Annotated in this window: 52 protein-coding genes and 1 tRNA gene (1 of these 53 running past the window's edge); 31 read left to right on the top strand and 22 right to left on the bottom strand. The window is 52.8% G+C overall.

The window, feature by feature from the left end; translation table 11 throughout:
• On the top strand, positions 1-334 hold a 334-nt coding region (locus CSR02_RS16730; RefSeq protein WP_208616785.1), incomplete at its 5' end, for a hypothetical protein.
• A gap of 184 nt (positions 335-518) precedes the next feature.
• On the opposite strand, the gene CSR02_RS01445 is transcribed toward CSR02_RS16730, so the two are convergent.
• A complete protein-coding gene (locus CSR02_RS01445; protein ID WP_052013551.1) occupies positions 519-1,334 on the bottom strand; it encodes an NAD kinase in 816 nt (271 codons plus the stop codon).
• 50 nt (positions 1,335-1,384) lie between these two features.
• The gene (locus CSR02_RS01450; RefSeq protein WP_099540324.1) at positions 1,385-2,614 is read right to left on the bottom strand and encodes a glycosyltransferase family 4 protein; all 1,230 of its coding nucleotides are present in this window, start codon (positions 2,612-2,614) and stop codon (positions 1,385-1,387) included.
• 87 nt (positions 2,615-2,701) lie between these two features.
• Here CSR02_RS01450 and CSR02_RS01455 point away from each other — a divergent pair, with 87 nt between their 5' ends.
• The 4 genes from CSR02_RS01455 (at position 2,702) to infC (ending at position 7,189) form a co-directional block, all read left to right on the top strand.
• Positions 2,702-3,565: a tetratricopeptide repeat protein gene (locus tag CSR02_RS01455; RefSeq protein WP_099540325.1), complete on the top strand. Its 864-nt coding sequence runs from the start codon at positions 2,702-2,704 to the stop codon at positions 3,563-3,565.
• The gene (locus tag CSR02_RS01460) at positions 3,562-4,518 is read left to right on the top strand and encodes a glycosyltransferase family 9 protein (RefSeq protein ID WP_099540326.1); all 957 of its coding nucleotides are present in this window, start codon (positions 3,562-3,564) and stop codon (positions 4,516-4,518) included. The genes CSR02_RS01455 and CSR02_RS01460 overlap by 4 nt, the downstream gene beginning before the upstream one ends.
• Before the next feature lie 46 nt (positions 4,519-4,564).
• Entirely contained in the window at positions 4,565-6,496 is a 1,932-nt protein-coding gene (gene thrS, locus CSR02_RS01465) for a threonine--tRNA ligase (RefSeq protein WP_042787797.1), read from the top strand.
• A 156-nt stretch (positions 6,497-6,652) separates the two neighbouring features.
• Complete coding sequence (infC, locus tag CSR02_RS01470) at positions 6,653-7,189, top strand: translation initiation factor IF-3 (RefSeq protein WP_042787796.1); 537 nt, start codon at positions 6,653-6,655, stop codon at positions 7,187-7,189.
• Between the two features lie 66 nt (positions 7,190-7,255).
• Here the strand turns inward: infC and CSR02_RS01475 are convergent, their stop codons facing one another.
• The 5 genes from CSR02_RS01475 to CSR02_RS01495 all read right to left on the bottom strand — a co-directional run bounded on the left by CSR02_RS01475 (position 7,256) and on the right by CSR02_RS01495 (position 13,032).
• Positions 7,256-7,963, bottom strand: coding sequence for an SIMPL domain-containing protein (locus CSR02_RS01475; RefSeq protein ID WP_099540327.1), 708 nt, complete (start codon positions 7,961-7,963; stop codon positions 7,256-7,258).
• A gap of 190 nt (positions 7,964-8,153) precedes the next feature.
• Positions 8,154-9,023, bottom strand: coding sequence for a HAMP domain-containing sensor histidine kinase (locus CSR02_RS01480; protein ID WP_099540328.1), 870 nt, complete (start codon positions 9,021-9,023; stop codon positions 8,154-8,156).
• 52 nt (positions 9,024-9,075) lie between these two features.
• Entirely contained in the window at positions 9,076-9,753 is a 678-nt protein-coding gene (locus CSR02_RS01485) for a response regulator transcription factor (protein ID WP_042787794.1), read from the bottom strand.
• Positions 9,754-9,832: 79 nt separating this feature from the next.
• The gene (locus tag CSR02_RS01490; RefSeq protein ID WP_099540329.1) at positions 9,833-10,957 is read right to left on the bottom strand and encodes an AI-2E family transporter; all 1,125 of its coding nucleotides are present in this window, start codon (positions 10,955-10,957) and stop codon (positions 9,833-9,835) included.
• A 185-nt stretch (positions 10,958-11,142) separates the two neighbouring features.
• Positions 11,143-13,032 (bottom strand): ABC-F family ATP-binding cassette domain-containing protein, encoded by a 1,890-nt coding sequence (locus CSR02_RS01495; protein WP_099540330.1) that lies wholly within the window; start codon positions 13,030-13,032, stop codon positions 11,143-11,145.
• Between the two features lie 135 nt (positions 13,033-13,167).
• Here CSR02_RS01495 and ndk point away from each other — a divergent pair, with 135 nt between their 5' ends.
• Positions 13,168-13,590 carry a nucleoside-diphosphate kinase gene (ndk, locus tag CSR02_RS01500; protein WP_042787791.1) on the top strand — a complete coding sequence of 141 codons (423 nt, stop codon included), beginning with the start codon at positions 13,168-13,170 and terminating at the stop codon, positions 13,588-13,590.
• A 264-nt stretch (positions 13,591-13,854) separates the two neighbouring features.
• Positions 13,855-15,414 carry a hopanoid C-3 methylase HpnR gene (gene hpnR, locus CSR02_RS01505; protein WP_042787790.1) on the top strand — a complete coding sequence of 520 codons (1,560 nt, stop codon included), beginning with the start codon at positions 13,855-13,857 and terminating at the stop codon, positions 15,412-15,414.
• A gap of 20 nt (positions 15,415-15,434) precedes the next feature.
• Here the strand turns inward: hpnR and CSR02_RS01510 are convergent, their stop codons facing one another.
• Positions 15,435-16,100, bottom strand: coding sequence for a hypothetical protein (locus CSR02_RS01510; RefSeq protein WP_099540331.1), 666 nt, complete (start codon positions 16,098-16,100; stop codon positions 15,435-15,437).
• A gap of 131 nt (positions 16,101-16,231) precedes the next feature.
• Here CSR02_RS01510 and CSR02_RS01515 point away from each other — a divergent pair, with 131 nt between their 5' ends.
• Positions 16,232-16,444 carry a heavy-metal-associated domain-containing protein gene (locus tag CSR02_RS01515; protein ID WP_042787788.1) on the top strand — a complete coding sequence of 71 codons (213 nt, stop codon included), beginning with the start codon at positions 16,232-16,234 and terminating at the stop codon, positions 16,442-16,444.
• Positions 16,445-16,616: 172 nt separating this feature from the next.
• Positions 16,617-16,916, top strand: coding sequence for a hypothetical protein (locus tag CSR02_RS01520; protein WP_099540380.1), 300 nt, complete (start codon positions 16,617-16,619; stop codon positions 16,914-16,916).
• 15 nt (positions 16,917-16,931) lie between these two features.
• On the opposite strand, the gene CSR02_RS01525 is transcribed toward CSR02_RS01520, so the two are convergent.
• Positions 16,932-17,495, bottom strand: coding sequence for an HNH endonuclease (locus tag CSR02_RS01525; protein WP_042787787.1), 564 nt, complete (start codon positions 17,493-17,495; stop codon positions 16,932-16,934).
• A 192-nt stretch (positions 17,496-17,687) separates the two neighbouring features.
• Here CSR02_RS01525 and gluQRS point away from each other — a divergent pair, with 192 nt between their 5' ends.
• The 3 genes from gluQRS to CSR02_RS01540 all read left to right on the top strand — a co-directional run bounded on the left by gluQRS (position 17,688) and on the right by CSR02_RS01540 (position 21,175).
• Positions 17,688-18,599 (top strand): tRNA glutamyl-Q(34) synthetase GluQRS, encoded by a 912-nt coding sequence (gene gluQRS / locus CSR02_RS01530; RefSeq protein ID WP_099540381.1) that lies wholly within the window; start codon positions 17,688-17,690, stop codon positions 18,597-18,599.
• Positions 18,600-18,763: 164 nt separating this feature from the next.
• On the top strand, positions 18,764-19,966 hold the full coding sequence (locus tag CSR02_RS01535; protein WP_042787786.1) for a pyridoxal phosphate-dependent aminotransferase: 1,203 nt from the start codon (positions 18,764-18,766) through the stop codon (positions 19,964-19,966).
• A gap of 3 nt (positions 19,967-19,969) precedes the next feature.
• Positions 19,970-21,175 carry a pyridoxal phosphate-dependent aminotransferase gene (locus CSR02_RS01540; RefSeq protein ID WP_099540332.1) on the top strand — a complete coding sequence of 402 codons (1,206 nt, stop codon included), beginning with the start codon at positions 19,970-19,972 and terminating at the stop codon, positions 21,173-21,175.
• A 45-nt stretch (positions 21,176-21,220) separates the two neighbouring features.
• Here the strand turns inward: CSR02_RS01540 and CSR02_RS01545 are convergent, their stop codons facing one another.
• Positions 21,221-22,255: an ABC transporter substrate-binding protein gene (locus tag CSR02_RS01545; RefSeq protein WP_099540333.1), complete on the bottom strand. Its 1,035-nt coding sequence runs from the start codon at positions 22,253-22,255 to the stop codon at positions 21,221-21,223.
• A gap of 121 nt (positions 22,256-22,376) precedes the next feature.
• Here CSR02_RS01545 and CSR02_RS01550 point away from each other — a divergent pair.
• Positions 22,377-22,452, top strand: a tRNA-Asn gene (locus CSR02_RS01550).
• 112 nt (positions 22,453-22,564) lie between these two features.
• Here the strand turns inward: CSR02_RS01550 and CSR02_RS01555 are convergent.
• Both CSR02_RS01555 and panC read right to left on the bottom strand, forming a co-directional pair.
• A complete protein-coding gene (locus CSR02_RS01555; protein WP_099540334.1) occupies positions 22,565-22,921 on the bottom strand; it encodes a RidA family protein in 357 nt (118 codons plus the stop codon).
• A gap of 49 nt (positions 22,922-22,970) precedes the next feature.
• The gene (gene panC, locus CSR02_RS01560; RefSeq protein WP_099540382.1) at positions 22,971-23,810 is read right to left on the bottom strand and encodes a pantoate--beta-alanine ligase; all 840 of its coding nucleotides are present in this window, start codon (positions 23,808-23,810) and stop codon (positions 22,971-22,973) included.
• A 159-nt stretch (positions 23,811-23,969) separates the two neighbouring features.
• On the opposite strand from panC, the gene dnaE reads away from it, so the two are divergent.
• The 9 genes from dnaE (at position 23,970) to parC (ending at position 36,599) form a co-directional block, all read left to right on the top strand.
• Positions 23,970-27,389 carry a DNA polymerase III subunit alpha gene (gene dnaE / locus CSR02_RS01565; protein WP_099540335.1) on the top strand — a complete coding sequence of 1,140 codons (3,420 nt, stop codon included), beginning with the start codon at positions 23,970-23,972 and terminating at the stop codon, positions 27,387-27,389.
• 2 nt (positions 27,390-27,391) lie between these two features.
• Entirely contained in the window at positions 27,392-28,777 is a 1,386-nt protein-coding gene (locus tag CSR02_RS01570) for an anthranilate synthase component I family protein (RefSeq protein WP_099540336.1), read from the top strand.
• Complete coding sequence (locus tag CSR02_RS01575; protein WP_099540337.1) at positions 28,774-29,574, top strand: aminotransferase class IV; 801 nt, start codon at positions 28,774-28,776, stop codon at positions 29,572-29,574. Before CSR02_RS01570 ends, CSR02_RS01575 begins: the two co-directional genes overlap by 4 nt.
• 74 nt (positions 29,575-29,648) lie before the next feature.
• Positions 29,649-30,056, top strand: coding sequence for a hypothetical protein (locus CSR02_RS01580; protein WP_042787878.1), 408 nt, complete (start codon positions 29,649-29,651; stop codon positions 30,054-30,056).
• Between the two features lie 300 nt (positions 30,057-30,356).
• Positions 30,357-31,484 (top strand): aromatic ring-hydroxylating oxygenase subunit alpha, encoded by a 1,128-nt coding sequence (locus CSR02_RS01590; protein ID WP_042787778.1) that lies wholly within the window; start codon positions 30,357-30,359, stop codon positions 31,482-31,484.
• 166 nt (positions 31,485-31,650) lie between these two features.
• Complete coding sequence (gene rpsB, locus CSR02_RS01595; RefSeq protein WP_099540339.1) at positions 31,651-32,463, top strand: 30S ribosomal protein S2; 813 nt, start codon at positions 31,651-31,653, stop codon at positions 32,461-32,463.
• A 134-nt stretch (positions 32,464-32,597) separates the two neighbouring features.
• Positions 32,598-33,503 (top strand): translation elongation factor Ts, encoded by a 906-nt coding sequence (gene tsf, locus CSR02_RS01600; RefSeq protein WP_042787776.1) that lies wholly within the window; start codon positions 32,598-32,600, stop codon positions 33,501-33,503.
• Between the two features lie 15 nt (positions 33,504-33,518).
• A complete protein-coding gene (gene recO, locus CSR02_RS01605) occupies positions 33,519-34,310 on the top strand; it encodes a DNA repair protein RecO (protein ID WP_099540340.1) in 792 nt (263 codons plus the stop codon).
• 78 nt (positions 34,311-34,388) lie between these two features.
• Complete coding sequence (parC, locus tag CSR02_RS01610; protein ID WP_099540341.1) at positions 34,389-36,599, top strand: DNA topoisomerase IV subunit A; 2,211 nt, start codon at positions 34,389-34,391, stop codon at positions 36,597-36,599.
• Positions 36,600-36,608: 9 nt separating this feature from the next.
• Here parC and CSR02_RS01615 read toward each other — a convergent pair whose 3' ends face one another.
• The 3 genes from CSR02_RS01615 to CSR02_RS01625 all read right to left on the bottom strand — a co-directional run bounded on the left by CSR02_RS01615 (position 36,609) and on the right by CSR02_RS01625 (position 40,058).
• Positions 36,609-37,382 carry an arginyltransferase gene (locus CSR02_RS01615; RefSeq protein WP_099540383.1) on the bottom strand — a complete coding sequence of 258 codons (774 nt, stop codon included), beginning with the start codon at positions 37,380-37,382 and terminating at the stop codon, positions 36,609-36,611.
• Positions 37,383-37,455: 73 nt separating this feature from the next.
• A complete protein-coding gene (hemB, locus tag CSR02_RS01620) occupies positions 37,456-38,460 on the bottom strand; it encodes a porphobilinogen synthase (protein ID WP_042787773.1) in 1,005 nt (334 codons plus the stop codon).
• A gap of 116 nt (positions 38,461-38,576) precedes the next feature.
• A complete protein-coding gene (locus CSR02_RS01625) occupies positions 38,577-40,058 on the bottom strand; it encodes an amino acid permease (protein WP_099540342.1) in 1,482 nt (493 codons plus the stop codon).
• Positions 40,059-40,239: 181 nt separating this feature from the next.
• Here CSR02_RS01625 and glyA point away from each other — a divergent pair, with 181 nt between their 5' ends.
• Positions 40,240-41,532, top strand: a complete 1,293-nt coding sequence (gene glyA / locus CSR02_RS01630) for a serine hydroxymethyltransferase (RefSeq protein ID WP_099540343.1) — start codon at positions 40,240-40,242, stop codon at positions 41,530-41,532.
• Positions 41,533-41,571: 39 nt separating this feature from the next.
• Here the strand turns inward: glyA and CSR02_RS01635 are convergent, their stop codons facing one another.
• On the bottom strand, positions 41,572-42,630 hold the full coding sequence (locus CSR02_RS01635) for a M14 family metallopeptidase (RefSeq protein ID WP_244176717.1): 1,059 nt from the start codon (positions 42,628-42,630) through the stop codon (positions 41,572-41,574).
• Positions 42,631-42,795: 165 nt separating this feature from the next.
• Here CSR02_RS01635 and CSR02_RS01640 point away from each other — a divergent pair, with 165 nt between their 5' ends.
• Positions 42,796-44,004 (top strand): glycosyltransferase family 4 protein, encoded by a 1,209-nt coding sequence (locus CSR02_RS01640; RefSeq protein ID WP_099540344.1) that lies wholly within the window; start codon positions 42,796-42,798, stop codon positions 44,002-44,004.
• A gap of 16 nt (positions 44,005-44,020) precedes the next feature.
• Positions 44,021-45,130: a glycosyltransferase family 4 protein gene (locus CSR02_RS01645; protein ID WP_099540345.1), complete on the top strand. Its 1,110-nt coding sequence runs from the start codon at positions 44,021-44,023 to the stop codon at positions 45,128-45,130.
• Here CSR02_RS01645 and CSR02_RS01650 read toward each other — a convergent pair.
• Complete coding sequence (locus CSR02_RS01650; RefSeq protein WP_099540385.1) at positions 45,081-46,283, bottom strand: DEAD/DEAH box helicase; 1,203 nt, start codon at positions 46,281-46,283, stop codon at positions 45,081-45,083. The two genes, CSR02_RS01645 and CSR02_RS01650, sit on opposite strands and share 50 nt — an antisense overlap.
• A 128-nt stretch (positions 46,284-46,411) precedes the next feature.
• Here CSR02_RS01650 and CSR02_RS01655 point away from each other — a divergent pair, with 128 nt between their 5' ends.
• Positions 46,412-47,443, top strand: a complete 1,032-nt coding sequence (locus CSR02_RS01655) for a mitochondrial fission ELM1 family protein (RefSeq protein ID WP_099540346.1) — start codon at positions 46,412-46,414, stop codon at positions 47,441-47,443.
• A 24-nt stretch (positions 47,444-47,467) separates the two neighbouring features.
• On the opposite strand, the gene CSR02_RS01660 is transcribed toward CSR02_RS01655, so the two are convergent.
• Together CSR02_RS01660 and serB are read right to left on the bottom strand one after the other, a co-directional pair.
• Positions 47,468-47,662, bottom strand: coding sequence for a hypothetical protein (locus CSR02_RS01660; protein ID WP_003623125.1), 195 nt, complete (start codon positions 47,660-47,662; stop codon positions 47,468-47,470).
• A 42-nt stretch (positions 47,663-47,704) separates the two neighbouring features.
• Positions 47,705-48,595, bottom strand: coding sequence for a phosphoserine phosphatase SerB (serB, locus tag CSR02_RS01665; protein WP_042787874.1), 891 nt, complete (start codon positions 48,593-48,595; stop codon positions 47,705-47,707).
• A 51-nt stretch (positions 48,596-48,646) separates the two neighbouring features.
• Here serB and miaA point away from each other — a divergent pair, with 51 nt between their 5' ends.
• The 4 genes from miaA (at position 48,647) to ilvC (ending at position 53,167) form a co-directional block, all read left to right on the top strand.
• Entirely contained in the window at positions 48,647-49,639 is a 993-nt protein-coding gene (gene miaA / locus CSR02_RS01670) for a tRNA (adenosine(37)-N6)-dimethylallyltransferase MiaA (RefSeq protein ID WP_183172612.1), read from the top strand.
• A 14-nt stretch (positions 49,640-49,653) separates the two neighbouring features.
• Positions 49,654-51,504, top strand: coding sequence for a biosynthetic-type acetolactate synthase large subunit (ilvB, locus tag CSR02_RS01675; protein WP_183172603.1), 1,851 nt, complete (start codon positions 49,654-49,656; stop codon positions 51,502-51,504).
• 64 nt (positions 51,505-51,568) lie between these two features.
• A complete protein-coding gene (gene ilvN / locus CSR02_RS01680) occupies positions 51,569-52,087 on the top strand; it encodes an acetolactate synthase small subunit (protein WP_042787766.1) in 519 nt (172 codons plus the stop codon).
• A 60-nt stretch (positions 52,088-52,147) separates the two neighbouring features.
• The gene (gene ilvC, locus CSR02_RS01685) at positions 52,148-53,167 is read left to right on the top strand and encodes a ketol-acid reductoisomerase (RefSeq protein WP_026019367.1); all 1,020 of its coding nucleotides are present in this window, start codon (positions 52,148-52,150) and stop codon (positions 53,165-53,167) included.
• A gap of 83 nt (positions 53,168-53,250) precedes the next feature.
• Here the strand turns inward: ilvC and CSR02_RS01690 are convergent, their stop codons facing one another.
• Genes CSR02_RS01690 through CSR02_RS16455 form a run of 3 tightly spaced genes read right to left on the bottom strand, consistent with a single transcriptional unit; the run spans position 53,251 to position 56,455 of the window.
• Positions 53,251-54,243: a copper resistance protein B gene (locus CSR02_RS01690; protein ID WP_099540349.1), complete on the bottom strand. Its 993-nt coding sequence runs from the start codon at positions 54,241-54,243 to the stop codon at positions 53,251-53,253.
• The gene (locus CSR02_RS01695) at positions 54,240-55,985 is read right to left on the bottom strand and encodes a copper resistance system multicopper oxidase (protein WP_099540350.1); all 1,746 of its coding nucleotides are present in this window, start codon (positions 55,983-55,985) and stop codon (positions 54,240-54,242) included. Before CSR02_RS01695 ends, CSR02_RS01690 begins: the two co-directional genes overlap by 4 nt.
• 44 nt (positions 55,986-56,029) lie before the next feature.
• On the bottom strand, positions 56,030-56,455 hold the full coding sequence (locus CSR02_RS16455) for a hypothetical protein (RefSeq protein WP_167384070.1): 426 nt from the start codon (positions 56,453-56,455) through the stop codon (positions 56,030-56,032).
• A 123-nt stretch (positions 56,456-56,578) separates the two neighbouring features.
• Between CSR02_RS16455 and CSR02_RS01705 the strand changes: the two genes are divergently transcribed.
• Positions 56,579-57,671, top strand: partial view of a heavy metal translocating P-type ATPase gene (locus tag CSR02_RS01705; RefSeq protein WP_099540351.1) — the 5' end (the start) only. It continues 1,280 nt past the right edge of the window; the window shows 1,093 of its 2,373 coding nt (coding positions 1-1,093); its start codon is at positions 56,579-56,581; its stop codon lies beyond the right edge, outside the window.

Below are 57,671 nucleotides of genomic sequence, written 5' to 3' on the forward strand. Positions count from 1 at the left end.
TGGTGCTGGTGCTGGTGCTGGTGCTGGTGCTGGTGCTGGTGCTGGTGCTGGTGCTGGTGCTGGTGCTGGTGGCGTTACAGGCGGGGCTTTAGGCGCCGGCTTGGCCACTGGTGTCGTTTTGGGCGTTACGGGGGCAGGTTGTGTATTTTTAGTGCTGGATGTTTCGTTCTTCTGCACTGTGGAGGTTGGGGGCTTTTCCACCACACGGCGGCGCGGTTCTGTACGCGCAGGTGCTGCTGTGCGGCGAGAGGCCGCTTCATGCGCCACAGGTGGCGCAGAAGGTGTTGGGGAAGCCACAGGTGCCGCACCACCGCCCAAGCTGTCCAACGCCTGACTGTTGGTGACAATCTGTGCGTGTGAAACCGCGCTGGTTGCAAGCAAGCTTGCAGCACACACAATGACGAGGCGGTGAGAGAAATGAAACATGTTCTGCATTAAATGGAAGACTAATCCAGAAAAAGGGGAAGAAGAACAGAGGCAACGTGCTTTTGGGGCCTGAAAGCGGCCACACTGGGGCATCATGCAGAAAACTGTTCTGCCGCAATGCGTTCGGAAAGGGTTTGCCCAGGGTCAAACAGCAACGTTACAGCTAATTCACGGTCTTCCCACGCTTGCACAGACACAACATCCCGAATTTCGATCGAATCGGCTACAGCCGCAACCGGGCGCTTGTCGTGCTCCAGCACACTGAAGCCGACATGAGCGGAGGAGGGTAAAAGCGCCCCCCGCCAGCGGCGTGGGCGAAAAGGACAGATGGGGGTAAGCGGCAGCAAATTGCCAGAAAGCGGTACAATCGGCCCGTGGGCAGAAAGATTATAGGCAGTGGAACCAGCGGGCGTTGCCAATAAAGCGCCATCGCAAATCAGTTCGGGAATACGTACAAGCCTATCCACATCAATGCGTAATTTGGCGGCCTGCCGTGTCTGGCGGAACAGATACACATCATTCAGGGCCAACGCTTCATGGGCTTCACCATGTGCGGTTACGGCTTTCATGCGTAAAGGGTGGATGATGGCAGCCTGAGCATGCGCCAGACGGTAGGGAAGGTCTTCCTCGTCTGTCGGGTTCATCAGAAACCCAACAGAACCACAGTTCATGCCATAAACAGGTGTTGTTAGTCCGGCTTCCAGAATAACACGCAAGGTTTCCAGCATAAAACCGTCACCACCAAGGCAGATAACAACATCTGCCTCACCAGGATGACAGTTGCCATAACGGGCAACCAGTCGGTCAAGCTCATCACGGGCCGTTTCGGTCGGGGCTGCCATAAAGGCCAGATGCTGAGGAGGACGCATAAAAATGGAGGGCGGGTTTGTAAGAGAAGTAGCAGTCATGCCTGTGTCCTGCTTCCTTCCAGGGTCAGGAGAATAAGAGTCCCCCTTCCTTATCCTGCAAGCATTGGTTCCTGAAAGAGGGCAGGATCATTTTTAATCTCGGCAAACCGTTCTGCCAGAGTAGATCCAAGCAGTTCATCATAAACAGCCAGCGTGGCATGCTGCATGGCAGCAGTGCTGAAATGGCTCAGCACCATCTGGCGTGCCGCGTACCCAATTGTCTCCAGAATATCTGGTGGCGCAACCAGTACATCATGAATGGCCTGTGCCAGTTCACTGGCATTTCCGGGTGAAAAACTAAAGCCTGTCTGGCCGCTGGTTACAGTTTCCACCGCGGCACCATGGTGCGCTACAATAACCGGGCAGCACATAGCCTGTGCCTCTACGACCACCCGCCCAAAAGGTTCCGGGCGGAGGGAGGGTACAACCACCATGTTGGCAAGCATCATGGCGGCAGGCATATCATCGCAATGGCCAGCAAAACGCACATGGTCGGTCAGCCCCAATTGTGCAGCTTTAGTGCTTAATTCCTGAGCATATTTATCATCCGGGGCACATGCCCCGGCAAATACGCAATGCCAGTTCATATCAGGCAGGTGTGCCAGCAGTTCTGCCAGCGCATCGAGCACAAGGCTTTGCCCTTTCCATGCGGTCAACCTGCCAGGCATGAGAATAACGGGCGCATCAGCGGGTAATGCCCAAGCTTCCACCAGACGATGCACGCGTTGGCCAGAAACAACCTGTGGGGAAAACTGATCCGTATCTGCGCCCCGCGGGATAATACGCAGCCGGTCTGGCCCGACATGATATTCTTCAGAAAGCCGTTGGGCGATATGGTTACTAATGGCAATAACCCGGTCGCCAGATGCCAGAACGGCATTATATTGCCGTTTGCCCGGAAAGCTGTTGGCATGCACGCCATGCCAGGTTGTTACAAACGGTGTTTGTGTGCGTTTGCATGCTGTTTTGGCCACCCACGCCGGAGCGCGGGAGCGGGCATGCACAAGCTGCACATTGTATTGGCGAATAATGTTGCTGAGGAAACGGCTGTTTTTAGCAATTTTCAGTGGGTTGCGGCTGCCGCAGTCAGGGAGGGTGATATGCTCTGCCCCACTATGCCGCAGCAGGGGTTCCATACGCCCACCAGCACTGATGACAAGTGCCTTGCCCCCTGCTTGTGTAATGGCTTGCGCCATTTCTATGGTGCCTCTTTCCACGCCGCCCTGCTCCAGAGCGGGCAGGATTTGCAGAATGGAGGCAGAGGCCAGAAAACTGCTCATGAACAGGGTGTTATCACAATTTGTACATTTTGTGCCATAAGACAGTAGAATAGAACTGTTCTTCCTTTTCAGGTTTCCGGCCTGTGCGTGAATGAGTCCGTTTGTTATGGAGGCAGGATGAAGTTTTCTTTTGTGCCTACCCGGCGGCATCTTCCCTGCGTGGTTGCAGGCACGGCGCTACTTGTTTCTGCCCCTGTTATGGCGGCCAGTGTGCGTGGTCATGCTTCGGCCTCATCCGGGCCGGCAGGAGGGCAGAAATGGTCGGTAGAAGCGTGCATGGCAATGGTGGGGGATGATCCATTTGGCGCAAGAGATTATGCGCTGGACTGGGAGCATCACGGCAACGGAGGGCAGGAAGCCCGGCACTGTCATGCCTTGGCCTTGCTGGAAGCCGGAGATGAAGAAAGTGCTGCAGAAGAACTGGATGATCTCGCCCACCAACCCATAGAGCATGCAGAACGTGCGCCTTCCAGTTTTCGTGCTGGATTGGAGGAAGATGCTGCAGATGCGTGGCTTTCTGCTGGTCAGCCCGAAAAAGCATTGCATAGCGTAGATTACGGGCTGACGTTTGAAGATGATGTGCGCCTGCATCTGTTACGTGCCCGTGCCTTGCTGGCGCAGGATCAGGCTGATGTTGTGGTGAAGGAACTTTCTGCACTGATAGCTAAAAAACCAGATATCGGGGCGGAGGCGTATGTTCTGCTGGCTTCGGCTGAACGGCGCACAGGCCAGCTTGATGCCGCAGCGGCACATGTGGCGCATGCGTTGGAAATAGATCCAGAAAATCCTGCTGCCTTGCTGGAGCGTGGCATTGTGCGTGAACGTAAGGGCGATGCTACTGGCGCACAGGCAGACTGGCAGCATGTGCTTGATCTGGCCCCAGATAGTCATGAAGCCGATCTGGCCCGGCAGGACTTGGCCGTTATGGCCGCAGACCCGGATGCGCCATGAGCGTCTTGCTCGGTTCACAAAAAGTGCAAAAAGCTGGAATACAGCGCGTTCTGGTTATTCGCTTGGGGGCGTTGGGGGATTTTGTGCAAAGTTTTGGCCCGTTTCAGGCCATCAGGCAGGCGTATCCTGCTGCACATATAACCTTGTTAACAACCACGCCATTTATTGAGCTGGCGCGGCTTTGCCCTTGGTTTGATGAGGTTCTTACGGATACACGCCCACGTTGGACGGATGTGCGGCAGATACGCGCATTGCGCCAGATGTTGCGCGGGTATGATCGGGTTTATGATTTACAGACATCGGCCCGGACGGCACGCTATTTTCTACTTGCCGGTCGGCCTGCCACATGGTGCGGACATGTGGGAAAAGGGAGCCTGACACATCTGAACCCGTGGCGGGATGAAATGCACACACGTGCGCGCCAGCGTGACCAATTGCGTATGGCAGGCATTGTGGATGTGCCACAGCCAGATATTTCCTGGTTACGTGATAAAGGGCCGGAGTTTGATTTCCCCTACATACTGATTGTTCCGGGTGCGGCGCAGCATCGTCCGGCCAAGCGTTGGCCCGCCAGACGGTATGGTGAACTGGCTGCAGAAATTTTCCGCCGGGGTGTGCGCCCTGTATTGGTAGGGCATGAAACAGAACAGCCCTTGGCGCAGGATATTTTGAAGTACTGCCCACAAGCCCTGAACTTGATGGGCAAGACCACTCTGCCAGAACTTGCCGGGGTGGCAGCACGAGCACAATGCGCCGTAGGGAATGATACAGGCCCTATGCATCTGGCTGCTGTTATGGGGTGCAAGTGCGTTGTGTTGTTTTCTGCCGATAGCAACCCTGGCCTTACAGCCCCTTTAGGGTGGCGGGCAGGGCAGGTGCGCGTGTTGCGTGTGCGTGATCTTGCATTGCTTTGTGTGCAAAGGGTTGCAGCCGCGCTCTGGTGGCGTCATTAAGCATCTTTCTATTATTGTCTGATTTTCTTTTCTGGAGCCTTTGACCATGCCCGCCATTACCTTGCCTGACGGTTCTGTTCGTAGTTTTGACGGGCCGGTAACAGGCACGACGGTGGCGGAAGCTATCGGCCCCGGTCTTGCCAAAGCTGCACTGGCCATGGAAGTGGATGGCAAGCTGTGCGATATTCGCCAAACCATCCATAAAGATGCAGCTCTTCGGTTTATCACGCGTAAAGACCCGGAATCTCTGGAACTTATCCGGCATGATGCCGCCCATGTGCTGGCTGAAGCCGTGCAAGCCCTGTACCCCGAAACACAGGTGACAATCGGCCCATCCATTGAAAACGGATTCTATTACGATTTTTATCGTTCTGAACCGTTCTCCCCAGAAGATTTCGCGGCGATCGAAGCCAAGATGCATGAAATTGTTGCCAAGGCTGAGCCTTTTGTGCGCGAGGTCTGGAAGCGGGATGATGCAATCCGCTTTTTTGAAGATCGTGGTGAAAAGTTCAAAGCCGAGCTGATTCGTGATCTGCCGGAAGATGAAGAAATTTCCATCTATCGGCAGGGTGAATGGCTGGATCTCTGCCGTGGTCCACATCTGCGCACAACCAAGGATGTGGGGAATGCCTTCAAGTTGATGAAAGTGGCAGGCGCATACTGGCGGGGGGATCATCGTAACCCCATGCTGACCCGTGTGTATGGCACCGCATGGCGTGATAAGAAGGAATTGGACGCTCATCTGCATCAACTGGAAGAGGCAGAAAAGCGGGACCATCGGCGCATTGGCAAGGAAATGGGCCTGTTCCATTTTCAGGAAGAGGCCGTGGGCCAGGTGTTCTGGCATGCCAAAGGCTGGCGGCTTTATACAGCCTTGCAGGACTATATGCGCCGTGCCCAGACACGTCATGGTTATCAGGAAGTGCGCACGCCGCAGCTTGTTGATCGTGCATTATGGGAAGCTTCTGGCCACTGGGACAAATACCGCCATCACATGTTTATCGCGACGGTGGAGGACGAGAACAAAACACTCGCACTCAAGCCCATGAACTGCCCGTGCCACGTGCAGATTTTCCGCCATGGCCTGCGTTCCTATCGTGAATTGCCGTTGCGGATGGCAGAATTTGGCGCATGCCATCGGTATGAACCCTCTGGTGCATTGCATGGTCTGATGCGTGTGCGCGGCTTTACGCAGGATGATGCGCATATTTTCTGCACGGAAGACCAGATTGCAGATGAAACTGTGCGTTTCGTGAAAATGCTGCATGCTGTGTATCAGGATCTGGGCTTTGAGCATGTGCGTGTAAAATTTGCTGACCGGCCAGAACAGCGTGCAGGCAGCGATGCAGTGTGGGACAAGGCTGAAAACGCCCTGAAAGAAGCCTGCGCTGTGGCAGGGGTGGAATACGAACATAACCCCGGTGAAGGTGCATTCTACGGCCCTAAACTGGAGTTTGTGCTGCGTGATGCCATTGGGCGTGATTGGCAGTGTGGCACCTTGCAGGTTGATCTGGTCCTGCCAGAACGACTCGATGCCAGCTATATTGGTGAAGATTCGGGCAAGCATCGTCCGGTAATGCTGCATCGCGCCATTCTGGGCTCTTTCGAGCGATTCCTTGGTATTTTGATCGAACAGCATGCAGGGCGCTTCCCGCTCTGGTTGGCACCTGTACAAGTGGTGGTGGCATCAATTGTAAGTGATGCTGCGCCCTATGCGGAAGAAGTGGCCGCAGCCCTGCGTGAAGCCGGGTTGGCGGTGGAAGCCGATGTGCGGAATGACAAAATCAACGCCAAAGTGCGCGAACACAGTGTTGCGCGTGTTCCCGTTATTCTGGTGGTTGGCCGGCGTGAGGCAGAAGAACGTACTGTTGCCATGCGCCGCCTTGGCACACAGGCGCAGGAGTCTCTGAGCTTGGAAGAGGCTGTTACACGCCTGAAAAACGAGGCAACACCGCCGGATTTGCGCAAAAAGGGCTAAAGCGTCGTTTTCTTTTTGCAGCAGGGCAGCAATGAGGATGTTTTTGTGCTTGCCCTGCTTGATAAAGCGCGGATAATTGCGCACATACTCATTACAGGTCAAAGCACCTGAGAAGGTGCCTTTGCAGATTTTTGAAATGTACTACAGGAGCCGACCATAGCCAGATCACCGTATCCCGCGCCGCCCAGCCGTGAAGGGCCGCGAGTGAATGAAGAAATCCGTGTGCCACAAGTTCGCCTGATTGATGAAAATGGCGAAATGGCTGGTATCATGACCGTGCGCGATGCCTTGGCAAAAGCGTATAGCGTCGGGTTGGATCTTCTTGAAATAAGCCCGAATGCCGAGCCGCCAGTTGCGAAGATTCTTGATTACGGCAAGTTCAAATACGAACAGCAGAAAAAGCGCAACGAAGCCAAGAAAAAGCAGAAAGTCATTGAGATCAAGGAAGTCAAGGTTCGTCCGAATATCGACGAAAATGACTACCAGGTTAAAATGCGCGCTGTAAAAACCTTTATTGGTGAAGGTGACAAGGTCAAGGTTACGTTGCGTTTCCGTGGCCGTGAAATGGCGCACCAAGAGCTGGGTATCAAGGTTCTGGAACGTATCCGTGCCGAAATGGATGAGGTTGCTAAGGTGGAGCAGATGCCTCGCCTTGAAAACCGCCAGATGATTATGGTGCTGGCGCCGCGCTAAACCGTGGTTTTAGTCTGGTAGATGAAAACCCCCTGCTTTCTGATGAGAAAGCAGGGGGTTTCTGTTTTATGGTGCCAGTAAAAGAGAGGCATGCGCGTTGGCACGTACATGCTGCGTTTGTGCCGTGCTGGAAGGCGCCACGGCATCTGCACTGCGTGCCATGGCCATCATAACCGGCATTGGGCGCAGAATTGGGTTTTCAGATATGGTGACATTGGCAAAGCGCACAACATGCAACCCTAGGGAAGCCGCTACGGTATCTGCCTGCTTTTTCAGGTCGGCAATGGCATCTTTTTCAGCATCCAGAAAAAGTGCCTGCCGTTTATCATCGGAAATAGACCAATCCAGTCTTTCCAGAATAAGGCCGTTGGCCTGAAATTGCCCGGCTAAGGGAAGAAGCGCATTGCCGTTTTGCGCTTTCAAAGTCAGTTGCTGTGTGGCTGTCCAGAACGCAGTTTCTTTGTCTGGGTGAGTTTCAGAAACATCATACCCTGTGACTGCTAACTGAATGGCATCATTTTTTCCGGTCAGTTCAGTCATTTTCTGTACCAAGGCATTGACGGCCTGCTGGGCCGTTGCTGCATTTTTGTTACGTGCTTCTGCCCGAAATGTGGCGATAAGCTGATCTGGCGCGGCCTCTGTTGTGCCAGAAGCTGAAAGTTCAAGCCTTGTAAAAGTGTTTGTTTCTTCGGCATGAGCGGTAGAAAGCGTGCCCATAAATGCGCAGGAACTTGCAGAAAGTAGCAACAAAAAAGCACGGGAATAAAAACGCATGGGAATGTATTTCCTTTAAAAACCAGAAGAGCCTGTGGAAGATGAACAACATAGGCGTGCATGCTTCAACAGATGAATATTTGCTGAGGCGATAAGAATCTATCAGTTGGGCAAGTTCAAGGCAGAGAGGCAATAATTGCTTGAGCCACAGAATTAAATGGCCTCTCATGAAAATGAGATGGATAAGATTTTACAGTGTTGCCGACTTGCCGGGGAAAGGAAGCGGGATATCAATACGCACGATCAACCCCGGAGTATTGTCGGCCAGATGAAGTTGGCCTCCGTGAAGTTGCACAATGGCTTGTACAATAGAAAGCCCAAGCCCAAAACCGGGAGCATGACGTGCTTGCTCTGCTCGAAAAAAACGTTCCGTAGCATGGGCCATCTCTTCAGGTGTCATGCCAATGCCCTGGTCAGTTATTTTTAGTTCTATTGAGCCATTATTTTCTGCAGTTGGCAGGGGCGGAAGGAAATGAGCTGTGCAGGTAATGATACCAGCACACGGAGAAAATTTAATGGCATTGTCCAGCACATTGGCAAGGGCTTGCTGGATCATGGTGCGGTCACCATAAAATGGAAGATGTTCAGGAAAAGTGGCTTTGATAATAAGTCCACGGTTTTCCGCAACAACGGTGTAAAGTTCCAAAACATCCTGTAGCGCAAGTGCCAGATCAAACCATGTAAAGGCCGCGCGGCACATTCCTGCTTCTATATCTGCAATGCGTAATAATGCCCCACAAATGCTGGTAATGTGGTCAAGATGTTTGATGGCCTGCGCAATAGCTGTGCGCAGGTCCTCCTCAGAATGGGCGTGTAAGGCAGCATCTTCTAACTGAAAGCGGGCATATGTAATGGGGCGGCGTAGATCGTGGGCAATAGTGTTGGAGGCCTGCCGCGTTTTTTCCATGAGGTGAGTAATACGCTCAAGCATGGTGTTAATGGCAGCGGCAACATCATCTAATTCACTCTTACTGCTACCAAGTGAGATACGGTAGGAAAGATCGCCCTGTGTAAGAGCAGAAGTTGCTTTGTTAATGGCATGGATAATATCCTGAAACATTGGATGAATTATCCACCCCAAACTGCGTGGTTCAATCGGGTCGTGGGTGCGTTCATTCTTGCAGCATATATCCTGCATTACGAATGGTATGAACGAGCGCGTGCTGAAATGGTTTGTCTATTTTCTGGCGCAGGCGGGAAATATGCACATCAATGACGTTTGTTTGTGGGTCAAAATGATAATCCCACACGCCTTCAAGCAGCATGGTGCGGGTAACAACCTGGCCTGCATGACGCATCAGAAATTCGAGCAGGCGGAATTCTCTCGGTTGTAATTCAATTTTTTGGCCAGCACGCCTGACATTGCGGGAGAGTAGGTCTATTTCCAGATCTCCAATATTAAGGCGTGTCTGGGGTTGTGCCTCGTTTCTATTGCGGCGTACCAAGGCTTCCAGACGTGCCTGAAGTTCGGAAAATGAGAAGGGTTTTGTAACATAGTCATCCCCTCCGGCTTTCAGTCCGGCCACTTTTTCATTGATATCAGCCAAGGCTGAGAGAAGAAGTACGGGGGTGGAATTATTTTGTTTCCGCAATGTTTCAAGGATATGAATACCCTCTACGCCGCCCGGTAGCATGCGATCGAGAATAATCACATCAAACTTCTCATGCTGTGCAAGAGATAACCCGTTTTTGCCGTCCTCGGCCTGCTCAACCAGATGACCAGCTTCCGTTAACCCTTTAGCAATAAAATTGCTAACAGTTTGATCGTCTTCAACAAGAAGAACGCGCATGATCAAGACCTTAACAAGTTATCCAGAGGCGTATTACCAAAGTCTTACGATAAACATACATTCATGTCACGACTTGCATTCACACTTGGTCCTTTTCATCCAGTTTTGGGGTTAGCTCATCCAGTGTGGCCATCAGCACGGCTGTAAGTGGGGAGGCAAAAATCAGGCCAGGAAAGCCCAGAATGGCACCAAAGAGTGTCTGAGACAAAACTGTCAGAGCAGGGGGCATTTGCACGGCATGGCGCTGAATAACCGGAGCCAGCACATTACCCTCTAAAAACTGGATCACGCTATAAAGCACAGCTACCATAATGGTTTCACGCGTGCCGAGGGAAAGTGCCAGCAGCAAGGCTGGCACAGCCCCCATAATGGCGCCAATATACGGGATAAAATTGCACAACCCGGCCAGCACACCCAAGGCCAAGGCTAGTGGTACGCCAATAAACCACAGGCCAAGGCCAGAAAGCGTGCCAACTACCAGCATGTCTAAAGATTGCCCGGCAACCCATGCCCAAAGCGTCTGTCCGGCCCTAAGCAGGAGATCACGCACTTTGGGGCGTTTGGAAACAGGCACCAGCCGCAGAAAGCCGTTGGCATAAACAGCAGGAGACATGGCAAAATACAATCCGGCAATAAGCACAACCAGCAATGTGCCAATAGCCCCAAAGGCAGACCCCAAAATGCCTGTCATGGACCCGGCAATGCGGGAACCAAGAGAAGCAAGGCTGCTGGTATCTCCCCCGCCAGCCTGATGGCCACCTAAAGAGGCAGGCAGATAATTGAGGATCATCTGGCCCGTGGGGGTGCTTTGCAGGGTGTTTCTCAGCGCGGTTTCCTGTTGGCGCAGCGCATCTTGCAAACGTAGCGCCTCGCTGATCATGGCCGGACCACTATTCCAGACCAGAAAGACCGCGCTGGCAATCAATCCGCATATTACGGCGCTTAGGGCCCACCCATATGGCAGGCGCAGGTGGCGCACCAATATTTTGGACAACCCGTGCAGCACTACAGCACACAGTACTGATGCAAATACCACCATCAGCACATCACCCATCAGCCAGACCACCAGCGCAATAATTGCGCCGCTGAAGGTCATGCGCAGAATTCTGGAAATGGATTGGAGCCAATCTGCACTTTCTGGCTTGTTTTCAGACGTTCCGCCAGCAAGAGGGATGGCAGAAGAAGACGTGTTGTCTGAATGCATGCGCACGTGTCTCTCGGAAAACTGCCCAAAGGCAAAAGGTTGGTGATATGGGCAGTAAAGGCGATGTTATTGTATTTGAGATGTAGTCTTATCCATGCGTCTTATGGTCTGAGAAGAAAATTCTTAAAACTCAGATATAAAAAGCTGGCGTGCTGGTAAAAAAGCCTCACTTCCACATCAAGGTGTCAGGCTTCATTCGCAGCCTCTTCCATTTCGGCTTCGGCAGCCAGCCAGCGTTCTTCTACCTCTTCCTGTTCCTTTTTGAGTGCAGCAAGGCGCGTGTTCAGGCGTGTGAGTTCCTGCGTTTTGCCTTCAGCATACAGGGCGGGGTCAGCAAGGCTTTCTTCGATCTTTTCTTGTTCCAGAGCCAGTTTGGCAAGGCGTGCTTCGGCGTCTTTGATAATTTTGCGCAAAGGGGCCAAGGCTTTGCGGGCCTCTGCACGTTCACGCCGGTCATCCTTGCGGCTGGGTTGGGCTACATTATCCTGTTTAGGGCGGTTTGCCGCACGGTTATGTTCGATCAACCATGCACGATATTCCGCCATATCCCCTTCAAAGGGAGTAATTTTGCCATCGCCTACCAACCACAACCTGTCTGCTACCAGTTCCACCAGATGAGGGTCATGGCTGATCAGCACCACAGCGCCTTCATAATCTGCCAGCGCCCGAATAAGCGCATCTCGCGCATCCAGATCCAGATGGTTGGTGGGTTCATCCAACAGTAGGAGCTGGGGAGCATCACGCGTTGCCAAAGCTAGAAGCAGGCGTGCTTTTTCTCCGCCTGAAAGGTCTTTAACGGCAGTTTCTGCTCGTTCGGCATCCAGCCCGAAGCGAGCAAGCTGGGCCCGTACAACCGGAGGCGTTGCTTTGGGGAGTGCGCGCGCCATGTGATCGATGGGTGTTTCGTTCAGGCGGAGTTCCTCTGCCTGGTGTTGAGCAAAATATCCGATTTTCAGGCGTGGATTCCGTTCCACGGTGCCAGACAGAGGTTCCAGCCTGCCAGCAAGAAGTTTGGCAAAGGTCGATTTCCCATTCCCGTTGGCACCAAGTAGGGCGATGCGGTCTTCCATATCCAGCCGGAGGGAAAGATTGCTGAGCACTGGCTTGCCATTATAGCCCACACTCGCGCGGCTCATGGTGAGAATGGGGGGAGGGAGTTGTTCGGGTTCGGGGAAGGAGAAGTGCGCGGGTGTTTCTTCCACCACGGATTCGATAACAGGCAGTTTTTCCAAAGCCTTCAGGCGGGCCTGTGCCTGCTTGGCTTTGGTGGCTTTGGCCCGGAATCGATCTACAAAGGACTGCATATGTGCCCGTTGGGCCGCAATTTTTTCAACCTGCCGGGTCTGTTGTAAGGCTTGTTCTGTACGAATACGCACAAAATTTTCGTATCCACCCGGCGTCAGGCTGAGCTTGCCGTGGTCCAGATGCGCAATGGCATCCACGCAGGAATCGAGCAGCCCTCTGTCATGGCTGACAATCAGCGCGGCCCCTGCGAATCGGCGGAGCCAATCTTCCAGCCAAAGGGTGGCTTCCAGATCCAAATGGTTGGTGGGCTCATCCAGCAGCAGCAAATCCGGTTCAAGAAACAGGGCGGTAGCGAGGGAAACACGCATGCGCCAACCGCCGGAAAAGTCTGAAACAGGGCAGGCCTGTGCGGCTGCATTAAACCCTAACCCAGCCAGAACAGAGGCTGCGCGCGCGGGTGCGCTATCTGCACGTATGGCACGCAAGCGCTCATGTATTTCCGTAATACGTACAGGATCAGTCGCCGTTTCTGCCTCTGCCAGAAGGGCGCTGCGTTCAGTATCGCCAGCTAAAACAGTCTCAAGAAGCGATGCATCATCTGCCGGGGCTTCCTGTTTTACGCGTGCCATGCGGGCACGGGCAGACAGGCGAATTTCACCGCCATCGGGGGAAATATCACCTGCAATGGCTGCCAGAAGGGTGGATTTTCCAGCCCCATTGCGCCCGATAAGGCCGACCTTGCGGCCAGGCTCTATAGACAGGTTGGCCTGGTCCAGAAGGGTGCGGCCTGCCATACGCAGGGTAAGATCGGATATGACAAGAAGGCTCAACGCAACTCTCGTTTCTTTATGAATCGTGCATTACATCCGGCATGGTACCTACCAGCCCGCGCCGATATGCTCTAGATGGAGCGCTACGGCTGCCACCCTTATGGTGTTGGTATGCCAGAAAAAAGGAGAAACCCAATGGCTAAAGAACGTACGCTGTCTATTATTAAGCCGGATGCAACCCGCCGCAACCTGACGGGCAAGATCAATGCCGTGTTTGAAGATGCAGGGCTGCGCATTGTTGCACAGAAGCGCATCCAGCTGACCCCGGCTCAGGCTGGTGCTTTCTACGAAGTGCACAAAGAACGCCCTTTCTATAACGATCTGGTGTCCTTCATGATCTCTGGTCCGGTTGTGGTGCAGGTGCTTGAAGGTGACAACGCAGTTGCCAAGAACCGCGAAGTGATGGGTGCAACAGACCCCAAAAAGGCAGAACCCAACACCATTCGTGCTCAGTTTGCTGAAAGCATTGAAGCAAACTCCGTGCATGGTTCTGACAGCGCAGAAAACGCAGCGAACGAAATCCGCTTCTTCTTTGCGGAAACCGAAATCCTGCCCTGATCCGTTTTTTGCGGATTTACTCTGGCTGGTGCGTTTGCTGCCAGCCAGAGCAATATTTTTAAAGTGTTGCTGTGGCCACCTATTGGGCGCAGTATGCAAGAGGTAAGCACCTTTTGCATGGGAGGTGTGGCTGCAAAGATGGGGTCATACCTAACATTTGCTCTATAAGCATTCCTCTAATATGTAAGCATCCAAAAAATTTTTCCGGCTGCGTGTTGAGGAAGCCTCCGCGCGCTGTTGGCTTTGCGAGCGAAAAGGAATGACATGAAAGTTCTGGCGGTTCACCCCAGCGCCCTGATGTACACGCGGGTCTTTCTCCGTCTGGAGCCTCTTGGCATGGAGCTGGTTGCTGGCGCGGCCCGCAATGCAGGGCATGATGTGCAGCTTTTGGATCTTCAGGCTGAAACGCATGAAGATTACTGGAAAATGCTGGATGAGTTTCAGCCCGATGTGGTGTGTTACTCTGGCAACTATCTGGCAAACGTGCCGGAAATCTTGGATCTGTGCCGGGAAACCCGCTACCGCTACCCCAATATCTTCCAGTTTGTAGGCGGCCACTCCGTATCCTTTATTGCAAAAGATGTGTTGGAGCTTTCTGAGGGCACCATCAACTGCATTCTTAAAGGCGAAGGCGATGCCACGGTTGGGCTGCTGCTGGACGCCGTGCAGAATGGTAAGGATATTCTGGAAGTGCCGGGCGTTATCAGTAAGGATGGTGAAGGCCCGCCGCCGATCTTTGTGAAGTCTCTGGATGAAGTCCGCCCTGCGCGTGACCTTCTGCGCCACCGCAATAAATACTTTATTGGCACGCTGGATCCGGCTGCCTCTATCGAATTTGCGCGTGGGTGCCCGTGGGATTGCACATTCTGTTCCGCATGGACCTTCTATGGCCGTTCCTATCGTACAGCCAGCCCGCAGGTGATTGCGGATGAGCTGGAAGAAATTAAGGAACCCGGCATCTTTATCGTGGATGATGTGGCCTTCGTGCATGAAGAGCACGGCATGGCCATTGCCAATGAAATCAAGAAGCGCGGCATTAAAAAGGAATATTACCTTGAGACGCGAGCGGACGTGCTGCTGCGCAACAAGGAAGTGTTTAAGGTCTGGAGTGAAATCGGGCTTTCCTACATCTTTATCGGCATGGAAGCAGTGGATGAAGAAGGTCTGAAGCAGTTCCGTAAACGTGTTTCTCTGGATAAAAACTTCGAGGCTCTGGAATACGCGCGTTCTCTGGGGCTGATTGTTGCCATTAACATCATTGCTGATCCTTCATGGGATCGGAAGCGCTTTGAAACAGTGCGTCAGTGGTGTCTGGAAATTCCGGATATCGTGAATATTTCTGTTACCACGCCGTATCCGGGCACAGAAATCTGGCACAAGGAAGCACGCCGCCTGACAACGCGGGATTATCGTTTGTTCGATATTCAGCATGCCGTGCTGCCAACCACATTGCCGTTGCCAGAGTTTTACGAAGAGCTAGTGAAAACCCAGCAGGTGCTCAACACCAAACATATGGGTTGGGAAGCGCTGAAGGATACGGCCGGTATTGCGGCCCGTCTGCTGCGCAATGGCCAGACCAACTTTGTAAAAATGCTCTGGAAGTTCAATTCGGTCTTCAACCCCAAGCTTCAGCTGGCAGATCACCAGCGTCCTGCACGGTATCTGATGCCTGTGCAGCCTGATGCTGTGACCAAGCTGGACAAGAAAGATCTGTACGTGCATGGGCCTGGTGGCCGTAAAACACGTGCGCTGGATGATGATACCGAAAAATTTGTAGATACAACCCGTATGGGTGAAACTGCAGAGGCTGAAGCCGAAGCTTAAAATCTAAAAGGGGTTTTCGTTTAGGCCGGCATAGCTGGTGGCGGAAACCCCAATGCTTCCGAAGTGTAGGTTTCAATTACGACACAAAATGCCTGCCCAGCCTGATTACGCAGGACCGCCATATGGCGGAAAAGGTAAGATGGCAGGCAAATGGGCTGCCCAGATCCAGCAGGAATACCCTGCTGTTCCCATTGTTCTGGCAAGGGGAACCATAGGCTCTCACGCCGAATAAGTTGGCGGGAAAAATTGAGAGCCGCCACCACAAGCCCAAAAGGTCTATCCGTTGTATTGAGCTCTATGGCCATGTGCGGGGATAGCCTTGCGGGAAGGTACCAGTTTTCTGCCTCTGAAAAAACTTTCCCCTGTGCGGTAAGCTGTACTTTTCTGTAACGCACATCTTCTTTTTGTGTCTCAGATGCGCCCAAGAGTGTTTGCTGCAAAAAAGGCGGACAAGGGGCGGTGGCGTGCTTTTGGCGGTAGGCTTGCAACTTGCTTTCTGGTGTGACGAGTCCGTAATGATGTATCCAATGCTCCAGCACACGCGTTGCGCTTGAGTTGGCAAGCAGTTTGTTTTCCAGTTTTTCTACAAGTGTTGCCAGCATCAGGCGGTGGAGAGGGATATCTCGCCACTGAGATAAAGGAATGTGCATCTTGTTCTGGTCGGAAAACGTGGAAAAACTGCTCATTTAGGCAGCATATCATGAGAATGCGGGAAGACAGACTGCCGATCTGCTTATTCCGTCCAAGCCAGAGCTGCGCTATAACGTGATAACGTATAATGCGGCGTAAATATGTTATTTGAACAAGGGAAAGATAAATGGCTCAGACAACAGCAAGTTTTATGGTGGATGGTATGACATGTGATGGCTGTGTATCTGCTATTAAACGCGCCCTTGCTGCTATTGATGGTGTGGATTCAACAGATGTTAACCTGGCAACGCGGGAAGTGAAAGTAACGTATGATCCAACACGTGCTGGTGTTTCTTCCTTGCAGAATGCAATCCGTGGTGCAGGTTACGAAGTAAGCTAACAGGGCGTTTTTCATTTTTGCCAGTTCTGCCATGCGGCCAACAGACAGGGGGCGTGATGTTCTTTGCCTAGCTGGAAATGGCGGAAACTGGCAGTATGAACACTCCCGAATAACACGTCAGCGCGGCCCGCAGCCGCTGCAAGATATGCTGAAGCAAGGTGGCTGGTCCGTTATGCAGATGAAGAATACATTACGCCTTGGGTTTGTAGCCATTGGTCTGGCCCTGTTGGGTGGCTGCTCTTCCGAGGTGGGGCGTCTGCCATTGGTTGACACGGATATTACCTGCCTACGCAAGCAAATGGCTGGGCCGATGTATCTTAGCTTTCCGCTGGCCGCCAATACATGCCAGCGTATGACAAATCATGGCTTTATGTTTGGTGAAAAAAACGCGAAGCCGATTCCGCTTAATCTGAAAGGTGCGCCAGACCTTCAGAAACAGGCAGATGAATATGGGTATAGTTACACGCGCTGAAAAACGGTTGCCTAATCAGCTTTCCAGTTCTGTGTCCCAATATAGGTAATCGCGCCAGCTTTCATGCAGATAGTTGGGCGGAAAAGCGCGTCCATTTTCCTGCAATTGCCAGGATGATGGACGTTCTGGCCGGTGCCGCGGCAACATGCCGATAACATGCGGCAGATGCGACCCTTTGCGCAGATTGCAGCATCCACATGCCGTTACAATATTTTCCCAGCTTGTTTTTCCACCCTTGCAGCGCGGGATAACGTGGTCAAACGTGAGTTCCTGCGTAGGGTGGCGTTCACCACAATACTGGCAGGAAAAATTATCCCGCAGAAAAACATTAAAACGGGTAAAAGCAGGTTTGCGGGCTGCGGGAATATAGTCTTTTAAGGCAATAACGCTGGGCAGACGGATAGTATGGTGGGGCGAGTGAACTTCTGTCTCATACTCGCTCAGCACAGAAACCCGGTCCAACCACACAGCTTTAATGGCATCCTGCCATGCCCAAAGGGAAAGAGGATAGTAGGAAAGTGGCCGAAAATCTGCATTCAGAACTAATGCAGGAAAGTTGAGGGTACTACCGTCAGGCAAGACTTGTCTCCTCGGCGTATGTTCGAGGGCGCATCTTTCTGCGATCGTAAAACTCGGAGCCGATTGCCTGCAAAAGGTGCGTCGTCGAGGTCATTACTGCATACAGTATTGCAGAGGTTCTAGAACGAGGCAACAAAACGCCCAGCTATTTGGCAAGACTTTTTAGAGTTTCGTAATAGTTTCATGAAAGATATGAAGAATTCATTACATAATAGTCAAACAAACCACAAAGAATGGGTGACACGATTTGCACCCAGCCCTACGGGTTTTTTGCATCTTGGCCATGTGGCTGCGGCTTTATATGGGTGGCAAAAAGCGCAACCAGATGGAGAGTGGTTTGTGCGGATGGAAGATATTGATGCCCAACGCTGCAAGCCAGAATTTATTTCTGCCATTCTGGAAGATCTGGAATGGTTGGGCTTACAGTTTGCGCGGCCTGTTTTAAGGCAATCGGCTAATATGCCCGCTTATCAGGCAACATTAGCAAAATTGGATGCAATGGGGGTGCTGTATCCCTGCTTTTGCACGCGTTCTGATATTATGCGGGAAAGCGCGGCTATCTTTTCGGCTCCTCATACAGCTCCAGACGGCAGTTTGCGTTATCCCGGCACATGCCGCCATCTTTCAGATCAGGAACGGCAGGAACGTATAGGCCAAGGGCAACCCCATGTACTGAGATTGAACATGAGCAAGGCGTTGCAACGGGTGCATCAGCATATGCGTGGCATGCCATTAACGTATCAGGACCAGGAACGCGGGACAGTTTTGTGCCAGCCTGAATTGTTTGGCGATGTTGTGCTTGCGCGTAAGGATACACCTGCATCCTATCATCTTTGCGTCACGCATGATGATGCAGCACAAGGTGTTACACTGGTAACGCGTGGGGAAGACCTGCGGCCAGCAACAGATCTGCACCGCCTGTTACAGGCCCTTATGGGGTGGTGCGTGCCCCAATACAGTTTTCATCCGTTATTGTGTAATGCAGAAGGGCGTAGGCTGGCCAAGCGGGATGGTGCCTTGGCTGTACGCGCCATGCGCAAGACAGGTCTTTCAGCTGAAGATGTGCGGTGCAAGGCAGGTTTTCCTCATATCTTTGAGAGATAAAGGCTGAATTGCGTACAAAAAACGCGGCGTATGGGAAATCACCGGTTCCGCCAGAGGCCGAACAGGATTACTGTGCCGCCCAGACCCAAATGTCTGTATCCGGGGCATGGGTGATGTCCTGGTAACTGGCATGAAAAACAATAGTGTCGGAAAGTAAGAGAACCATGAGCATTGTTGCTGACCGCATGAACAGGATCAGCCCGAGCCAGACGATTGTCATTTCGACACGGGCCCGTGCACTCAAAGCCGAAGGCCGGAACATCATCAGCCTGTCTGCTGGTGAACCGGATTTTCGCACGCCCGAAAATATCTCTCGCGCAGCGGCCAAGGCGATCGAAAATGGCCAGACCCGTTATACCGATGTTGCAGGCACGCCAGAACTGCGCAAGGCTGTGGCAGAACGTTTCAGGCTGGATAGCGGTCTGGATTATACACCAGAGGAAATTATTGTTTCCACAGGTGGCAAGCAGGTTATCTACAATGCCATGATGGCCACCCTTAACCCGGGTGACGAGGCCATTATTCCGGCACCGTGCTGGGTTTCCTACCCCGATATTGTCACGTTGGCAGAAGGCAAACCCGTTATTGTGCCCTGCAAGCGTGAAAACGGTTTTCGGATGACAGCGGAACAGTTGGAAGCCGCTATTACACCCCGCACAAAATGGTTTTTTCTGAACTCCCCCTGCAACCCTACGGGTGTGGCCTATTCAGCCGAAGATCTGCGCCCATTGTGCGATGTTCTGCTCCGCCACCCGCATGTGTGGATCTTTACAGACGATATTTATGCCAAGCTGGTTTATGATGGTTTCCGCCCGGCCACTTTTGTAGAAGTGGAACCTCTGCTGCGCAGCCGCACTGTTACCATGAATGGTGTTTCCAAGGCCTATGCCATGACAGGCTGGCGCATTGGTTTTTCCGGCGCACCAGTGGAACTGACAAAAGCCATGAACAAGCTTCAGGGGCAGTCCACCTCCAACACCTGTTCCATTGCGCAGGCTGCGGCTGTGGAAGCGCTTACTGGCCCGCAGGATTTCATTCAGGAAATGGTTGCCACCTATCAGGGGCGGCGTGACATGGTTGTTTCCATGCTGAATGAAGCTGAAGGGCTGGAATGCGATGTGCCGCAAGGTGCATTCTATGTCTTCCCCACAGTTGAAAAATGCTTGGGCAAGACTTCTTCTGGTGGCAAAAAGTTGGAAACGGATGAGGATTTTGTAACCGCATTGCTGGATGAGGAAGGTGTTGCCGCTGTTCATGGTTCGGCCTTCATGTTCCCCGGTCATATCCGTATTTCTTACGCCACGGATACAGATAGCCTGCGAGAAGCCTGCACGCGTATCCAGCGCTTTTGCAAAGGTCTGCTGTAAAATATGGTGCGGTCTTTTGCGAACAGGCTAAAAGGTTTGCCTGCACCAGCCACTATTGAAATGGCACGCCGTGCACGCGTACTGAAGGCGGAGGGTAAACCGGTTATCTCCCTTGCATTGGGAGAGCCGGATTTTGCCACACCGCCTGCGGTGGTGGAGGCTGCCCATCAGGCGGCCTTGGCGGGGCAAACCAAATATCCACCCGTAGATGGCACGCCTGCGCTTAAGGCGGCCATTGCCCGCAAGTTTACGCGTGAAAACGGGCTGGATTACAAACCGGAGGAGATTATGGTCTCCAATGGTGGCAAGCAGGTTATCTTCAATGCCTTCATGGCCACGCTGAATGCGGGTGATGAAGTGGTGGTGCCAACACCCTATTGGGTGAGTTATCCGCTTATTGCCCGCATGTTTGGTGGAACGCCTGTTTATGTCACCTGCCGGGAGGAAGATGGCTTCCGCCTGAAGGCAGATGAACTGGCAAAGGTGCTTACACCCCGCACGCGTTGGGTGGTGCTGAACTTTCCCAATAATCCAACAGGTGGCGTGTGCTCGGCAGACGATTTGCGTGCAATTGCGGACGTACTGCGGCAATATCCAGATGTCTGGATACTTTCAGACGAGATTTACGAACATCTGGTATTTGATGGTGCAAAATCAGCATCCATTGCGGCTGTGGCGCCAGATTTGAAGGAGCGCACCATTACCCTGAATGGTGTTTCCAAAGCTTATGCCATGACAGGCTGGCGCGTTGGTTTTGCAGGTGGCCCGGCAGATCTTATTGCCACCATGCGGGGTGTGCAGGGCAATGCAACATCTGGCGTGTGCTCCATAGCACAGGCCGCAGCCGCGGCTGCGCTGGATGGCCCGGAAGATCTGGTCCAGGAAATGGTTGCTACGTATAGCCGCCGCCGCCGCATGGTTGTGGAGGCATTGCGTGCCATTCCGGGCTTTACCTGCGCAATGCCGGAGGGTGCCTTTTACGCGTATCCGGGTGTTGCCGGATGCCTTGGCCGCACGACAGCAGCAGGCAAACGGTTGGAAACAGACCATGATTTTGCCTTGGCTTTGCTGGAGGAGGCTTTTGTAGCCACTGTGCCAGGCAGTGCTTTTGGCCATTCACCTTATTTGCGTTTGTCCTGCGCAACTGCGGATGAAACGTTGCACACAGCCTGCCAGCGTATTGCGCAGTTTGTGGGCGGCTTGCAGTAAACTTTATAAAAAAACGCAGGGCATCAAGAATGTGCCTGCGTTTTTTTATTCTTTCAAAACATTGCGGGAATAATGGCGTGCAAGTGCTGTGCTGTCTTCCGTTTCAGGGAGCAGCTCAACCAGTTGTAGTTCGTCGCAATATTGTGCCACTTGCTCGCGTAATGACTTGCCAATAACGGGCCGTATGGCAGGCTCGCTATGAAGCATGGCGCGGATGCTTGCAGCAGAAAGATCAGAAATATTCGGAGCAATCAGGGTTGCTGCGTCATCACGGTGTGTATCTGTCCAGCGTGCGGCATCACGTAGGGCCAGAACAAGGGCAATGGCGGCATCCGGATCATCTTGCAAGACTGTGCTGGAGGCACCCAGCACCATACTTGTACGTTCGGCGTAATGGCCGGTGCTGCTACCTGCAAGCTCAATAAACAGATCAGGAAATGTTTTGAGGAGCCACCATGCCTGATAATCATGCGCGACAACGGCATCAATTCTTTGCGTGCGTGCGGCATCATCAATTTGCGGCAAGGGGAGGTCAAGCCAGTTAATATGGTTCATGGCATCCAGCCCCTTGCGGCGCATCATAATGGCAAAAAACAGCTTATCTGCTGCGTTTTGGTCCATAACAGCCACGGTGCGGCCCATAAGCTGGTCCAACCGTGTAATACCGGAGCTACGGCGCACCAGTAGGCGGAAGTTACCCGGTTGTACTCCTATCAGCAGTTGTGCGTTCAGCCCGGCATGCAAATGCCTTAGCCAGGTAAGGGCAGGGGCCACGGCATAAGGAATATCGCCTCTGGCCAATGCATTAATGGTATCTTCCCCATTTATGGTGGCAAAAGGCAGATCAACATCCAAACTATAATGTGCGAAAAAATCTTTTTGCGCGGCAACAGCCAACACGGGTGCTGCGCCAGAGTTAGGCCATCCTATTTTGATCTGCCGATACGCACCATCTGGCTGTTTGTGTGGATGATGCCTAGAACGTGTTGCCAGAAAAGCGCCAGCACCAAGGGCGGCAACCCCACCCATGCCAGCAAGCAAGAAATGACGACGTGTTTGTAAAGGACCCTGGGCGCTCATTTTTGTAGCTTTACTATGTCTTTCTGTGTCTGTCGCTTTATGAGTGATGGAGACAATATGAAAAAAAATAAAAAAGGGGGTTTACGGCGCGATTTAGGTTAGCTATACGCTCTCTCGCTGGTCCCGAATAGCTCAGTTGGTAGAGCAAGCGACTGTTAATCGCTGGGTCGTAGGTTCGAGTCCTACTTCGGGAGCCAGCCTTATCTTTCCTTAAAATTTGTAAAATACTGTAGCACTTTTCAGGTGTTTCTATGCGTGTACGCTGCTTGTTGTGAGCAGCTGGCAAAGCAGCCGCTCACCAAAAGGTTCTTATGGTTGGGGTAATGCGGCAATACTGGTAAGTTCCACCTTCCATGTGGGGTCTGCCAGTTTTGCCTCTACGGTTGCGCGGGCTGGTTTATTGTTTCGGTCCAGCCACGCATCCCATGCACGGTTCATGGCTGCCATATCATTCATGTCAGCCAGAAAAATCTGCACGGAAATAAGGTGGCTTTTGTCTGTGCCGGCTTCGGCCAATAAGGCATCCACTTGCCGCAGAATATCTGCCATCTGGCCTTCTGCATCCAAGGTGGAATCATCGGCAATCTGGCCCGCCAAATAAACAAGACCATTGTGAATAACTGCACCTGTCAGACGTTCTTCAGGTGCAAGGCGTTTGATGTTCATAATTTTGCTTTCTGTGCTGTTATGGAGAGCTTTTTGTGAAAAGCAGGGATCAGGCAAACGGCATATTATCAATAAGCCGAACATCCCCCAGGCTGGCCGCTACAAACAGGCGCGTGCCTTTGCCTGCAACAGGAGCGGGGGCCAGAGTGTCTTCATGGCGCAGTTCCAGATAATGAACATGGAAACCCGCTTTTTCCAATGCCGTACGGCATGTTACCAAGCTGTTCTTTACGTCTGTGCCAGCGCGCATGTCTGCAAGGCATGTTTTAAGAGCTTGGGGCAGAAGAGCGGCCTGCTGGCGTTGTTCTGGCGTAAGCCTGCGGTTGCGGGATGAAAGAGCAAGACCATCTGCTTCCCGCAATGTAGGCACGGGCAGAATATGTAATGGCAGATCCAGATCCTGCACCATGCGTTTGATAAGGCAAAGCTGCTGGTAGTCTTTTTCGCCAAACGCTGCAATATTGGCATGTGTTTGCAAAAAAAGTTTGGTAACCACCGTGGCAACGCCATCAAAATGGCCGGGTCTGTCCCCCCCACACAACATGCTATCCAGCCCGGCAACACTTATGCGGGTTGCAAAGCCGGGAAGATACATCTGGCTTTCATCGGGTGCGTAAAGGACATCCACTTTGCCCGTGTTCCGTAACAGGGCAGCATCATCTTCCAGCCCGCGTGGGTAATGCTGGAAATCATGGCTGTTGTTGAACTGGATAGGGTTTACAAAAATAGACACAATACGGCGGGCAGCTTTGCCATCCAGCGCATTGATTAACGAAAGATGGCCAGCATGCAGTGCGCCCATGGTTGGCACAAAGCCGATACTCTGGCCCTCTTTCTGCCAGCCTGCGCTTAATGCTGTCAGTTCCGCTTTGGTTTTTATAATCTGCATCATCAATCCTGAATGTCAGTAACTCAGTTAGCCTGCACAGATGTGCCAACCGTAAAGCAAAGTATAATCTATTGCTGCATAAGCCACCATTCTTGCAGGAGCGCTGCTTGCCGGGCTGAAACGCAGTGAAGAACGCCTCTGTCTGTGCTATAAAGGGGTATGTCTTACGCTGATTTTGTCCACCTTCGTGTTCATTCTGCCTATTCGCTAAGCCAGGGGGCCATTCGGGTGCCCGATATTGTGGGGCTGGCGAAGGAAATGCATATGCCTGCCGTGGGTATTGCAGATTCAGGCAACCTGTTTGGGGCGTTGGAATTTTCTCAGTATTGTACAAAAAGCGGTATTCAGCCCATTATTGGCAGCCAGATTGGCTTGCCTGCGCGTAATGACAAGCCCGGTTCCCCGGCAGAACCTGTTGTGCTTTTGGCGCAGAATGCAGCAGGGTTAGCGAATCTACAGTTTCTTTCTTCTGCGGGGTTCCAAAATTCGGACCCGGCAGATCCTTTTGTTTCTCTGGATCTGTTGTGTGAAAAGGCAGAAGGCCTGCTATTGTTAACAGGTGGCACGCGTGGGCCACTTTTTCAGATGCTGGCCGAAGGGCAAACAGAAGACGCCGAGAAATGGCTGGCCCGCGTACATGAGGCATTTGGTGACAGGCTGATAGTGGAACTGCACCGTCATGGTCTGGCTGTTGAAAAGGCAGTGGAGCCAGGTGTGCTGACATTGGCGGATCGGTTTGGTCTGCCATTGATTGCCACCAATGAATGTTTTTTCCCCACGCCAGAAATGTACGAAGCGCAGGATGCCTTGTTGTGCATTGCTCAAGGGCGCACCATGGCGGAAAAAGATCGCTTCCGCGTTACGCCGGAACATTGGTTCAAGCCACCGGAAATGATGCGGGCACTTTTTGCTGACCTGCCAGATGCCTGCGATAATACGCTGGAAATTGCGCGCCGCTGCGCCATCAAGGTGGAAACGCGCAAGCCACTATTGCCTGTGTGCCCCAAGGTTAGAGAAGGCGCGACAGAAGATGAAACCCTGCGCGCCATGGCGTGGGAAGGGCTGGAACGCCGCATGGCCGGCATGAAGCTGGATGCGCAAACAGTAGAAAAATACAAAGAACGTTTGCGTTTCGAGCTGGATATTATCTCCAAAATGGGGTTCCCCGGTTACTTCATGATCGTGGCGGACTTTATCCAGTGGGCCAAGGCACATGGCATACCGGTTGGGCCGGGCCGTGGGTCTGGTGCTGGGTCTCTGGCCGCATGGGCGCTAACTATTACAGATATTGACCCCATTCCGTTCAATCTTCTGTTCGAACGTTTTCTAAACCCAGAACGCGTTTCCATGCCTGACTTTGATATCGATTTCTGTCAGGACAGACGAGACGAAGTGATTGCCTATGTGCGGCATGAATATGGGGCCGATCGTGTTGCGCAGATTATTACCTTTGGTAAGTTGCAAGCGCGTGCGGCTGTGCGAGATGTCGGGCGCGTGCTGGGGTTGCCATATGGTATGGTTAACCGCGTGGCAGAGCTTATTCCCAATAACCCAGCCAAACCTGTCACCCTGAAGGAAGCTATTGCGGGCGAACCCAAACTTCAGGAAATGCGTGACAATGACGAAGCCTTGCGCAGGTTGCTGGAAATAGCCCAGCAGCTGGAAGGGCTTTTCCGGCATGCCAGTACACATGCTGCAGGGGTGGTGATTGGGGATAGACCGCTCGTGCAGCTTGTGCCGCTGTATCGAGACCCAAAAAGTGACACGCTGGTTACCCAGTATAACATGAAGTTTGTTGAACAGGCGGGGCTCGTCAAGTTCGACTTTTTGGGCTTAACAACACTTACCATCCTGAAACGTGGTGTCGATTTCATTCGCCGAATGGGCAAGGATGTAGACCTCAGTCACATTCCGTTGGATGACCCTAAAACGTATGACATGCTGGGGCGTGGTGATACCGCTGGCGTGTTCCAGTTTGAAGGGGCGGGCATGCGTGATGTGCTCAAACAGATGCGCCCAACCCGTATTGAAGATCTGATTGCAGCCGTGGCGCTGTATCGCCCCGGGCCGATGGCTAACATTCCCGATTATTGCCGCAGAAAACATGGAGAAGCATGGGAACCCCCGCACGAGGAAATTCGCGATATTCTTGAAGAGACCTATGGTATCATGGTCTATCAGGAACAGGTGATGCAGATTGCCCAGAAAATGGCTGGCTACAGTCTGGGCGGCGCAGATTTGCTACGCCGCGCCATGGGTAAAAAGATCCGTTCGGAAATGGATCACCAGCGTGAAATCTTTACGGAAGGCGCAACCAAACGCGGGATTGATCGAGACAAAGCCGTTGAGGTTTTTGATCTCATGGCCAAGTTTGCAGATTACGGTTTTAACAAATCGCATGCTGCTGCCTATGCTTTTGTGTCCTATCAAACAGCATGGATGAAGGCCAATCACCCCGTAGCCTTTCTGGCAGCCTGTATGTCTCTGGCACGGGAACGTACGGAAAAACTTGCTGCTTTGCGGCAGGAAGCAGAGCGCATGCATATTGCAGTGCTGCCGCCGAACATCAATAAATCAGAAGCTGATTTTTCAGTAGAAAAACAGCCAGATGGAACATATGCCATTCGTTATGCGCTGGCTGCCATTAAAAAGGTTGGCTATGGCGCAATGGAAGCGCTGGTAGAAGTAAGGGGTGAAAAACCTTTTAAAAATCTGGCAGATTTTGCAACCCGTATTGACCCCAAGCACATTAACCGGATGCAGCTGGAAAATCTGGCAAAGGCCGGTGCGTTTGAATGTATTGATAAAAACCGGGCACGTGTATTTCGGTCTGCGGATGTTATTTTGCGGCGTGCGCATAGTCAGGCGCAGGAGGTCGCTTCTGGCCAGATTGGGCTGTTTGGTGGCCCCGGTGAAGTGGAGCCCTTGCGGTTGGTGGAAGGGCATGATTGGCCGGAGTTTGAACGTTTGGCCATGGAGGCAGAGGCCATTGGCTTCCATATGACAGCCCATCCGCTGGATGCTTATGGTTCCGTGCTGCGCCGTTTGGGTGTTACGCGTACATCCCAGTTGTTGACTGCAGCAGAACGGGGGGGAGGGCGTGTTAAAATTGCGGGCTGTGTGGTGGATAAAAAGGAACGGCCCACACGCACAGGTAACAAAATGGCATGGGTGCGGCTTTCTGATGCATCCGGTGGCTGTGAGGTCACAGTTTTTTCTGAAGTGCTGACGCGCGTGCGTGATATTTTGGTGGCAGGCACGGCCATACTTGTTACGGCCGATCTGAAGCTGGAGGGAGAAGCCCTGCGGCTGACGGCGACAGATATCGTGGATTTGGAGGCCGCCGCAGCGCAAGGCCAAAGTGAAATGCGCGTGTGGCTGGAAAAACCAGATGCTTTGCCGGAATTGCAAACTATTTTGGAACCGCAAAAAGGCGGGGCAGGACGTATTGTTCTGTTGCCAGGCGTGGCAGAAAGTTGCGATGTAGAGGTACGGTTGCGAGGGCGTTATAAGGTGACGCCTGTGTTAGGGCAAAGGCTACGTGCACTTTCTGGTATCTCACGGGTTGAACAGGTCTGACCTTGTTTCAGATAAGGGAATTATCATGGAAAGACCCCGATACTGTTTTGGCAGTATGGGGCAGGCAGCCATGGTGTGCTTTTCTGGATAGTGGTGGAAAAATAGACAAGCGGAGCAGATGGCAGATTTTTTGCCGTAAACCATGCCATACAGTGGTAGCATGGCCTTACGAAATGGCAGTTGACGGCATAAAAACGCCTATATCTTTTGTTGATGATGTTTTTGAAACGCTACGTAATTTTCAGCATGAACTGAAAAATAATGACAGTATCGTCGCTCAACAAAGCATACCATTTCTGGGCGGGATTATCGGATTTTCCGGCTATCAAATGGGAATGATGTTGGAAGGTATTATATCTCGTCATAAAAATCTGCACGCTCCCATGTTAGCGGCAGGAGTATATGATCATGCCTTTATTTGGGACCGTTTTGAAAAACGCGTATTTCTTGTAGGACTTTCAAATTTTTTTGCACATAATCAGGATGTAGCGTTGTCCATACAAGAATGGAATATGCTTCCTGAAGATGTGCCGCTTCGTAAGGTATCAGCAGCTCACCCATTTATCCCGGATCAAAGCCGCGCTGCTTACTGCCAGAGTGTTATGCAAACGCGTCATTATATTGCGGCAGGAGATATTTTTCAGGCAAACATAACATGCCGCCATACAACAGAATTGAATAACAACGTGCATAGTGTGGAGATTTACCGCGCGTTGCGGCAGAAAATACCTGCACCTTTTGGAGCATATTTATCCTGCGGGCCAGATTTTGCCTTGCTTTCTGCATCGCCAGAAAATTTTTTGAACGTAGATGCACAAGGCGTTGTGTCCTCACGGCCGATTAAAGGCACAGCACCACGAGGGCAAACACCCAAAGAAGATACTTTTTGGCAGGAAACGCTTTTGCAAGATGAAAAAGAGCGTGCGGAAAACCTGATGATTGTTGACCTCATGCGGCATGATATTGGCCGTATGGCGCAAATAGGCAGCGTATATGTGCCAGATTTGCTGGTGGTGGAGCAGTTCCCGCATGTGCATCATCTGGTTTCAGAAGTGCGCGGAAAATTATTACCGGATAAAGATGTTTTTGATCTTTTGAAGGTCACATTGCCACCCGGTTCTGTAACTGGTGCCCCCAAATATCGCGCCATGCAGATTATTGATGAGCTGGAAGCTTCTGCGCGTGGCGCTTATTGCGGCACAGTGTTTTGCATCGGGTTGGATAATAGCATGGAAAGTTCTGTTATTATTCGGAGTTTGGAACGTTACAAAAATTCCCTCAGTATAGGTGTGGGGGGTGGAGTTACCATTTTATCCGATCCTGAAAAGGAATATGCGGAAATGTGCCTGAAATTTGCACCATTTCAAAAGTTCTGGGCACAGATATGAATATTGTTTGGCTAAACGGAGAAATACGCCCAGCCGAACAGGCTGCTCTCAGCCCGCTGGATCGTGGTGTGACATTGGGAGATGGCCTCTTTGAGACGCTACGTATAAAGAATAGCGTTGCTCAGAATTTTTGCTGGCATTATCAGCGCCTTTGTGATGGCGGGCAGGTTTTGAGCATACCTGTTCCTGATCAAGATAAGATTTTGCAGGCAATGCAGGAGTTTCTGGCGCATGCAGGTTTTCAACATGGCTCTGCTCGTCTTACCGTCACACGCGGCATAGCCCCCCGTGGGCTGTTACCTCCAGAACACTGTCAACCAACGGTGTTTATAACAGGTGCTGCGGGCGGTTTCAGGCAGCAGCCTGTGCGTGTATGTGTTAGCCAATTGGTGAGGCGGGATGAGATGTCTCCGCTCTCTCGTATCAAATCACTGAGTTGCCTTCCCGGAATTATTGCAAGGCAGGAAGCAGCTCAGTGTGGCGCGGATGATGCACTTTTGCTGAACATGCAAGGGCGCATTGCAGAAAGTACCATCAGCAATATTGTTGTGCAGGCAGGAGTGAGATTGATAACGCCCCCTGTTTCAGAAGGTGTTTTGCCGGGTATTGCGCGCAGGGCGTTGTTGGAAGCAGGCTTGGTAAAAGAACAGCCCGTTACTTATGAGGATATTCTAACTGCGGAGGGTGTATTTTTAATCAATAGTCTTTCTTTGCGTGTGGTTACACATCTGAATGAAAAATCCATCCAGCATCATTCAGCTATCTATGAAAAACTAAGGGAAATTTTGGATAAATAAAAAGCAGCAACTCTTTTAAATTTTTCGCGTTGGAAAATGGGATAACACATACCACTATATTTATGGAGTATCCCATGCAAAAAGTTATAGCTTCAATGTTGCTCGGTGCGTCTTTAAGCGTACTGCCCGCATTGGCAATGGCCCAAGATAATACCGGAAACCCACCTACGGCAAATGGCGCGGCTGCCCAGCAGGGCAAGCCACCTTCAAGCGCTGCCGAAGGGCCAAATGGTGAACATGTTGATCCATCCAAAAAATTGTGGAGTAACCCGCGCACAATCGATGAACAGCCCGGCACGCAGCCTCCTTCTAACGATGGCAAGCAGCCTGCTCATCCGGTCAAGGAATATCATCCTCGTCATGATTATGATCATGGTCCGCACGGAAAGAAATCCGGGGTGATAGAAAGCCCAAGTGAAACCATGCCGGGCAACAACCAGCCGTCTTCTACGCATTTGCTGGAAAATCACGCTCCACAATAAGATATGCCAGTCTGTTGGGTGCGCTATCTGACAGGATAGGACCGTTGCGGCCAGTGCACAGCTTGGTTGGCTGTTTGCATCTGGGCGCAGCGGGGAAAATCGGCTAACCTTCCCGCCCATGTGATGGCGCGGCAGGGCTGAGCAAAAAACAGCTTCAATATCTTGAAGGCGTCATCCCCGCCCATGTTTGCTCTGGTGGTTCCGTCGTTCGGAATCGTGGAGCACGTGGGCATAAGCATGTTTTTAAGGTGATGTTGTTCCTGCTGCATCGGCCTTGTTGGATTCTGAAAGGGTGACGTCATGCTGGTGGAAGAGGCCAAGGGCAAACAGGCGGACGGTTCTAATATGCCGCATTACGATTTGCGGCAGATCGATTGTGATCCCAATTTCTGGTACCCTGTGGCGTGGTCGCATAAGGTGCGCCCCGGCAAGGCATTTGCCGCACGCTATGCAGGGCACCCCATTGCACTTATTCGCCCTGAATATGGGCCTGTCTATGCGCTGGAAGACCGTTGCGCACATCGGCAGGTGCCGCTGAGCAAGGGCGTTGTGGATGATAAGGGCTGCGTAAAATGCTGCTACCATGGTTGGGCGTTTGATCGCGCTGGTAAGTGCGTGACTGTACCTTATCTCAACAAGGAAGGGGTGGGGCGCCCGGTTAAATCCTACCCTTGTCGTGAAAAAAGCGGCCTGATCTTTATCTTCCCCGGTGATCCGGCTTTGGCAGACAAGGTGCCCGTGCCTGATGTGGCTCAAGTGGGTAACCCGGAATACAAAACCCGCATGTTCAGCCCACGCCTGAAGTGCCACTATACCTTCATGCATGAAAACCTGATGGACATGAACCATCAGTTCCTGCACCGCCGGCAGATGGGTTCCATCACAGCCCGTTTTTTGGGGCAGGACAAGGGCGATGACTTCTTGGAAGCACGCTACAGTTTTGCCCGCAAGGGTGGCAATCAGCCGCTTGCGGAAGCCCTGATTTTTGGCAAGCACCATGATTTTGAAGGCCGCGAACAGCCGGTTGAAGAAGTTGTGTCCATCCGTACCACCTATCCGTATCAGACTCTCCAGATCCACGATAAGGACGGTGATTTGATTATGGATTTGTGGACATCCTATGTACCGCTGGGCGAAACGCAGCAGGTAACACAGGCATTTGGTCTGCTTTCTGTTAAAAAGCCCAAATGGAACTTCCTGCTCAATCTGGCATGGCCTGCACTGGGTATTTTCACACACCGCATCTTTGAAGAAGATCGTGAAATTGTGGAAATGGAACAGAACGCATGGCGCGAACTGGGTGGGGACCACAACGTGGAAGTGTTCCCGGTTGTGAAGTCACTTCGCGCCTTGCTTGCGCGTAGCGGTGTGCCCAACAAATACGCTCATCCGGTGGAAACTCCGGTCCAGTCAGAAGACGCTGCCTGAAACAGAGCGTTTTTTATCTTGTCCGGGCGCAAAAAAACGGCCATAAGAGCCGCGCTCGGCCAAGGCCGGGAGCATAACGCACGCGAGGAAAACACCATCTGGTGCTCTGCTACTCTGGCAGGGTAACCCCTCGCGGAGGAATAACCAGAAAGGTAGGAATACGCTTATGGCGATGCCTGATTTTACCCTTCGTCAGCTTCTGGAAGCTGGTGTTCACTTTGGTCACCACACCCGTCGCTGGAACCCGCGCATGGCGCCGTACCTGTTCGGTGTGCGCAACCAAGTTCATATCATTGATCTGCAGCAGACCGTTGGCCTGCTTGATCGCGCTCTGCAGGCTATCCGCAACACTGTTGCCGGTGGTGGCCGCGTTCTGTTTGTTGGCACCAAGCGTGCTGCGCAGGACCCGATCGCAGAAGCAGCCCGTCGCTGCGGTCAGTATTACGTCAACCATCGTTGGCTCGGCGGTATGCTGACAAACTGGAAGACCATTCAGGGTTCCATCAAGCGCCTGCGTGGCATTGAAGAAACGCTGGACGGCGCAACCGCAGGTCTGACCAAGAAAGAAATCCTGGACATGACCCGCCAGCGCGACAAGCTGGAACGCTCCCTTGGCGGGATCAAGGAAATGGGTGGCCTGCCGGACATCCTGTTCGTGATCGACACCAACAAGGAAAAGCTGGCCATTGAAGAAGCCAACAAGCTGGGTATTCCGGTTGTGGCTATTCTGGACAGTAACTCCGACCCGCGTGGCGTGACCTTCCCGATTCCGGGGAATGATGATGCCATCCGTGCTATCGGCCTGTATTGTGATCTGGTGTCTTCTGCTGTTCTGGATGGTATTTCCGCAGAACTGGGCGCTTCCGGCCATGACATCGGTGCTGCTGAAGAACTGCCTGTTGAACCTGCTTTGGAAGCAGCGCCGGCAGAAGCAGCCGCAGCCCCTGCAGAAGCTGCACCGGCACCGGCTGCAAGCTAACGGAATATATAAACAGCCCGGTTATCATGCCGGGTTGTTTTTTCCTGCATGAATGCCTGCACTGGCAGGCCATGGAATATTCCGGTTCGCGCCCCTTGTAGGGCGCGTTCAGGTTTTTCAAGGAGTATGGAATTATGGCGGCAATTACGGCTGCACTGGTGAAGGATCTGCGCGAAAAAACTGGCGCAGGCATGATGGACTGCAAAAAGGCACTGAACGAAGCCAATGGTGATATTGAAGCCGCTATTGATTGGCTGCGCACCAAGGGCCTTGCTGCCGCGGCAAAAAAATCTGGCCGTGTTGCTGCTGAAGGTCTGGTAGGCGTTGCCTCTGCAGACAAAGTGGCGGCCATGGTGGAAGTGAATGCTGAAACCGACTTTGTGGCCCGTAACGAATCTTTCCAGAACTTTGTGGAAGCCGTTGCCAAGGTTGCGCTGAAGGTTGGTGACGATCTGGAAGCCATTAAGGCTGCCACGCTTGAAACCGGGCGCACTGTCGCAGATGAACTGACACATCTGGTGGCAACCATTGGTGAGAACATGACCCTGCGTCGGGCTCGTGTTTTCAAGGTGCCGTCTGGCGTTGTGGCTACTTATGTACATAGCGCTCTGCGTCCCGGTTTGGGCAAAATTGGTGTTCTGGCAGCTGTTGAAGCTCCGACCGCTGATGAAGCCATCGAACAGCTTGGTCGTCAGGTTGGTATGCATGTTGCCGCCACACGTCCTTCCGCTCTGGATGTTTCCAGCCTGGATCCGGCAGAAATTGAACGTGAACGCGCAGTGCTGATCGAACAGGCCCGCGCTTCCGGTAAGCCAGAAGCTATCATCGAAAAGATGGTCGAAGGCCGTATCCGTAAGTTCTACGAAGAAGTTGTGCTTCTGGAACAGGTATGGGTGCATGATGGTGAAACCCGCGTGAAAGACGTGCTGAAGAAAGCTGGCGTTAAGCTGGTTGGCTTTGACCGCTTCCAGCTGGGTGAAGGCATTGAAAAAGAAGAAGATGACTTTGCCGCTGAAGTTGCCAAGGTTGCTGGCGTTTAAAGTCGGGCTTTTTGCATGATGGACAAGGGCGGGACTTCCTATGAAAAGGAGGCTCCCGCCCTTGTGCTTTTTGCGGGCGTGCAGGGTGAAACCAGCGCCCGCGTGCATGTTCTTACAGAAGATTACGGCCCTCTGCGGGGTATTGTTTATGGTGGCGCCAGCAAGGCAGGCCGTGCCCTATGGCAGCCGGGTAATGTTGTTAAGGTCAGCTTCCATAAACGCAGCGCTGCGTCTCCCTTACAGATTTCGGGCGAGTTGCTTTATGCCTGTGCCGCACGGTTACTGGATGCACCGCTGGCATTGAGCATGGTGCAATCTGTTTGTGTGCTGGCAGATGTAACATTGCCGGAAGCCGAACCGTGCCCATTTCTTTTTGCCGAAACAGTACGTTTGCTCACCTTTTTAGGGTATGATCCTGCTGTTGCAGAACGTGAAGGCATGCCCCACGTGGTGCGGTGGGAAATGGCGCTTCTGGCAACGCTGGGTTTTGGGCTGGATCTTTCCGCTTGCGCTGTTACTGGCAGCAAGGAAAATCTGTATTATGTCTCCCCACGTACAGGCCGTGCTGTGAGCGAGGAAGGGGCAGGGGAATGGAAAGACCGGCTGTTGCCGCTTCCATCTTTTTTGCGGGATACAGATCAAACCGGAACAGCGCAGGAGTGGTTGGAAGGTTTACGCCTTACAGGACATTTTTTGGCGCGAGATGCTTTTGGCCAACGCCATTTGCCGTTACCGGCGGCACGCCAACGGCTGTATGATCGGCTGGAAAAGCGCATTCTGGCAGACCAAGCACCTATAACCGAGTAGCGCAGGACTGGCACAACCGATACGGGGGCTGTATGTCTTGCTTTCTATGAATCATGCACAGTTTTCCAAGGATGGCAGATGAGCGAAACCGCGGGACATATTGAGGAAACAAAACTGGCAGAAGCGCTGAGTGAGCGTTATCTGGCCTATGCGCTTTCCACCATCATGTCTCGTTCTTTGCCAGATGTGCGGGATGGGCTTAAACCAGTGCATCGGCGTTTGGTTTATGCCATGCATCAGCTTCGGCTGGATCCAGCCTCCGGTTTCAAAAAATGTGCCCGTGTGGTGGGTGATGTTATTGGTAAGTTCCACCCACATGGTGATGCCTCGGTTTACGAGGCACTGGTGCGTCTGGCGCAGGATTTTGCGGCGCGTTATCCGCTAGTAGAGGGACAGGGAAATTTTGGCTCTGTTGATGGCGATAACCCGGCTGCCATGCGGTACACGGAAGCCCGTCTGACAGAAGTTGCCGTGGCCCTGTTGGATGGCATTGAAGATGATGCTGTAGATTTCCGCCCCACCTATGATGGTGAAGAGCAAGAACCGGTGGTTCTGCCATCGGCATTCCCCAACCTGCTTGCCAATGGTGCGGCAGGTATTGCTGTGGGTATGGCCACCAGTATTCCGCCCCATAATGCTGCCGAGGTTTGCGCTGCGGCTGCCCTGTTGGTGCGTAAGCCCTCTGCCACCACGCAGGAATTGCTGGAGCTTATGCCGGGGCCGGATTTTCCTACCGGTGGCCTGATTGTTGAAGATTCGGATGCCATTTTGCAGGCTTATGAAACCGGGCGTGGCAGTTTTCGGATGCGGGCGCGATGGGAGGTTGAGCAAGGCCGTTTTGGCACATGGCATATTGTTGTCACGCAAATTCCGTATCAGGTGCAAAAGTCGCGCCTGATAGAGCAGATTGCAGATTTGCTGGACCAGAAAAAGCTGCCTCTGCTGGGGGATATCCGTGATGAAAGCACGGATGAAATCCGTCTGGTTCTAGAACCCAAAACTCGCGGCATAGAACCAGAAGTGCTGATGGAAACATTGTTCCGCGCCACACCGCTGGAAAGCCGCTTTGGCCTGAACATGAATGTGCTGGGGGCAGATCGTTCCCCCGGTGTTATGGGGCTTAAACAGGTTATTCAGGCGTGGCTGGACCATCGGCATGAGGTGCTGGAACGTCGGAGCCGCCACAGATTAACAGCAGTAGAACGACGGCTGGAAATTCTTTCGGGTTTTCTTGCTGTTTACCTCAATCTGGATGAGGTTATTCGCATTATCCGTGAAGAGGATGATGCCAAGGCCAGCCTGATAGCCACGTTCAAGCTAACAGATTTGCAGGCAGAATCCGTTCTCAACATGCGGCTGCGTAGTTTGCGCCGCCTTGAGGAAATGGAAATCCGCAAGGAGCATGATGCGCTTTCTGCCGAAAAAGCAGCGCTGGAAACATTGCTTGAAAGCGAAAAACAGCGCTGGAAGACAATAGAGCGCGAACTCACGGGTATGATCAAAACCTTTGGGAAAGGCCGTTTGGGCGCGCGTAGAAGCACTATTCTCTCTGCTCCCAAGCCAGTTGATATCTCTGTGGTGGAAGAAGTGGAGCGCGAACCCTTGACCATGATCCTCTCCCAAAAGGGATGGGTGCGTGCGGTTAAGGGCCACAATGTTGATCTGGAAAATCAGAAGTTCAAGGAGGGCGATGCGCTCAAGCTGGTTATTCCATGCCAGACAACAGACAGACTGTGTTTCTTTGCAACGGATGGACGCGCCTATACTGTAAAAGGGGCCGATCTGCCGCGAGGTCGTGGGGATGGACAGCCTATTCGACTCCTGATTGATCTTTCCAATGATGAAGATCTTCTGGCGGTTTTTCCGATAGAAGATGGAAAACGCCGGTTGGTGGCTTCCAATGCCGGGCGTGGCATGTTGGTGGAAGATGAAGCTCTGGTGGCGGAAAAACGCTCTGGCAGGCAGGTGCTCAATCTGAAAAAAGGGGAACGTGCCCGTATCTGTGTGCCTGCAGAAGGGGATTATGTTGCTGTTGTTGGGGAGAATCGGCGTTTTCTGATTTTCCCGCTGGAACAGTTGCCTGTTATGGCCCGTGGCCTTGGTGTGGCCCTGCAAAAATACGCGGATGGTAGTAGCGGCTTGCGTCAAGCCGTGGTGTTTACGGCAGCGGATGGGTTGCATTGGCCGGGAACCGCACGTGTGCGTCAGTTTGCTGATTTGCAGGATTGGGTCAGCCGTCGCGCAGCTATTGGTAAGGTAGCACCTCCTTGGGCTGCCAAAAAAGGCTAAGCCTGCGTGTTAGAATAAAGGGCCTTCCGGAAAAGGAAGGGGCCTTTCTATACAGGGTGGCTGGTTGGGGTTCAGCTTTTGCCAAGCGCCGTTGCGTAGAATTTCCGCAGGCTGAAAACGTTCTTTATAGGCCATTTTGGGGCTGCCGGGTACCCAGTATCCTAGATACAGGTAAGGCAGTTTCATTTGTGCAGTGAGCTCTAGCAAGGAAAGAATGGCAAAGCTGCCCAGAGAGCGCTGAGGTGTTTCTGTGCTGTAAAAGCTGTAAACGGCAGAAAGCCCATCTTCCAAAACATCAATCAGGCTTGCTGCCATCAAGGTGGAGTCCGGTGCACGAAATTCGACAATCCGTGTATCTACAGGAGTTTCTTCCACCATAATGCGGTAGTCATGCATAGACATGCCAGCCATTTCGCCATCTGAATGCCGACTATCCAAATATCTGCGAAAAAGCGCGTATTGTTCATCCGTTGCAATGGGCGGAATAACACTTCGGGTTAAATCAGCATTGCGCCTTATTGTGCGTTTTTGTGTACGGTCAGGCTTAAAGCACGCAACGGGTAGGCGAATGGGAATACAGGCGGAACAGCCATCGCATATAGGAGCATAGGCCAAGGTGTGGCTACGCCTGAAACCTGCATGCGAAAGACGACTGTGGAGGAAATTGGCCTCTGGAGTTGCAAGATCTACCAGTATTTTACGCTCGGTCCGAGACGGTAGATATGGACAGGCACCCGGCGGCGCTGTGTAGAAAAAATGCGGCCTGTCTTGCGATGATGTCATGGGGAAAACGTATCCCGCAGCAAAATTATGGGCCAGAATACTCTGGCCCATATGCCGTGATATTGACCAAAACTTATTGGCCGAAAGATGCCCGGATACGTTGTGCGGCTTCAATGGCAAAATACGTTAAAATGCCATTGGCACCTGCACGGCGGAAGGCCAGCAGGCTTTCCATCACAGCACGTTCATGGTCCAGCCAGCCGTTGCGGATGGCTGCCATCAGCATCGCATACTCACCAGAGACCTGGTAGGCAAAGGTAGGAACGTGGAATTCATCCTTCACACGGCGGATGATATCCAGATACGGCAGGCCGGGTTTGACCATCACCATGTCTGCGCCCTCGGCAATATCCATTTCCACTTCGCGCAGGGCTTCATCACTGTTGGCGGGGTCCATCTGATAGGTTTTTTTATCACCTTTCAGCATTCCGCCAGACCCCAGCGCATCGCGGAATGGGCCATAGAATGCGCTGGCATATTTGGCTGCATAGGACATGATACGGGTGTTGATCAGCCCGCCCTTGTCCAAATCACGCCGAATGGCCTCAATACGGCCATCCATCATGTCTGAAGGGGCAATAATGTCCACACCGGCAGCCGCCTGATTAACAGCCTGCTGGGAAAGAATGGTGACAGACGGATCATTCACTACATAGCCATTTTCAATCAGGCCATCGTGCCCGTGGCTGGTATAGGGGTCTAACGCCACATCACCAATCAGGCCGACATCTGGAAATTCTTTTTTCAGCAAGCGAGCGGCCCGGCACATCAGGTTGTCCGGGTTTGTGGCTTCCGTACCGTTTTCATCCCGCGCTTCTGTGGGTGTGATCGGGAAAAGAGCCAGAGCCGGAATGCCAAGCTTTGCTGCGGGTTCAACATGTGCGGCCAGTTTGTCCAGCGTAACACGGTGTACGCCGGGCATGGAGGACACCTCGGTAACCGTGTTGGTGCCTTCCATAAAAAAGATAGGCCAGATCAGGTTGTTGATGCCCAACGTATTTTCAGCAACCAGACGGCGTGTGAAATCATCAATCCGGTTGCGCCGGGGGCGAGCCAGAGGAAAACGGCCAGCCATCATGGGCAGGATCTCCTTGCTGCTGCCTGCAGGCGTAGTGGGGTGCTTAAAAGCTCCCCAACCACGGCGGGCGGGACAGACGGGTGAATGCTGCACGGAAGTATGCGCGCCTGTGCGCTTTATGCAACCCTGTCTGGCGGAATGCTGGGTCGCGCTAATGCGCTGTGGTAGCGGCCATAGGTCAGATAAATCACCATTCCGATAGCCAACCATACAATCAGCCGCACCCATGTCAGCTGGTCTAGCGAGACCATGACCGTGCCACAGGAAAGAATACCCAAAATGGGAATGATATCTCCGCCCGGTACCCGAAAAGCGCGCGGATGATTGGGGGCCTTGCGGCGCAGGATCATCACACCAGCACATACCAGTATAAAGGCCAGAAGCGTGCCGATAGATGTCATATGCCCCAGATCAGAAATAGGGAGAAATGCACTTAACAGGCAGATGATGATCATGAAAAAGAGGTTGGAGAGCCACGGAGTCTGATACTTGGGGTGGGTGGTGCTGAACATGGGGGGCAGCAAACCATCGCGGGACATGGCGAAAAATACGCGACTCTGGCCCAGAAGCATTCCCATAAGCACGGATGTAAACCCGCAGATAATGCCGATTTTAATAGCCAGTTGCAGCCAAGTATAAGGCGTGCGGTTAATGGCTGTGGCCACCGGGGCTGCATCCCCCAACATGTCTTTGTAATTGACCAGCCCTGTCATCACAAAAGAGAAAGCCACATAGGCCAGCGCACAAATCAGCAGGCTGCCCAGAATGCCAATGGGCATATCCCGCGCTGGGTTTTTTGTTTCCTGTGCTGTGGTGGAAACCGCATCAAACCCCACATAGGCAAAAAAGATGGTGCCCGCTGCCCGCATGATGCCAGACCAGCCATATTGCCCAAACGTGCCCGTATTTTGCGGGATAAAAGGATGATAATTGGCCGGGTTGATGTAGTGGATGCCAAAACCGATAAATGCGGTAATCACCAAGAGTTTGATGACCACCACAACCGCATTCACCATAGCGGACTGAGAAATCCCGCGAATAAGGATCCATGAGACCAGACAGGTGATAAAAACTGCGGGCAGGTTCATCAGCCCGGAGACCATGCTGCCATCTGGCATCTGCACGGTTTCAAAAGGGGAAGCCGTAAGCCGGGGCGGCAGCACTATCCCCCACGAATCCAATAACGATACCACATACCGAGACCAACTGACCGCAACAGTGGCCGCGCCCACGGCGTATTCCAGTACCAGATCCCAGCCGATAATCCACGCCATCATTTCTCCCAGCGTGACATACGCGTAGGTATAGGCGCTGCCTGCAATGGGAATCATGCTGGCCAGCTCGCTGTAGCACAGCCCGGCAAAACCACAGGCAATGGCCGCAATAAAAAAGGAAAGAACTACAGCAGGCCCGGCATTTTCAGAAGCGGCAATTCCGGTAAGCGAAAACAGACCCGCCCCAATAGTGGCACCAACACCAAGTGCCACAAGGCTTCCCGGCCCCAGAACGCGTTTAAGCCCAGGCGCTGCCTGAAGCTTGTCGAGTGGTAAACATCGCGTAAATGCTGATGTCGCAGGGGGGGCAGACTTCTGCTCCATATATTTTTCTCCTGTCCGGGCCGCACGGAAAGCGGTAAGAAGCCTCCAACGGTCTTTTTTTCTATAAACAGGCCAGCAGCACGTCCTGGCAAGATGTGTTTCTAACGTAACGAACTAACTCTGCCAGCCGCCCGGCAAATATGCTGGTGAACATATTGTCTGATTTTGAGGGAACACCTGAATGAGCCACACGGATCTGGATCGCTTTTTCCATGCGTCTCTAGCCCAGACTGATCCGGATGTTGCAGCCGCCATTGAAGGCGAGCTGAAGCGTCAGCAGGAAGGCATTGAACTGATAGCCAGTGAGAACATGGCGTCTGAAGCCGTGCTTCAGGCTCAGGGCAGCGTGCTAACCAACAAATACGCAGAAGGTTACCCCGGCCGCCGCTATTATGGTGGCTGTGTGGAAGTGGACAAGGTTGAAACCCTTGCCATCGACCGCGTGAAAACCCTGTTTGGTGCCGCATTTGCCAACGTGCAGCCGCATTCTGGCGCCAACGCCAATCAGGCCGCTTTTATGGCTATGGGCAAGCCGGGTGATACCGTACTGGGCATGAGCCTGGCTGCAGGTGGCCATCTTACCCATGGCGCAGCCCCCAACTATTCCGGCAAATGGTTTAATTCCGTACAGTACGGCGTGCGTCAGCAGGACGGCATGCTGGACTATGAGGAAATGGAACGGCTGGCACGTGAGCATAAGCCTTCCATTATTGTGGCTGGCGGCTCTGCTTATCCGCGTATCATTGATTTTGCCCGCTTCCGCCGTATTGCGGATGAAGTTGGTGCCTTCCTGATGGTGGATATGGCGCATTTTGCTGGTCTGGTGGCGGCTGGTCTGTATCCCAACCCGCTAGAACACGCACATATTGTTACTTCCACCACGCATAAAACCCTGCGTGGCCCACGTGGCGGCCTGATTCTGACCAATGACGAAGCATTGGCCAAGAAGATCAACTCCGCTGTGTTCCCTGGTTTGCAGGGTGGCCCGCTGATGCATGTTATTGCCGGTAAGGCCGTGGCATTTGGTGAAGCTCTCCGTCCGGAATTTAAGGAATACCAGAAAGCTGTGCAGAAAAACGCAGCCGTGCTGGCCGAAGTGCTGGTGGAGCGTGGGTTTGATATTGTTACCAAAGGCACGGATTCACATCTGATTCTGGTTGATCTGCGCCCCAAAAAGGTAACCGGCAAAGCTGCAGAACAGGCTCTGGAACGTGCAGGCATTACGGCCAACAAAAACGCCATTCCGTTTGACCCGGAAAAGCCCGCCATTACATCTGGCGTACGTCTGGGCAGCCCGGCGGCAACGGCACGTGGCTTCCGTGAAGAAGAATTCCGCCAGATTGGTGAAATGATTGACGAAGTGCTGACAGCTCTGGCCGCTTCTGGCGGGGAAGGGAACAAGGAAGTCGAAAACGCTGTGCATGAACGCGTTAAGGCTCTGTGCGCCAAGTTCCCTATCTATAGCCGCGCGTAATATTTAAGCCTTTTGGGCGGCCATAACGGGCATGTAGGCTTAGGCTTGCGTGCCCGTTTTGCTGTTTAGGCGCTTTGCAAGCCTTACGGCTGTGTGCCCACGGCGGGGGCGTAAATTGGGCATTACCAGAATACAGTTATTATAGGGTGTGCGAATTTCATCCTGCCCATCAAAAGCAATCACTGTGCCAGCTTTGCGAATAACGCAGCCACTTGCAAACGGCTGAACAAAAACAAAGCGGGATGTTAGAGCACGCACGCAATCTGTAACAATGGCCTGCCTTACCGTTTCTGATGGCAGTGGATGCATTGCTGGGGCAGGCAGGGTGCCCGTTTGTGCCAAAAACAGCCGGGTGCTGAGCAAGGCTTGTTGTGCGGCATTTTTTTGCCAATGTTGCCCGGCTTCCAACAGGCAGGCACGTGTATAGGCATGCGGCATGTTGAAGCGCGTGTAATCAATAAGCCTTAATCCATCCTGATGCCCATTGTCCTGAATAACGGCAGGGGGATGAGACTGCGCACTGGCCACACAGCAGGCAAGATCGCGGCTGTTTTCTGCCATGCTGCATAGGAAAAGGGGCTGCGCGGGCCACAGCATGGTATGGATATCTAAAAGAATATCCACCGTTTCCAGAACAGGCAGCACTTCACGCACGCGTTGCATTTCCACAGATGTATGGGTGGAAGCAATTAACTCCGGCTGCCATAATCTGTTCATATCTTCATCTATAAAGCGAGAGAGTGTTGGGCGCGCGGGATTGAATGTTTTATAAGCGGCCAAATTAAGAAAAATCAGGCTTAATCGCCCGTGTAACGGGCGCAATGGCTGCATAAGCAGCTGTTGCAGAGCATAGGCTCCAGCATATTCATTGCCATGCATAAGGGCTGTAACAGCCACATGGGGGCCGGGGCGGCGGCTTTCAAAGTGATGCACACCTTCAATGCCACAGTTTCCGGTAATCCATGGGCTGATATCTGGTGGTGGGTATTCAATACGCACCACAGGTAGAGGTGGCGGCGAAGGGGGCAATAAGGCAGAAACAGCCCGAAAGCGAAATGCGCTCTCTGAACGGATGTGTCTTTTAGATGCGCAGCTCATAAGTGCCTCTCCAGACATTCGGCTGGAAAGGGCATTTCGGTGTGTAAGGGAAAATAAAAAAAGGAGCAGCACCGCATGGCGCAAAAGTATGCGGCGGGTTGTGTATGCCTGCAATCCCTGCTTTGTCTTAATTTCCTTCTTCTTTTCAGGTGACGGGCAGCACGAGTGGCATCTTCTCTCCATCCTCTTCATCACCTGTGGCGCCAGTTTCCTGTTGCACAAAGGCGGCGTTTGCTGGCTAGGGGCACAGCTTTATTGGCACCAAAAGCTACCTATCCAGTGCCCGTTGCTGATGAAAACGTGATTATCGGTGGGGAGCTGGGCCGGGGGTCCGGCTTGGGTGAAGGGGCCAGATTGCTCCTGCGTGGTCTGCTTTCCCAGGGGATAAACGCAGAAGGCGTGGAAGCAGGGCTTTTGCAAGCGCAGGTAAAAGCGGGGCTGGATTCTGTTTTTGCAGATCCCAGAGCGGCCTTGGTGTTGCACGTCAATGCACCACAAACGCCAGCAGCACTTTTGCGCCTTGGCCGTAAACATGTGCAGGGGCGGCGCATTGTTGGGTATTGGGTGTGGGAATTGCCTGTCATCTCTCCCGAATGGCATGCAGGCGTGCCATGTGTGCACGAAATCTGGACACCCTCCCACTTTAGCGCCTGTGCGTTGGCGCCTCTTATGCCCGGTCGGGTAAAGGTTGTGCCTTATCCGCTGGCATGTGTGCCGCCTCAGCCATCTGCTTTGGACCGACAGGCTTTTGGATGGCCCGATGATGCTGTGGTGGTTCTGGTTTCCTTTAGTCTTGCCTCCAGTTTTGAGCGTAAAAATCCATTGGCCGCCATAGCTGCATTTCGGCAGGCTTTTGGGGAGAGAAGAGACCGTCTGCTTGTTATGAAAATATCTGGTTCGGCCCATTATGCAGCAGATATGCAACGTCTAAAGGATGCGGCCGCAGGGGCAGCCAATATTTGTTTTGAAAACCGTATGCTGCCAATGCCAGATGTTTATGCCATGACACGGCAGGCAGATATTGTGCTTTCCCTGCATCGAAGCGAAGGGTTTGGGCTGGTACCAGCCGAAGCCATGCTGCTGGAACGCCCGGTGATTGCCACAGACTGGTCCGCCACAGCAGAATTTTTAACATCAGATTGTGGTTGGCCAATTTCTTACAAACTTGTAACAGCGGCCGATAAACGGGGCGTGTATCAAGTACCCCACGCCATGTGGGCGGAAGCGGATATTGGGTGTGCAGTAAAGGCATTGCAAACACTTGCAGATAATGCCGATAAGCGCCGCCAACTTGGGCAGGCTGCAAAAAGGGCCGCATTGCGGGCTTTTGGGCCAGAGCCTTTACTGAATGCCGTAGCGGCGTTGCAGACATAGATGAGGATAAAGTGGCTTGAATGGCATGCGGGTATTTGTTTGGCAGTGGGGGCGTAAAGGCGCAGGCCCACGCATTGCTGTGGAACTTGCCAAAGCCCTGAACACGCTGCCGCATACGTCTGCCATTCTTTCTCTTTCCACAGGGGCGGAGGTGCTCCAGGCAGAACCAAAGCTGCATAATGATGTGCCTGTGCGTACATATAAAAATCTTTCCAGCTTTTTCATGCGCGTGTTGCAGGTTCCGCATCTTTTGCGCGCGCTTAGTGGCATGTTGCGTATTGTTCGGCCAGATGTGGCGATATGTGCCATGCCGGGGCCGCTTGATCTGGTTATGGCTATGGCCCTGCATAAGGCGGGCGTGCCAGTGGTGGTTTTGGTGCATGATGCGGCAGCCCACCCTGGAGATGGTTTTATTGGTCAGATATTTTTGCAACGCCTGCTTATCTGGCTGGCAGATGTTCCGGTTACACTCAGCCAGCATGTGGCTGCCCAGCTTGAACAGCAATGGTGCATGCGTGGGCGGCATGCACTGGTGGCTTTCCATCCCCCGTTTGCGTTTGCCGCACCTTTAAAGGCGCAAGCCATCCCTTTTGCGCATAAAGGGCCTGTCAGGCTGCTTTTTTTTGGGAGATTGCTTTCCTACAAAGGGTTGGATCTTCTTGCGCAAGCTCTTACGGATATGGAAGGAAAAGCACAGTATATCTGCCGCATAGCTGGTTACGGCCCACATAGCCATGAACTGGATCAGCTTGCTGCTTTACCCAATGTGCAGATTGATAACAGATGGGTGCCAGAAGTTCAGGTGCGCCACCTTATTGCATGGGCAGATGCGCTTGTGCTGCCTTATAGAGAGGCAACACAAAGCGGTGTTGGGGCTGCGGCCCTTGCTGCTGGTCGCTGGGTGATTTCAACAGATATCAGCGGTTTGGCAGAACAGTTTGCGGAAGAACCCAATGTGCTGTTTTGCAAGCCTGATGCGCAAAGCCTTGCAGACGTTCTGAAGCAGTTTATAAAAAACCGGCCTGCCATTACGCCAAATGCACAAAGCAGGCAGGAAGCAGAGCAGGCATGGCAGCTTATGGCCGCGCAGATTTTGAACGGCGTGCAGAAGGTTGAGGCATCTTAACCGCAGGAAGCGCCTGTTCGGGGCTGATAATCCGTAGTTTTACCTGTGCGCCAACTTCAATCTGGCGCAGGCTTTTGCGGTCATCCATTGTGCATAATGTCAGGGCAGACCCTTTTTCTCCGCCGCGCCCTGTGCGCCCGATGCGGTGCAGATAGGTTTCTGGCTGGTCTGGCACATCGTAGTTGATAACCTGTTTGACGGAAGGTACATCCAATCCACGGGCCGCAACATCTGTGGCTACCAGAATAAACAGGCGCCCCGATTCAAAACTGGCAACAGTGCTGGTGCGTTTGTCTTGTGTCAGGTCTCCATGCAGCGGTGCTGCTGCAAGACGTGCTTTTTTAAGCATGGCTGCGACTTGGTCTGCTTCGGCTTTGGTACGTGTAAAAACAATGCTGCGCATTTTAGGCGCACGGCTAAAAAATTCCCTGATAAAGGCTGGTTTCTGCGAAGGGTCCAAAAATAGGGCTGCCTGGCGGATAGGGCCGCGTTTTTGAGGGGCTTGTTCAATACAGATTTCAACTGGCTTGTGCAGCAGGCTTAAAAGCGTGGTTTTCAGGCTTTCAGGCTGCGTAGCAGAAAACACCAGCGTTTGCCGCATGGCAGGCAGATAAGAGAGAAGTGTTTCTGTATCTTCCTGAAATTCAGGAGAGAACAGACGGTCTCCCTCATCCAGCACCAGATATCCGCATTCAGAAAGATCACATATCCGGTTGGAAACAAAATCCAGTAGGCGGCCGGGTGTTGCAATCAGAATACGTCGGCCGGTTGCTTGGGCAAGAAAGTCTTCCTGTTCTGCACGATCAGATCCACCATAAAGCGGAACGAGTGTAATGGCCGGCTGCTTCTGGTTCTTTTTGGTTTCTCCCAAACAGGCGCGAAAAACTTTTTCTACCTGCAAAACCAGTTCACGTGTGGGAACCAGCACAAGCACAAAACGTGGCTTGCGGGCTTTCAAAATCTTCTGGCTTAGCGGCAGGGCATAGGCTGCTGTCTTGCCTGTGCCTGTAGGAGCACGTACCAAAACATCCTTCCCATCCAGAATGGCGGGAATGGCAGCTTGTTGCACTGGAGTAGGGGCAGCCATGCCCGCCTGCTGCGCATATGCGCATAATGCTGGATCCAGGCCCAGATCATGGAAATTACCGGACATCGTGTTGCCTTTCTCCTTATCTGGAATGCGCAAACACGCCTTGCACGCTTTCTGTTCCAGCGGCAAGGAGGGAAAGACACAGTAACATCTTTAGTACTCTCCCTTGCGTAGCAGAGGAAAAACGCATCATGGCGCTTGCAGATTACGCCGGAACCCAGAATGGTTCAAATACGCCGCTTTGCGGGCAGCAGGCGGGTCTTGCAGCTTTTGCGGTGGGGGAGGATTTTGCAGGTATGCGCTCGCAGGCCATGGGGCTTGTTATGCGCGCAGGCTGGAATGGCACGTTTCATCCTGTATGCCCAAGCAAATTTGCACGTGTGATGCTGCGCGGTCCACGCTGGATTGGCAAATCCTTCCTGCGTGGAAACGATGGCATGGGGTTGGAAGAAAACCCCGCCTTTGCACAATCCTCCGTAGTGGTGAGTGTTGGTGGAAAAGGTGGGGAAATTGGGGCTGGTTTGCGCAGTTCAAAGCGGCCCGTGGTGCAAATTCAGAACCCGCGCAAAAATCTGTCTCGTTTTGATCTGATTGTTGCCTGCCGGCATGATGATATTGCTGGCCCTAATGTTTTGCTGGGCCGTACGGCACTGCATGGTCTTACGCCAGAAGCGCTGCAACAGGCGCGGGAGTTCTGGCAGCCACAGTTTGCAAAACTGCCACGTCCACTTATTGCGGCCCTTGTTGGTGGATCTAACGGGCGCTTCCATTTTGGTGAGGCAGAAGCACGTCGCCTTGCGCAGGTTCTGGTAGAAACCCTTAAGGCAGAAGGTGGTAGTTTGATTGTCACACCTTCGCGCCGTACAAGTGCTGCGGCCATGAAAGTGCTGACAGCTATAGTAGAAGGTGCGGGCGGCCATGTCTGGAACGGGGAAGGGGAAAACCCCTATGAAGGGCTGATTGCCTGCGCAGATAATCTGATTGTCACAATTGATAGTGTCTCAATGATATCAGAGGCGGTGGCAGGGTGCGCTCCAGTAACAATTTATCCGCTACCGGGGCGTTCTCGCCGGATCAGTGATTTTGTGGAAGAGCTTGAACTGGCAGGACGTGTGCATGTGCTGGAAGATGCAGAAACGCGCCTTCCGGCTCCGTGGCTGGCCCAGACACTGGATGACACACCCTATATTCTTGCAGAACTGCACAAACGGCTTGGTTTTTGATCAATCCATTTGTGCCGTGCAAATTTAGATCCAGATAGACCCAAGCAGAATAAGCGTGCCCACAATAAGGGCCGCCACATGGCGCATGACGTGCTCTGGTGTATCTGGTGGTAAGTTGAGATAAAAGACAAAGCAGTAAGCGACCAACCCACACCCAACAATCACACAGATTGTACGGACGATGGGGTAAGTTGAAATATCACGCGGATCAAACTGCATAATCTTTCTCTTTAATCCTTAAGCCGTCGTGCCAGATATTTGTTAGTTCCTGATAAATGCAGAAGCAGGATACCCCTGCGCAAACAAAACTGTGCGAAGGGAGGTATGATTGATCTGGGCAGCAATTTCCTTACGCACAACCGGCTTGGCATAAAAAGCCATACCAAGCCCGGCCTTGCGCAGCATGGGCAGGTCATTCGCACCATCGCCAATAGCCAATGTGGCCTCTGTGGGCAGATGATGGGTGGTTGTCAGCTTTTCCAGCAGATGCAGTTTTGCATCTGGGCCCAGAACGGGTTGCCCGGTTGCCCCTGTCAGACAGTCTTCTGTATTAAAAAGTAAGGTGTTGGCATGGTTTTCATCAAACCCGCATAAAGCTGCAACCTTGGAGGTAAAAAAGGTAAAACCGCCAGAAACCAACGCTGTATAAGCGCCATGTGCATGCATAGTTTGTACAAGTTCACGCGCACCGGAATTGAGTTTGACATCCTTCCATGCTTTTTCCAGCAAAGAGGCAGGAAGTCCTTTCAATAGGGCGACACGTTCGCGCAGGGATGCCGCAAAATCCAGCTCACCATTCATGGAACGTGCCGTAATGGCCGCTACTTTTTCACCAATGCCAGCATGGGCCGCTACATCATCCAATGTTTCATTGGCAACAATGGTGCTGTCCATGTCGGAAACCAGCAGCTTTTTGCGGCGTGTGGCGGTATGGGTCAACACCATATCTATGGGTAGGGTATTCAGCGCTTCCCGCACGGTTGGCAGCTTGCTGGCGGCACTTTCCGTACAGGGGAGATCAACTGCCTCCCCAGCAGAAAGCACGGTGGCTTCTGCAGTGGTGGCCAGAATGTCGCGCACCAGTGCAATGGTGGCGGTATCAAGGGTGGTTGCCTCACGTTGGGCAACAAGGGTCAGAACAAGGCTCGTCATGGCAAAGGGGTGTGTGGCAGGAATGCAGGCATGAGGCAAGCAGAACACCATATGGGCAGACTTGCGGATACGTCCGCCAGACTACCACCAGCACTTATAGTGGCTGGGCCAACATGTTCCGGTAAATCCGCGCTGGCGCTGGCGCTGGCGTGCAGATTGAACGGTGAGATTATTAATGCCGATTCCATGCAGGTTTATAAGGACCTTCATGTTCTAACGGCACGCCCCAATGCGCAAGATGAGCGGCTGGCACAGCATAGATTATACGGTGTGCTGCCGGCAGAGGAAAAAGGCAGTGTGGCCTGGTGGCGCGAGCAGGCTTTGGCTTGCATGTGCCGGGCTTGGGCACAAAACCGCCTGCCAATTTTGTGTGGGGGCACAGGTATGTACCTGCACGCCTTAACAAATGGCCTGGCCATTATTCCCGATAGCGGAGAAGAAGCACGGCAGGAGGCCCGCCAGAGTGTTGCGCAATATGGCGCACCTGCTTTGCATGCACGCTTGATGGAGGTGGACCCTGAAACAGCCAGCCGCCTGAGGCCAGTGGATTCCCAGCGTGTCTCACGCGCGTGGGAGGTCTGGCGTGGCACGGGGCATGGTCTGACATGGTGGCACAAACAACCCGGCTTACCGCCTGCAGCCTGCCGGTTTGTGGCTGTGCGTTTGAACCCGGAGCGCGCAGAGCTGCGGGCGCGTATTGCCACAAGGTTTGAGAACATGCTGCGCAATGGCGCTGTGGCGGAAGTGCGGGCCCTACTTGCCCGAAAACTGGATACTAGCCTGCCAGCCATGCGGGCGCATGGTGTGCCAGAGCTTTCCGCCATGTTGCGTGGAGAAATAACAGAGCAGGAAGCCGCACAGCGGGCCGTGCAGGCCACGGGCCGTTACACAAAGCGGCAGGCAACGTGGTTTGCGCACCACAATCTGGCAAAAAATGGTTTGGAATGCACAGTTGATGCATCTTTTTCTGATTTTGCGCAATTTTCGGAAAGAAAATACGAAGAAATTGTATCTTTCGTTCTTTCCGGGATTGACGCCTCCTGATTCGGGGCCTAAAGATGCCGCCTGTCCCATTTCCGGGAAGAGAGGATGACATGACACTCAAAACTGCTTCGGCACCATCAGACGCACGGAACACACCAGCTCTTTCTGGTGCGGAAGTCCTTATGCGCGCGTTGGCCGAAGAAGGAGTGGAAGTTATTTTCGGGTATCCGGGTGGGGCGGTCCTGCCTATTTATGATGCTCTGTTTAAGCAAAAGCAGATTCGGCACGTGTTGGTAAGGCATGAGCAGGCGGCTGTTCATGCAGCAGAGGCATATGCACGCTCTACCGGCAAGGTGGGGGTTGTGTTGGTTACCAGTGGTCCGGGCGCTACAAATGCCGTAACTGGCCTGTTGGACGCCATGATGGATTCCATCCCGCTGGTGTGCCTTTCCGGGCAGGTGCCAACAAGCCTGATTGGCAATGATGCGTTTCAGGAAGCAGATACCACCGGTATTACGCGGCCCGTCACCAAATACAATTACTTGGTGCGCAAGCCTGAAGATCTGGCCCCAACAGTGCATGAGGCTTTTGCCATTGCACGTTCAGGCCGCCCCGGCCCAGTGCTGATTGATCTGCCCAAGAACATCACGGTAGGAGATGCGCCTTATGTAGGCGCCAAGGACATTACCCCCCGTACGGAAAGAACCCAGACCAAGCCGGACAGAGATACTGTGGCGCGCGCCGTAAAGGCTATGAAAAATGCCAAGCGCCCGCTGTTTTATACGGGTGGTGGCATCATCAATTCCGGCCCGCAGGCCAGTGAAGCCCTGCGCAAATTGGTGAAGATGACGGGCTTTCCCATCACGTCTACGCTGATGGGGCTTGGCGCTTATCCGGGCACGGATTCCCAATTTCTGGGTATGTTGGGGATGCACGGCACCTATGAAGCCAATTTGGCCACGCATGATTGCGATGTGCTGATTGCGCTGGGCAGCCGGTTTGATGACCGTGTAACCGGGCGTGTGGATGCGTTTTCTCCCACATCCTTCAAAATTCACGCGGATATTGATCCGGCACAGATCAACAAGATCATCCACGTAGATGAAGCCATTATTGGTGATGTGGGTGAAACTATCGCCATGATGATTGAGGAATGGGAAAAAGAACCCGCCTATAACCATCAGAAGGAACTGGCTGCGTGGTGGCACCAGATTGATGCATGGCGCGCGCTGGATTGCTTGCGCTTTACGCAGGATCAGGCGCCAGATGCGGTTATCAAGCCCCAGCAGGCTATCCGCCGTATTTATGAACTGGCGCGTGAAACCGGGCGGGATACATATGTTTCAACCGAAGTTGGGCAGCATCAGATGTGGGCTGCGCAGTTCTTCCGGTTTGATCATCCCAACCGTTGGCTGACATCTGGTGGCCTTGGCACCATGGGTTATGGCTTGCCAGCCGCTGTTGGTGCACAGATTGCCCACCCAGATGCATTGGTGATGGATATTGCCGGTGAGGCTTCTACCTTGATGAATATTCAGGAACTGGGCACCATTGCGCAGTATCGCCTGCCGGTAAAAATCTTCATTATCAACAACCACTATATGGGCATGGTGCGCCAGTGGCAGGAACTGCTACATGGCTCGCGCTATTCTGAAAGTTACAGTGATGCTCTGCCAGATTTTGTAAAGTTGGCAGAAAGCTTCCATGCTACAGGCATGCGCGTAACGCAGCTAAGCCAACTGGATGACACTATCCGGAAAGCACTTGCACATGATGGCCCTGTGATTGTGGATATCTGCGTGGCGGAAGGTGAAAACTGCTTCCCCATGATTCCATCGGGTGCTGCCCATAATGAAATGATTTTGGGGCCAGAGCAGGCAGAAAGTGGCGCCAAAATTACCAAGGAAGGGCAGATGCTGGTCTGAGACTGGTTGGGTTTTCTTTCTCACCTAGTTTCTTCTCCCAGTCTGATTTCAGGATAAACTGACAATGCAGCAGGAAATTTCCGGTTCTGCCGTTATCTCTCTCTTGGTGGATAATGAAAGCGGCGCACTGGCCCGTATTGTTGAGCTGTTTTCTGGCCGTGGATACAACATCCAAAGCCTGACAGTGGCCCCGGTTGATGAAAACCAGGCCACTTCCCGCGTAAATGTGGTGACAACCGGCACACCCTCCGCCATCCGCCAGATTCGTGCGCAAATTGCGCGTGTGGTGCCTGTATCTCGCGTGGTAGATCTTACGGCAGAAGGCCCGTATGTGGCGCGGGAAATGGCGTTGGTGAAAGTGGTTTCCTCTGGCGAGCCACGTACAGAAGCTCTGCGAATTGCACAGGCATTTCGTGCACGGGCGGTGGACACCACGGCAAGTTCTTTTGTGTTTGAACTGACTGGCTCTACCGAAAAGCTGGACAGTTTTATCGAGCTGATGCGTCCGCTTGGGCTGGCTGAGGTTTCGCGCACAGGCGTGGCCTCCATTTGCCGCGGACCGCAGACCATTCAGAGCATCTGAAGTAACAGATAAAGCCGGAAAGGCTATTCCGGCTTGCTAAAAGGAGCAAAAACCATGGCAATGCGCGTGTATTACGACCGTGACGCCGATGTGAATCTGATTAAATCCAAAAAGGTTGCCATTATTGGTTACGGCAGCCAGGGCCATGCCCACGCTAATAACCTGAAGGACAGCGGCGTGAAAGAGGTCGTGATCGGCCTGCGCGAAAGCTCCTCAGCAGTTGAAAAAGCCAAAGCTGCGGGCTTTACCGTGATGACCCCGGACAAAGCTGCCGCATGGGCAGATGTTGTTATGGTGCTGACGCCAGATGAAGGCCAGGGCGCACTGTACAAAGAATCTCTGGAAAAGAACCTGAAGCAGGGTGCCGCTCTGGCATTTGCGCATGGTCTGTCCATCCACTTCCGCCTGATTGAAGCACGTCCTGATCTGGATGTGTTCCTGATTGCACCTAAAGGTCCTGGCCACACCGTGCGTTCCGAATATCAGCGTGGCGGCGGCGTACCCTGTCTGGTTGCTATTGCGCAGGATAAGTCTGGCAAGGCTCTGGACATCGCTCTGTCCTATGCTTCTGCCATTGGTGGTGGCCGCGCTGGCACGATCGAAACCTCCTTCAAGGAAGAAGTTGAAACCGATCTGTTTGGTGAACAGGCAGTTTTGTGCGGCGGTCTGGTTGAACTGATCCGCGCTGGTTTTGAAACGCTGGTTGAAGGTGGTTACGCACCAGAAATGGCATATTTTGAATGCCTGCACGAAATGAAGCTGATCGTGGATCTGATTTACGAAGGCGGCATTGCCAACATGAACTACTCCATCTCCAATACAGCGGAATATGGTGAATACGTGTCTGGCCCGCGCGTGATTACGCCGGAAACTAAAAAAGCCATGAAGGGTATCCTGACGGACATCCAGAACGGTACGTTCGTGCGTAACTTTGTGCTGGAAAACCAGTCTGGCAACGTGTTCTTCAAAGCAACGCGTGCTCGTAACGATGCCCACCAGATTGAAGCCGTTGGTGAAAAACTGCGTGGCATGATGCCGTGGATTGCAAAATCCCGTCTGGTTGACAAAACCAAGAACTAATTCAGTTCTGGCGTTAGCCGTAGCAAAAAGCCCTGCCACCAAATGTGTGGCAGGGCTTTTTCTATTTAGGGGTTATCGTAAGGTTAAAACCACGAGCGAATGCCAAAGGTAAAACGTAAATCCTCTGGCCCATTTTCTGCCATGCGTGTGGTGTTTCTGGGCATGCTGGCAGTGCTGCCATAATGCCCGGCATAGGTAACAGCAATATAAGGGGCAATCTGGCGTTTGAACTCATAGCGCAGGCGCAAACCTGCATCTATGTCAGAAAAACCTCGGCTGACACCACGTTCAGGGTCTGCATGAGAATAGAAGTTCAACTCGGCCTGTGGCTGTAAAATCAGGCGGTTGGTGATCAGAAAATCGTAAGAGCCTTCCAGTTTGCCAGCTACACCTGTGTTGTTGAAATACGCCGTGGCAGAGACATCAAAAAAGTAAAGTGCCAGCCCTTGCACACCTACAGCGCCCCATGCGCGGGTAGGGCCGCTATCTACATCCAGCCGGATGCCCGCCTGTACATCAAAGTAGGTGGAAATGGCACGATCATAAAAGAACTCATGATCACCATCTGAAAATCGGCGGTGACCATCAAGCACACCTTCAGATTTCATCCAGAACTTATTGTAATCCGTGCCAAACCATGCCTGGCCAGAATAGCGGAACAGGCTGTTGCCCGGTGTATATCGGCCTTCAAACTGTTCCAAAAGAGCATGGAAATATGTGTTGTGGTCCATAACCGGATGAATGTGCTGCACATAATGCACTTTTGGCACCGGTGGGGGTGTTGCCGGCCACTGGGCACTTGGCGTTAAGGGAGGGTAGGCAGAAGGGTTTAATAGAGTGCTTTTGTTGTGCGCGGTGGTTTGCGCAGCATGATGCGCAGATGATGCGCCAGACGGAGGCTTGGGTTTGGCTGGCATGTCCATGTCGCCCATATCCATATCATCCATGCCTTCCATACTGGCATGGTTCATGGATGCCGCTTTGGTCTGCGGCGTAACCATAGATGCCATAAGCAGAGCCGATACGCACAAAAGCAAAAAACGGGAAAAGTATTGGCGGTTCAAACATGTTTTCATGACACCACCACTGTGCGGAACATACCTAAATCCATGTGGTAAAGCAGGTGGCAGTGAAAAGCCCATAAACCCGGTGTATCGGCAGAAACCAGATAGCTCAGCTTTCCACCCGGTTGCACAATAATGGTGTGTTTTACCGGGTTGTACAGGCCGTTCCCGTTTTCCAGCTCGCTCCACAAACCATGCAGATGGATGGGGTGTTCCATCATGGTGTCATTTATCAGGGTAAAGCGCACCCGTTCACCCAAACGAAGTGGGATTGGCGTGGCTTCCGAGAATTTTTTGCCATCAAATCCCCAGATATAACGCTCCATGTTGCCGGTAAGATGCAACGTGATCTCGCGCGATGGTGGGCGTTGATCTGTGGCAGGATGGGTGGCGCGGAGGTCTGCATATGTCAGAACCTTTCGGCCGTTGTTCTGTAAGCCATCACCGGGGTCTGCCAGCCGGTTGATGGGCATGGCTGCACGATTCTGGTTTTCTACATTCAAAGGGGGCGCATGTGTTTTGGCTGGCTGATGCATGGGCATGTTATGCATATCCATGCCGCCCATATTGTGCCCTTCATGCATGGCCATGCCCATATCCACCATGGTGCGCACGGGCCGTTCATCCATGGGGGGAACAGGTGCGCTCATGCCGGAATGGGGGGCAAGCGTGCCGCGGGCATAACCCGTTCTATCCTCACTTTGGGCAAAAATGGTGTAGGCTTGGTTGCCTTGAGGTTGCACAATGCAATCATACGTTTCAGCCACACCAATGCGGAATTCATCTACCCGCACGGGTTCAACATTATTTCCATCCGCCTGAATGATATCCATCTGGAGGCTAGGAATACGGATATCGTAAAAGGTCATGGCGGAGGCATTGATAAACCGCAGCCTGATGCGTTCACCGGGTTTAAAAATACCGGTCCAGTTGGCAGCAGGGGCGCAGCCGTTCATCAGATAGGTGTAGATAATGCCGCTTACGTCTGAAATATCTGTAGCGGACATGTTCATGCCAGCCCATTGCATGCGGTCTTTTAAGGTCGGCCATACACCAGATTTCTTGGCATCATGAAAGAATGACACTGCTGTGCGTTGCCGAAAATTATAATAGTCATCCTGAAACTTCAGCTTGTTGATGATGGTGTGGGGTGCCACATCAGACCAATCTGAAAGTAGGATGACGTAATCCCGGTCATAGCTATTGGGGTCTGGCTCCTTGGGGTCAATCACAATGGCCCCGTACAACCCCATGGCTTCCTGCATGTTGGAGTGGCTGTGATACCAGTATGTGCCACTCTGTTTTACGGGAAAGCGATAGGTAAAGCGTGCGCCGGGCTCAATTCCGGCAAAGCTTAGCCCCGGCACGCCATCCATATGTGCTGGGCATCGGATACCATGCCAGTGGATGGAGGTTGTTTCATCCAATGTATTATGGATGTTCAGGCTCAGGTCATCGCCTTCGCGCCAGCGCAGGATAGGGCCGGGCACGCCGCCATTCATGGTGGGGACGCGTTGCGGCTTACCCAGAATATGAACGTTCGCCCAACCGATCGTCAGGTCAAAACTGTTGCTGGCATCTTGGGGAACAATGCCGGACGTATGGGAAAAGGCACAAGCTTGTTTGGGTGGCCGCAAGGCATACAGGGCCGTCAATGCGCTGCCACCAGTGATAAACTGCCGACGAGACACATTTCTCCCTTTCAAGGCAGGGGGAATATGCATGGTAAATATCCATTCTGCATAACGCTGCACGTTTGTAAGAACGCACAGACAGACTGATTAAAACGTATGAAAAATCAGGCGTTATGCAGTTTGGGTGGCCTTAGCAGGGGGGCTGCGGCGTAATCTGGCAAAAACAGAACAGTCCTGCGCAGTTGGTGCGCCGGTGTTTGCCATGCAGCTTCGGGCATATGTGTATAAGGCTGAAGCACAGAAAGCCCTGAAGCAAAGCAATCCTGTTGGCAACACTGTTGCTGATGATGATGCGCATGGTTTTGCAATGCACAATGTGCCGCATGTGCCGGTGCAGCAGGGTGCGCCATAGGCATGTTCATGGCTGTATGAGGATGGCATTCGGCAGAGTGTGCCCCAGTGTGCCAAGCAGTCATGGTATGGGCAGATGCCAATGCCTTGCCCGGCAGCAGCGCATGCAAGCCTACCAGCACTGCCATAAAAAGCAGGCCGCCCAGAATTTTTCTGAAAGGCAGGATGCGATCCATCATCTCGCCACCATATCTGCAATGTGTATATGAGAGCAAGAAAATGTCCTGCACAGCAGGAAGTCGTATCATAGTGGTTTTCTGATGCGGTGCGCAGGCGTGGCAGTTACAGGCGGAGTAGGGTGAATGAGCCAGACAATAAGTTTCCCGGTGGAAGGGATGTCCTGCGCCGCATGTGCTGCCCGGTTGGAAAAGGTGCTCAACAGGCTAGAGGGCGTGCAGGCCTCGGTCAATTTTGCAACATCCAAAGCGCAGGTTGATCTGGTTGCAGGCACAAGCACTGTTGCAGATGTGCTTGGTGCAGTTGCCAAGGCTGGCTTTGGGGCACAGACATCCAGCGTGGATCTGGCGCTAACAGGGCTTTCCTGCGCAGGTTGTGCCGGACGGGTGGAAAAGGTGCTGAATGCCCTGCCATCCGTGCATGCAAACGTCAATCTGGCCACAGAACGCGCACACGTAACTTTCGTGCCCGGTGTGGTGGATGCCCCGGCGCTTATAGCTGCGGTGGAAAAAGCCGGATATGGCGCAAGTGTCTTTCAACAAAAAACAGCGGAAGAGGCCAAGTACCAGCGTCAGAAGGAATGGCGTGTAGCTCTTGCGGGTTTTGTGTTGGCAGCAATTCTAAGCCTGCCATTTCTGTTGGAAATGGTGGGCATGATGGTGGGAGCACACCATGCGGTTATGTTGCCGCTATCGGTGCAGCTTATTCTGGCCACTGTGGTGCAGTTTTGGTGTGGCCGTTCCTTTTATGCCGGTGCATGGCACGCATTGCGTAGTGGTGCAGCCACCATGGATGTGCTGGTGGTTTTGGGCACCAGTATTGCCTATGGCTTCAGCGCGGTTGTGGTGCTGTTCGGGCTGGATCAGCCGGTTTATTTTGAGGCCAGCGCATTGGTGATTACGCTGGTGTTGCTAGGGCGTTTGCTGGAGGCTCGCGCCAAGGCGCGGGCCGGAGCTGGGATGGAAAGCCTGTTGCGGCTTCAGCCCAGAACGGCACATGTTGAACGAGCCGGGCAGATAACAGATGAGCCCGTAGAACAACTGCAAGTGGGCAACGTGTTTCTGGTGCGCCCCGGTGAGAATGTTCCGGTAGATGGTGTGGTGCTTTCCGGTGAATCAGACGTGAACGAGGCCATGCTGACAGGGGAGAGCGTGCCCGTTGCCAAGCAGGCCGGAGCCAACGTGTTTGCTGGCACACTAAACCAGACCGGCGCCTTGC

Origin of the sequence: Acetobacter pomorum (genome assembly GCF_002738225.1) — a bacterium.
GTDB classification, from domain to species: domain Bacteria; phylum Pseudomonadota; class Alphaproteobacteria; order Acetobacterales; family Acetobacteraceae; genus Acetobacter; species Acetobacter pomorum.

Coding starts and splice junctions, on each gene's coding strand:
- CSR02_RS01445 (WP_052013551.1), bottom strand. CDS start 1,334: ATGACTGCTACTTCTCTTACAAACCCGCCCTCCATTTTTATGCGTCCT.
- CSR02_RS01450 (WP_099540324.1), bottom strand. CDS start 2,614: ATGAGCAGTTTTCTGGCCTCTGCCTCCATTCTGCAAATCCTGCCCGCT.
- CSR02_RS01460 (WP_099540326.1), top strand. CDS start 3,562: ATGAGCGTCTTGCTCGGTTCACAAAAAGTGCAAAAAGCTGGAATACAG.
- thrS (WP_042787797.1), top strand. CDS start 4,565: ATGCCCGCCATTACCTTGCCTGACGGTTCTGTTCGTAGTTTTGACGGG.
- CSR02_RS01475 (WP_099540327.1), bottom strand. CDS start 7,963: ATGCGTTTTTATTCCCGTGCTTTTTTGTTGCTACTTTCTGCAAGTTCC.
- CSR02_RS01480 (WP_099540328.1), bottom strand. CDS start 9,023: ATGTTTCAGGATATTATCCATGCCATTAACAAAGCAACTTCTGCTCTT.
- CSR02_RS01485 (WP_042787794.1), bottom strand. CDS start 9,753: ATGCGCGTTCTTCTTGTTGAAGACGATCAAACTGTTAGCAATTTTATT.
- CSR02_RS01490 (WP_099540329.1), bottom strand. CDS start 10,957: ATGCATTCAGACAACACGTCTTCTTCTGCCATCCCTCTTGCTGGCGGA.
- ndk (WP_042787791.1), top strand. CDS start 13,168: ATGGCTAAAGAACGTACGCTGTCTATTATTAAGCCGGATGCAACCCGC.
- hpnR (WP_042787790.1), top strand. CDS start 13,855: ATGAAAGTTCTGGCGGTTCACCCCAGCGCCCTGATGTACACGCGGGTC.
- CSR02_RS01510 (WP_099540331.1), bottom strand. CDS start 16,100: ATGAGCAGTTTTTCCACGTTTTCCGACCAGAACAAGATGCACATTCCT.
- CSR02_RS01515 (WP_042787788.1), top strand. CDS start 16,232: ATGGCTCAGACAACAGCAAGTTTTATGGTGGATGGTATGACATGTGAT.
- CSR02_RS01520 (WP_099540380.1), top strand. CDS start 16,617: ATGCAGATGAAGAATACATTACGCCTTGGGTTTGTAGCCATTGGTCTG.
- gluQRS (WP_099540381.1), top strand. CDS start 17,688: ATGAAGAATTCATTACATAATAGTCAAACAAACCACAAAGAATGGGTG.
- CSR02_RS01535 (WP_042787786.1), top strand. CDS start 18,764: ATGAGCATTGTTGCTGACCGCATGAACAGGATCAGCCCGAGCCAGACG.
- CSR02_RS01540 (WP_099540332.1), top strand. CDS start 19,970: ATGGTGCGGTCTTTTGCGAACAGGCTAAAAGGTTTGCCTGCACCAGCC.
- CSR02_RS01545 (WP_099540333.1), bottom strand. CDS start 22,255: ATGAGCGCCCAGGGTCCTTTACAAACACGTCGTCATTTCTTGCTTGCT.
- CSR02_RS01555 (WP_099540334.1), bottom strand. CDS start 22,921: ATGAACATCAAACGCCTTGCACCTGAAGAACGTCTGACAGGTGCAGTT.
- panC (WP_099540382.1), bottom strand. CDS start 23,810: ATGCAGATTATAAAAACCAAAGCGGAACTGACAGCATTAAGCGCAGGC.
- dnaE (WP_099540335.1), top strand. CDS start 23,970: ATGTCTTACGCTGATTTTGTCCACCTTCGTGTTCATTCTGCCTATTCG.
- CSR02_RS01575 (WP_099540337.1), top strand. CDS start 28,774: ATGAATATTGTTTGGCTAAACGGAGAAATACGCCCAGCCGAACAGGCT.
- CSR02_RS01580 (WP_042787878.1), top strand. CDS start 29,649: ATGCAAAAAGTTATAGCTTCAATGTTGCTCGGTGCGTCTTTAAGCGTA.
- CSR02_RS01590 (WP_042787778.1), top strand. CDS start 30,357: ATGCTGGTGGAAGAGGCCAAGGGCAAACAGGCGGACGGTTCTAATATG.
- rpsB (WP_099540339.1), top strand. CDS start 31,651: ATGGCGATGCCTGATTTTACCCTTCGTCAGCTTCTGGAAGCTGGTGTT.
- tsf (WP_042787776.1), top strand. CDS start 32,598: ATGGCGGCAATTACGGCTGCACTGGTGAAGGATCTGCGCGAAAAAACT.
- recO (WP_099540340.1), top strand. CDS start 33,519: ATGATGGACAAGGGCGGGACTTCCTATGAAAAGGAGGCTCCCGCCCTT.
- parC (WP_099540341.1), top strand. CDS start 34,389: ATGAGCGAAACCGCGGGACATATTGAGGAAACAAAACTGGCAGAAGCG.
- CSR02_RS01615 (WP_099540383.1), bottom strand. CDS start 37,382: ATGACATCATCGCAAGACAGGCCGCATTTTTTCTACACAGCGCCGCCG.
- hemB (WP_042787773.1), bottom strand. CDS start 38,460: ATGATGGCTGGCCGTTTTCCTCTGGCTCGCCCCCGGCGCAACCGGATT.
- CSR02_RS01625 (WP_099540342.1), bottom strand. CDS start 40,058: ATGGAGCAGAAGTCTGCCCCCCCTGCGACATCAGCATTTACGCGATGT.
- glyA (WP_099540343.1), top strand. CDS start 40,240: ATGAGCCACACGGATCTGGATCGCTTTTTCCATGCGTCTCTAGCCCAG.
- CSR02_RS01635 (WP_244176717.1), bottom strand. CDS start 42,630: ATGAGCTGCGCATCTAAAAGACACATCCGTTCAGAGAGCGCATTTCGC.
- CSR02_RS01650 (WP_099540385.1), bottom strand. CDS start 46,283: ATGTCCGGTAATTTCCATGATCTGGGCCTGGATCCAGCATTATGCGCA.
- CSR02_RS01655 (WP_099540346.1), top strand. CDS start 46,412: ATGGCGCTTGCAGATTACGCCGGAACCCAGAATGGTTCAAATACGCCG.
- CSR02_RS01660 (WP_003623125.1), bottom strand. CDS start 47,662: ATGCAGTTTGATCCGCGTGATATTTCAACTTACCCCATCGTCCGTACA.
- serB (WP_042787874.1), bottom strand. CDS start 48,595: ATGACGAGCCTTGTTCTGACCCTTGTTGCCCAACGTGAGGCAACCACC.
- miaA (WP_183172612.1), top strand. CDS start 48,647: ATGGGCAGACTTGCGGATACGTCCGCCAGACTACCACCAGCACTTATA.
- ilvB (WP_183172603.1), top strand. CDS start 49,654: ATGCCGCCTGTCCCATTTCCGGGAAGAGAGGATGACATGACACTCAAA.
- ilvN (WP_042787766.1), top strand. CDS start 51,569: ATGCAGCAGGAAATTTCCGGTTCTGCCGTTATCTCTCTCTTGGTGGAT.
- ilvC (WP_026019367.1), top strand. CDS start 52,148: ATGCGCGTGTATTACGACCGTGACGCCGATGTGAATCTGATTAAATCC.
- CSR02_RS01690 (WP_099540349.1), bottom strand. CDS start 54,243: ATGAAAACATGTTTGAACCGCCAATACTTTTCCCGTTTTTTGCTTTTG.
- CSR02_RS16455 (WP_167384070.1), bottom strand. CDS start 56,455: ATGATGGATCGCATCCTGCCTTTCAGAAAAATTCTGGGCGGCCTGCTT.